This is a genomic window from Erythrobacter sp. WG (assembly GCF_026586795.1).
Classification (GTDB): Bacteria; Pseudomonadota; Alphaproteobacteria; order Sphingomonadales; family Sphingomonadaceae; genus Erythrobacter.
Window position 1 is genome coordinate 1 of sequence record NZ_JAPFGY010000027.1, and the last position, 48,985, is coordinate 48,985.

Sequence of the window (48,985 nt, forward strand, 5' to 3'; positions counted from 1 at the left end):
GCACGGCGGCGCTGGCCCGGCTGCGCGCCGTCCCGACCAGCGATCTCAGCATGGCGGAGATGGTCGAGCGGTTCGCCGCCGCGCTGCACCAGCACCGCACCAGCGCCCCTGTGCGCACGCTCGGCGCGGCCGAACTTGCCGCGCGCGAGGCGGCGCTGGCCGAAGCGCTGAAGGCGCTCGCCACGCTCAGCGGCATCGGCGGCGCACCTGCTGGCGACGACCAGGACGACCCGCTGCGCGCGGCGCTCAGCCAGCTGCAACCGCGCCGAGACGCGGCAGCCTGACGGCGCGGGGCGGGCGAGCGGCGCAAAACCTGCAACTCCCGCTGGTGCTGCGATGCAGCACGCGCAATAGAACAAAAGTTTGAATAGGTCTGCGAGAAATAATACTTCACGCCTGACCCTTGCCAAATCCGCATCCTGTCGGCATGAGGGGCGCGAAAGCGGGCGCACGGGGACCACAGGCGAGGTCTCCCAGCGCCCGAGCGACCTGCCCCCAGGCGTGTTCCCCCGCATGATCGATCATGCGCGGTGTTCGCGCCTGTCGGCATCTGACGGATCGGATTTGCGCTATGGGTTACCCCTCCGCCCAGGGTCTCTATGACCCCGCCAACGAACATGACGCCTGCGGCGTCGGCATGGTTGCGCATATCAAGGGCGAGAAAAGCCACGCGATCATCGCCAGCGCGCTCGAGATTCTCGAGAAGCTCGATCATCGCGGCGCGGTCGGCGCGGACCCGCTGCTGGGTGATGGCGCGGGCATCCTCATCCAGATTCCCGATCCGCTGATTCGCCGCTGGGCCGAAGGACAGGGGCATGATCTTCCGCAGCCGGGCGAATATGCCATCGCCATGTGCTTCCTGCCGCAGGACGAGCGCGCGCGTGACTTCGTCAAGGAGCGGATGGAGGCCTTCACCGCCAAGGAGGGCCAGCGCTTCATCGGCTGGCGCGACGTGCCGACCACGCCCGCAGGGCTCGGCGCGGCGGTGATCGCCTCGATGCCGGTGATCCAGATGGCGGTGATCGGGCGCGGGCCCCATTGTGCCGATCAGGACGCTTTCGAGCGGAAGCTGCTGACGATCCGCAAGCAGGTGCAGAACCCGCTCGCGAGCCTTGCCGAAAAACACGCCCTGCCGGGCGTCACCGAGACCTATATCCCCAGCTTCTCGACCCGCACGCTCGTCTACAAGGGGCTGCTGCTGGCGACGCAGGTGGGGAGCTTCTACGACGATCTGCGCGATCCCGATTGCGTCTCGGCACTGGGCCTCGTCCACCAGCGCTTCTCGACCAACACCTTCCCGAGCTGGCGTCTCGCCCACCCGTTCCGCTTCATCGCCCATAATGGCGAGATCAACACCGTGCGCGGCAACGTCAACTGGATGAACGCCCGCCGCCGCACGATGGAAAGCGAGCTGCTGGGGCCGGATCTCGACAAGATGTGGCCGATCATCCCCCACGGCCAATCGGACACGGCGTGCCTCGACAATGCGCTCGAGCTGCTGATCGCGGGCGGATACAGCCTTGCCCATGCGATGATGATCCTCATCCCCGAGGCCTGGGCCGGCAACTCGTTGATGACGCCCGAGCGGCGCGCCTTTTACGAATATCACGCCGCGCTGATGGAGCCGTGGGACGGCCCGGCCTCGGTGTGCTTCACCGATGGCCGCCAGATCGGCGCAACGCTTGACCGCAACGGGCTCAGGCCCGCACGCTTCTGCGTCACCAAGGACGACATCGTCTGCCTCGCCTCGGAAAGCGGCGTTCTGCCGTTTGCGGAAGAGGATATTGTCCGCAAGTGGCGCCTTCAGCCCGGCAAGATGCTGCTGATCGACCTCGAACAGGGCCGCATCATCGAGGATGACGAGCTCAAGGCCGATCTCGCCAATGCCGAACCCTATGCCGAGTGGCTGCATCAGGCGCAGTACAAGCTCGCCGACATCACCGATGTGGTGCCCGAACTCGCGGCGATTCCGGCGGAGGAGGGCACCCTGCTCACCCGCCAGCAGGCCTTCGGCTACACGCAGGAAGACATCACCCGCTTCCTCGAACCGATGGCGGTGGATGCCGACGACCCGATCGGCTCGATGGGCACCGACACGCCGATCGCGGTGCTGTCCGACCGCGCGCGGCTGCTCTACGACTATTTCAAGCAGAACTTCGCGCAGGTGACCAACCCGCCGATCGACCCGATCCGCGAGGAACTGGTGATGAGCCTCACCAGCATGATCGGCCCGCGCCCGAACCTGCTGGGCCGCGATGCGGGGACGCACAAGCGTCTCGAAGTCGATCAGCCGATCCTCACCAACGAGGATCTCGCCAAGATCCGCTCGGTCGAAGAGGCACTGGACGGCGCGTTCCGTTGCGCCACCATCGACATCACATGGGATGCCAAGAGCGGGGCCGAAGGCCTTGAAATGGCATTGAAGGAAATGTGCTGGGCCGCGACGGAAGCCGTGCTTCAGGACCACAACATCCTCGTGCTCTCCGACCGCGGGCAGAGCGAGACCCGCGTGCCGATGCCCGCGCTGCTCGCGACCGCTGCCGTCCACCACCACCTCGTCCGCCAGGGTCTGAGGATGCAGACCGGCCTCGTGGTCGAAACCGGCGAGGCGCGCGAAGTGCATCACTTCTGCGTGCTCGCAGGTTACGGCGCGGAAGCGATCAATCCCTACCTCGCCTTCGAAACCCTCGAAGCCCTGCGCGCCAAGCGGCACCCCGATTTGCTTGCCACGAAGGTGCAGCAGAACTTCATCAAGGCGATCGGCAAGGGCATCCGCAAGGTCATGTCCAAGATGGGCATTTCGACCTACCAGTCGTACTGCGGCGCGCAGATTTTCGACGCGGTCGGGCTCTCGAGCGCCTTCGTCGAGAAGTACTTCACCGGCACCGCCACGACCATCGAAGGCATCGGCCTTGCCGAAGTCGCCGAGGAAGCGCTGCGCCGCCACGGGCAGGCTTACGGCGACAACCCGCTCTATGACGGGATGCTCGATGTCGGCGGCATCTACCAATACCGCCTGCGCGGAGAGGAACACGCCTGGACCCCGCAGAATGTCGCGCAATTGCAGCACGCGGTGCGCGGCAATGACCCCAAGAATTACGAGGAATTCGCGCGGAGCATCAACGAGCAGTCCGAACGTCTTCTGACGATCCGCGGGCTGCTTGAGTTCAAGAAGGCCGACAAGCCGATCCCGCTTTCGGAAGTGGAACCGGCCTCCGAAATCGTGAAGCGCTTCAGCACCGGCGCGATGAGCCTCGGCTCGATCAGCCATGAAGCGCATTCCACGATGGCGATCGCGATGAACCGCATCGGCGGGCGCTCGAACACGGGTGAGGGCGGGGAGGAGCCGTTCCGCTTCAAGCCGCTCGCCAACGGCGATTCGATGCGCAGCCGGATCAAGCAGGTTGCCTCGGGGCGGTTCGGCGTCACCACCGAATATCTCGTCAACTCGGACGACATCCAGATCAAGATGGCGCAGGGTGCCAAGCCCGGCGAGGGCGGGCAGCTGCCCGGGCACAAGGTCGACAAGCGCATCGGCGCGGTGCGGCACTCGACCCCGGGCGTGGGCCTGATCTCGCCGCCGCCGCACCACGACATCTATTCGATCGAAGACTTGGCGCAGCTGATCCACGATCTCAAGAACGTGAACCCGGTGGCGCGCATCTCGGTCAAGCTGGTGTCCGAAGTCGGCGTCGGCACGGTCGCGGCGGGCGTTTCCAAGGCGCGTGCCGATCACGTCACAATCGCGGGCTATGACGGGGGCACGGGGGCTTCGCCGCTGACCTCGCTGACGCACGCGGGCAGCCCGTGGGAGATCGGCCTGGCCGAGACCCAGCAGACGCTTCTGCTCAACGACCTGCGCGCGCGGATCGCGGTGCAGGTCGACGGGGGCCTGCGCACCGGGCGCGACGTTGCCATCGGTGCGCTGCTGGGCGCGGACGAGTTCGGCTTTGCCACCGCCCCGCTGATCGCGGCGGGCTGCATCATGATGAGGAAGTGCCACCTCAACACCTGCCCCGTCGGCGTTGCGACGCAGGACCCGGTGCTGCGCGCGCGCTTCACCGGTCAGCCGGAACACGTGGTCAATTACATGTTCTTCGTCGCCGAGGAGCTCCGCCAGATCATGGCCGAGATGGGCTTCCGCACCGTCGCCGAGATGGTCGGCCGGGTCGACCGGCTCGACACCCGCCGGATGGAGCGCCACTGGAAGGCGCGCGGGATCGACCTGTCGCGCATCCTCCATCAAGTGCCGCTGAAGGACGGGGCCTCGCTCCGGCAGATCGGCACGCAGGACCATGGGCTCGACGGCGCGCTAGACAACCGGTTGATCGCCGATTGCCGCAGCGCCATCGACACCAAGCAGCCGGTGCAGCTCGAATATGACGTGCGCAACGTCAACCGCACCGTGGGCGCGATGCTCTCGGGCGAGGTCGCCAAGGCTCACGGGCATGAGGGCCTGCCGACCGACACGATCCGCATCAACCTCAAGGGCGTGGCCGGGCAGAGCTTCGGCGCATGGCTCGCCCACGGGGTGACGCTCGATCTGGTCGGCGATGCCAACGACTATGTCGGCAAGGGCCTCTCGGGCGGGCGCATCATCGTGCGCCAGCCGGCAGAGGCCCCGCGTGCGTCGAACGAGAACATCATTGTCGGTAACACCGTGCTCTACGGCGCGATCGCGGGCGAGGCCTATTTCAACGGCGTCGCGGGCGAGCGCTTTGCGGTGCGCAATTCGGGCGCCATCGCGGTGGTCGAGGGCACCGGGGACCATGGCTGCGAATACATGACCGGCGGCGTGGTGGTCGTGCTCGGCAAGACCGGGCGCAACTTTGCGGCGGGCATGAGCGGCGGGGTCGCCTATGTCTATGATCCCGAGGGCGCGTTCGAAAAGCTCGTCAACCACGCGCAGGTCGATCTGCTGCCGATTTCGGCCACGCCGGATGCGGAAGAGGGGACGGGCCGCCCGTCACAGCGCCCGCGCTCGGTCCACGATTTCGGCATGGGCGACATGCTGCGCCATGATGCCGAGCGGCTGCGCATTCTGGTCGAGCGTCACCAGCTCCACACCGGCTCCAAGCTGGCGGGCGCGCTGCTCGCCGACTGGGACGCGGCGCTCGCCAAGTTCGTCAAGGTGATGCCGCGTGATTATGCGGCGGCGCTCAAGAAGCTCGAAGCGGAACGGCAAGAGGCCGAAAGCGTCGCGGCGGAATAAGGTGTTCCCACCCCCAACCCCTCCCGCAAGCGGGAGGGGAGCGAGACTTACTGAGCCGCAGGCGAAGTTAGTCGCAGCGGGGTGGGCCTAGGGAACATGAGAAGGTAACGACAGTGGGCAAGGAAACCGGATTTCTCGAGCTGGACCGCCGCGAGCGGGATTATCTCGATCCCAAGGAGCGCCTGAAGAACTACCGTGAATTCGTCATCCAGCCGGATGATGCGACGCTGACCGGGCAGGCCTCGCGCTGCATGAATTGCGGCATTCCCTACTGCCACAACGGCTGTCCGGTGAACAACATGATCCCGGACTGGAACCACCTCGTTTACGAGGCGGACTGGAAGCGCGCGCTCGCCAACCTCCACTCCACCAACAACTTCCCCGAATTCACCGGCCGCATCTGTCCCGCGCCCTGCGAGGCGGCCTGCACGCTGAACATCATCGACCAGCCGGTCACCATCAAGTCGATCGAATGCGCGATTGTCGACCGGGGGTGGAAGGAAGGCTGGATCACGCCGCAGATCCCGGAGAAGAAGACCGGCAAGTCGGTCGCGGTGGTCGGCTCCGGCCCCGCCGGCCTTGCCTGCGCCCAGCAGCTGGCGCGCGCGGGGCACTCGGTGACGGTGTTCGAGAAGGCGGACCGCGTCGGCGGGCTGCTGCGCTACGGCATCCCCGACTTCAAGATGGAAAAGCACCTCATCAACCGCCGCTGCGTGCAGATGGAGGCCGAGGGCGTCACCTTCAAAACCTCGAAGGAAGTCGGCGTCGACATCTCCTTTGCTTCGCTGAAGGAAAATTTCGACGCGGTGGTGCTGGCGGGCGGGGCGGAAGATGCGCGATCGCTCCAGATCCCGGGCGCGGAAATGTCCGGCGTGCGGCTCGCGATGGAATTCCTCACCCAGCAGAACAAGCGCGTCGCAGGTGACGACGAGCTGCGCGCCGCCCCGCGCGGCAGCCTCACCGCGACCGGCAAGCACGTCGTCGTCCTTGGTGGCGGCGACACGGGGAGCGACTGCGTGGGCACCTCGAACCGGCAGGGGGCCTTGAGCGTCACCCAGCTCGAGATCATGCCCAAGCCGCCCGAAAAGGAAGACAAGGCGCTGACCTGGCCCGACTGGCCGATGAAGCTGCGCACCTCGTCGAGCCACCAGGAAGGGGCGACGCGTGACTGGGCGGTGCTCGCCAAGCGCGTGATCGGCGATGGCGTGAACGTGACCGGGCTCGAATGCGTGCGGGTGGAATGGTCGGGCGGCCAGATGCGCGAGATCGCGGGCAGCAGCTTCGTCATCAAGGCCGATCTCATCCTCCTCGCCATGGGCTTCGTCGGTCCGCGCAAGGCGGGGCTCCTCGAACAGGCGGGCGTGGCGCTCGATGCGCGCGGCAATGTCGCCGCCGACACGAGCGGCTATGCGACGAGCGTGCCGGGGGTCTTCGCCTGCGGCGATATGCGGCGCGGGCAGAGCCTCGTCGTCTGGGCGATCCGCGAGGGCCGCCAGGCCGCCCGCGCGGTGGACGAGGCGCTGATGGGGGTCTCCGAACTGCCGCGCTGACGCCCTCGCCGGGGACAGGCGAGGCCCGCGCGCTTTCCCTGCTGCGGCGGCTGCGCTATCCGCCCGCGCCAGGGGACGAAAGCGCGTCATGGATCAGCCACATCAGCGATACGGCCAGGCCGGCGAGGGCGCGTTGAGCGCAGCGCTGCGACACGCCAGCCTGATCCTGCTGGTGCTGCTGGTCGCCGCCATGGCCTACCTCGCAGGTGTCGCCCTGACGGGCGGCGCCGCACCGTTCTTTGCCGCACAATACCTGCGCACGCAGGATCTTGCCGTCGCCGCGGTCTTCGCGCTGTTCTGGATCATGAGCGGCCGGATCGATCCGGCGCGGCTGGGGCTCGATCGCGCGGTGCCGGGCCCGAATGCCGCCGGCCTGCGCGGCGCGGCGCTGCTGGCGCTGATTGTGGCGGCGATCGGCGCGGTCGGCGTGTGGCTGGTGTTCTCCGGCTACGGGATGGCGGTGGACGAGCATTGGGCGCGCTCGGATGGCATCGTCATCGGGACGGGGCGGGGCATGGCTCTCATCCCGGAAGCCTGGCGCGACTATGCCGCGGCGCTGCAACCGCGTTTTGCGCGCATCACGCCCGATGGCTGGTGGGTGTCCGAATATCTGCCGGTCAACGCCGCGCTCCAGTATCTCGGCGGCAATCTCGCCTCGCCGCTGCTGGCCGGCTGGGCGGTGCTGGTCGCGGCCGATCTGGCGAGGCGCCTGCTGCCCGAACACCCCGGCGCGCCGCTGGTCTGCGCGCTGCTGATGGCGAGCTCCGCGCAGCTCCTCGTCACCGCCATGACCCCCTTCGCCATGACCGCGCATCTGGCGTTCAACCTCACCTGGCTGTGGCTGCTGCTGCACCGCGATTGGCGCGCGCAGGTGGCGGCGATGCCGGTCGCTTTCCTTGCCATCGGGCTGCACCAGGCGGTGTTCTTCCCGCTGTTCGCCGCGCCCTTCCTGCTCGAGACGTGGCTCTCCGGGCGGCGCGGGGCGGCGATGGGGCAGGCGCTGGCGATCGGGGCCGCGTTCCTGTTCTGGAGCGCATGGGACACCATCCTCTACGCGCTGCTCGGCGCCGAGCCGGTCACCGTCAGCGGCGGCGGCACCGGGACGGGCACCGGATTGCTGTTCAGCCGCTTCCTTGCGCTGCTGCGCGATTTCACCCCCGCCAGTGCCGGCCTCATGGCGATCAACCTCGTGCGCTTTGTCACGTGGCAGAACGCGGCTGTCCTGCCGCTGGTCCTCGTCGCGGCGGCCGGCGCGTGGCGCGCAGGCGGTGCGTGGCGGGCGATGCTGACCGGCATCGTGCTGACGAGCGGCGCGGTGATGGTGATGCTGGCCGATCAGGGGCACGGTTGGGGCTACCGCTATCTTCACGGCTATATCGGCAGCGCGTGTCTGCTTGCGACCTTCGGGTGGTATCGCCTGCCGGCCGCGGTGCGCGATGGCGCGGCGGCTCGCGGCGTGCTGGGTGCGGGGATCGTGCTGAGCCTCCTGCTCCTGCCCTTGCGCGCCTGGCAGGCGGCAAGCTTCGTCGGCCCTTATGCCCGTGCCGATGCGGCGATTGCGGCCATGGATGCCGACGTGGTGCTGATCGATGCGCCGCGCCACGTCTTCGCGCTTGAACTGGTGCGCAACGATCCGCTGCTCCGCAATCGCCCCAAGCGCATGGCGACCGCATCGCTCACCGAGGCGCAACTGGCGCGCATCTGCCGCGATTTCACGATCGCGCGCTTCGCCGATGCCGATGCGGCGCGCTTCGGCCTTGACGCGGTGGAGAACGACCTGCCGCTGAAGCGCCTGCCGCAGGGCTGCGGTCGCGCGGGTCAAGTGGGTGAGGCATCCAGCAACGCTTCGATACGCGCCGCGTTGGCGTCCCAGTCGTAACAGCGACGGGCATAGGCGGCGGCGGACGCGTCGGCGCTTGGCAGGGGCTCGGCCGGGATGGCCGCGGCGAACTGGCGCGCGGTTCCGGCGGCATCGCCGGGATCGACCGCGATCCCGTGGTGGAAGGCGGCTGCCTCCGGATCGGCGAAGGCGCTGTCCAGCCCGCAATAGACCGGGAGGCCGCTCGCCATCGCCTCCTGCACCACCAGAGGGTAGCCCTCGCCGACCGAGGGGAGCACAAGCGCGTCCATGACGCGGTAGAGCGCGGCAAGTTCGGCATGGGACTTGCGCCCGGCCAGCTGCACGTTGGGAAGGTTCCAGTTCCCGGCATCGATCGGTCCACTGCCCACAATCATAAGGTTGCAGTCGGGCCGCAGCCGGGCCAGTTCGCGCAAGGCGGCTAGGCCCTTCTTCTCGACGAAGCGCCCCACGAAGAGGAGCTGCGGTCGGGAGGGGTCAAGGCCCAGCCGCTGCCTCGCCGCGACCCGATCCTCGGGGCTGAGGGGATGAAACTGATTGCTGTCCACGCCGTTGAACATCAGTTCGGGCGGGCGGGCGAAGGCCACGTCGCCGAATTGCGCGCGCACCGTGTCGCTGATGAAAACGACCTGCGGCGCGGCGGCCAGGGTCGGTCTCGTTACCAGCCGGTTGGCAAGGCCTAGCGCGGCGCGCATCACGGCGCTCCGGTAGCGGATGCCGCCGATATGCTGGATGAGTATCCACCGCTTGCCCGCCCGCTCGGCGTAGATGCGGGCGAGCTGCGAGGTCGCGTAGAGGGCATCGTGGATAATCACGGCATCGGCGCTGCGTACCTCATTTGCGAGCCGCTTGCGCGCCGCGCCATCGGGCAACGGCATTGGCAGTCCGGTGAGCGCCTCGAGCGGATCGCGCGCGGCGAGCGGGACGAACGTGACGTCGGGCGTGCCGGGAACCGGACCGAGCGCGGCAGCGGCATGGCGGCTGTCGTGACCCCGCCGCGCCAGCGCCCGGGCTAGCGTCCCGGCGACGATCTCGAGCCCGCCCCCGTGGGTTTCGAAGAACGAGGAGACGGTCAGGATTCGCATAGCAACGGCAGCCGCAGGCGGCGGCGTCAGGCGGGATCTAGTCGCATGGCGATCTCGAGCCGGTTGGGGAACGCCCGCTCCATCAAGCCGCTGCGATATTGCCCACTGGACTGCGCCGCGATGCTGTATCCTTGCGCGCCGGCGAGCGCCTCCCATTCGCGCCACGTCAGGTAGCGCGCGCGGATCTGGCCGCCGAAAGGAATGTTGCCGATCGCATCGAGCGCGGCAAGACGCGCATGATCGAGGGGCGAGCGGGCGAGGTGGTCCTTGATGTAGACCGGCCCCGAGACCACGCGGCGGATCTCGGCCATCAGCGCGCCGCGCACCGCGACATCGACGTGGTGCATCACGTTGTTGATGGTGGCGGCCGCGAAGCTGCCATCCTCGAACGGGAGCACCGCGCCGTCGTAGACGCCGGTGCTCACGGAAAGCGTGGGGAAATACCGGTCCACCACGTCGATCGCGGTGACCGAACCGACCGGCAGCAGCGCCTGCATCGTTTCCGCCATCACCCCTGTTCCCCCGCCGATGTCGAGCAGGTTCGCGTGGTGGCCGCTCCACACGGCGGCAAGATCGGCGAGCATCGCGGTCTGATAGACCGGCGGGCGCGTGCGGTAGACCGGCGTGTGGCGCTGCAGGATATCGGACACCGCCTCGAGCGTGATGGCCGTCATGGTTCCGGCGTTCCCTTCATCTGGCGAGCGAGGCCGAGCGATACCGCCCAGCGCGAGGACAGGAAATTGTAGACCGTCAGCAGGAGCGTGCTGGCCGGCGCGGCGATCAGCATGGCGAGGCCCAGCGCCTCGTGAAGCACCCAGATGATCCACAGCGTCAAGGGGTAATTGAGCGCCATGGCCGCCGTATAGCGCAGCAGGCCATTCGGCTGCGGGGCGACCGCGAAGGTGAAGCGGCAGTGCAGCAGGAAGCCGACGATCACACAGGCCGCGAAGGATATGGTGACCGACACCGCGAAGTGGCAGCCCAGCGCATCGCCCGCCATCATAACGGCGAAATGCAACGCTGCGCACAGCGCCGCGATGATCGCGTAGTGCAGCTTCTGTCCAAGGCCCGGTGCGATCATGTTGCGTCCCGTCGGCGCGCCTGGACGAAATAAACGCAGGCGTTGTCGGAGCGGATCGCGGCGGGCGTGATCCAGTCTTCGAGCACCGCGCGCAGGTTGAGCACGACCGCCAGGGCCCGCCCGAGCGCGACACCGATCAGCGGGATGCGCCGCAGCGCGTAGCAATAGCCGGTCAGCCGGATGATCGTGGTCAGGGCGAGCGGCCCGCAGATCGCCTCCCACCGCTCGACGGTCCAGCCGCGCGACTGGAGTTCGCCGATCAGCCCTTCGCGGGTCCAGCGCCGGTGATCTTCGGGGTGGGGGTGATAGAGCCAGGTGCCGTGGGTCGACAGCAGCAGCCGCCCGCCGGGGGCGAGCAGCCGCGCGGCTTCGGCAAGGTAGGTGTCGAGATCGCGCACGTGCTCGAGCACCTGAAAGCTGAGGACGAGATCGGCGCTCGCCGGCTCGGCAAGGACCTTGCCCTCGGGCGTGATGACGACCTCGGCTCCATCGCCGAGATCGGCACCGCGATAGTCGACGCCGCGGCTTTCGAAGATGGCGCGGTAGGGCTGGCTTCCGCAGCCCAGATCGATCGCCCTGCGGCAGGTGGCGGCAAGCTTTTCCGCGTAGCTGTCCACCGTGCGCGACAGATGGCGCAGCACCAGCCAGTCGGTGTCGAAGATCCGGGACTCGCGGCGGCGGAGCTGTTCGGAGCTGTCGGTGGCGTGCATCGACAGTCAGCCTTCTGCTGCAGGATGGCAAGGTACGGTCCCGGCGCCTGCCGCAGCGAGGAACCGGCTGTCGTTGCCCGCGATGACCGAGAGCAGGAACCCGCCCAGCACGGTCTGGAGGCCGATCGCGCCGCAGGTGGCGAACAGGACGAGCGGCAGCTGGGTGCCGAGGGCGACGAAGCCGCCTTGGCCCCACCACACCGTCACCGCCACCAGCCCGGCAAGGCCGGTGCCGATCAGCGCCAGCCCGGCGAGGAGCATGGTCTCGAGCGTCAGCCAGCCGGCATGGCGGCCCAGCACCGGGCGCAGCAGCCGGAAGCCGCGGCGCACGCCGAACAGGTGCGCCGCCACCGCCATGACCAGCGCAAGGTGGCCGCAGGTGGCAAGGAAGCCGGCGACGATCGTCCAGCTGGTGCCGAAGAAGGGCTCGCCCTCCACCGCGCCGAGGAAATGGAGCAGAGAGACGCCGAAGATCACCGCCGCCAGCGCCAGCGCCGCCATGCCCGGCACCGCGAAGACCCAGGTCGGGCTCAGCATGAACAGGTAGCGCAGGTGCCGCCAACCGTCGCGCCACGGGCGCAGGTGCGGGGCACGGTCGCGCAGGTCGACCGCGAGGCTCGCGGGCACCTCGGTCATGCGCAGCTTGAGCAGCGCTGCCTTGATGACCATCTCGCTCGCGAACTCCATCCCGCTGCCCGACAGGCCGAGCCGTGCGAAGGCGTCCTTGCGGAGCGCGCGCAGGCCGCAATGGGCATCGCCGATGCCCGAGCGGAAGAACAGGTTGAGGATGCCGGACAGGGCCGGGTTGCCGATATAGCGGTTCTTCCACGGCATGGCGCCGGGCGCGATGCCGCCCAGGAAGCGGTTGCCCATGCACACGTCGTGGCCTTCGTCGAGCCGGGCGATCATCGCCACGCCCTCGCGGAAATCGTAGCTGCCGTCGCAGTCGCCCATCAGGATGTAGCGCCCCGCGGCCGCCCGGCACCCGCCGATCAGCGCCGCGCCGTAGCCGCGCTCGGCCACCGGCACGACCCGCGCGCCGAGCTCGGTCGCGAGCGCCTGGCTGCCGTCGGTCGAGCCGTTGTCGGCGATCACGATCTCGCCGCTCATGCCCAGCCGCGTGCGCAGGTCGGCAAGCGCGTCGAGCGCGTTCGCCATGCAGTGCGGCAGGCTCTGGATCTCGTTCAGGCAGGGCATGACGATGGTCACGTCGGGCCGCGCGCCATCCTCGACCAGCGCCTGCCCGGCGTCGAAGGCGCGGTGCTGAGTTCCTGCGAGTTCCATTCTGGCTCCGTCCGTAGATGGCCGCCAGATGTTGCATTTATTGGTTAACAAACCGTAGGCGCAGCACGCAACTGCCGCGCCTTGCGAATTAAGGATTTGCGCCCGGTCAGTCGAAGCCGACGAAGCGCGCGGCCTCCGCAACGCTGCGCCGGTGGGAGACCACCGCATTGGCGGGAAAGTCCGGATCGGGCCAGCCCATCGCGACGGCCTTCATGATGACCTGATCGTCAGGGATGCCGGCGTGTTCGCGCACCACGGGCGATTGCATGATCCCTTGCGAGTTGATGACGCAGCCCAGCCCCTTCGACCACGCCGCGTTGACGAGCGCGGTGGTGACGGCGCCGCAATCGAAGGCGGTGTCGTCGGAACTGCCGAGCTCGCGGTCGTAGGTGACGATCACGCAGACCGGCGCATCGAACTGGCGGAAGCCGCGCAGCACCCAGTCCTGCCGGGCCGCGGCATCGTCGCGGGCGATGCCCATCGCGCCGAACAGCTGCTTGGCGACCTCGACCTGCCGCTCGCGATGGACGCCGGCGAAAGCCTCGCCCCGGCGGAACTCGCGGCTATCGGGGACGCCGGCGAGGATGTTCTCGGTGTTGCCCTTGCGGATCTGGTCTAGCGGCGCGCCGGTGATGACATGGAAGTGCCAGGGCTGGGTGTTCATCGAAGTCGGCGAGCGCATTGCCATGCCGATGATCTCCTCGATCAGCGCGCGCGGGACGGGCTTGTTCAGATAGCCCCGAATGCTGCGCCGCCCGAGCACCACCTCGGCATAGGTCTGTTGAGGCGTGCCGCCCATGTGTCTCTCCCGAATCCTGTTCGGGAGGTTAGCTAGCCCACCGGCAGCCCTTCACAAAGGACGCTACGGAACGGCGCGATTCACGCCGCCTCGGCGAGCCCCAGTTCGAGCCGGTCCCAGATCTCGACGAGCGCGCTCGTCAGCTCGTCCATCATCGCTTCGGTGTGGAAGGGGCCGGGGGTGAAGCGCAGGCGCTCGGTGCCGCGGGGCACGGTGGGGAAGTTGATCGGCTGCACATAGACGCCGTATTCGGCGAGCAGGATGTCGCTGATCTTCTTGGCGCGCACCGGATCGCCGACCATCAGCGGGACGATGTGGGTCACGCTGTCCATGACGGGGAGCCCCGCCTCGGCGAACTTCAGCTTGAGCATTGCCGCCGCGCGCTGCTGGGCGTTGCGCTCCTCGGCCGAACCCTTGAGGTGGCGAACCGAGGCGAGCACGCCCGCAACCAGCACCGGTGAGAGCGAGGTCGTGAAGATGAAGCCGGGCGCGTAGGAGCGGATGCAGTCGACCACCTTGGTGCTCGCCGCGATATAGCCGCCCATCACCCCGAAGGCCTTGCCGAGCGTGCCTTCGATGATGTCGATCCGGTGCGCCGCGCCGTCGCGTTCCGAGATGCCGCCGCCGCGCGCGCCGTACATCCCGACCGCGTGGACCTCGTCGATGTAGGTCAGTGCGTTGTATTTCTCGGCAAGGTCGCAGATCGCGTGGATCGGCGCGATGTCGCCGTCCATCGAATAGACGCTCTCGAAGGCGATCAGCTTGGGCGTCCCGATGTCGACGCTGGCGAGCAGCTCTTCGAGGTGCGCGACGTCGTTGTGGCGAAACACCTTCTTCTCGCATCCCGAATTGCGGATGCCGGCGATCATGCTCGCGTGATTGAGCTCGTCGGAGAAGATGATGCAGCCCGGCAAAAGCTTCGCGAGGGTCGAGAGCGTCGCGTCGTTCGAGACGTAGCCGCTGGTGAACAGCAGCGCCGCGTCCTTGCCGTGGAGATCGGCGAGCTCGCGCTCCAGCTCGATGTGGAGGTGGGTGTTGCCGCCGATGTTGCGGGTGCCGCCGCTGCCCGCGCCGACATCATGCAGCGCAGCCTCCATCGCGCCGATCACCTTGTCGTGCTGGCCCATGCCGAGGTAATCGTTCGAGCACCACACGGTGATCGGCTTGGGGCCATTGTGCCCGTGGAAGCAGCGCGCGTTGGGGTAGGCCCCCTTGTTGCGCATGATGTCGATAAAGACGCGGTAGCGGCCTTCCTCGTGCAGCAGGTCGATCGCGGAATCGAAGATCTGGTCGTAGTTCACTCAGCCCTCGCTGATCTCGCGGCCACCTCTGCTGGCGGGGGCGCGGGTTCCTGCCGTGCGTTCTCTTGTCCCGCCACAACGAAGCCGAGGGCGGTCGGTTTCCGGCGTATTTAAGGGTAGGGCCACGCTTTTGCCACAGCGATCTTTGCGAGCGTTTCGCAAGCCATGGTGCGCAAATCAGAAGGCTTCCGCCGCCCCGAAGCCGCGTGCGGCGAGGGCTTGCTCGAGGCCGCGGGCGCCCGCCACCGGCCCGGTGACGACGAAGCGGTTGGGTCCGTGCGCGGCGAAAGGCTGGCCTTCGAGCAGTTGGGCGATGCGCCGCGCGATGCCGCGTGCCCCGTCGACCTGCGCCACGTCGCGGCCGAACACCGCCGCGAATTCCTCGCCGAGCAGGGGGAAGTGCGTGCAGGCGAGCACCAGCGTGTCGATCGAAGGCAGGCCCGCGCCCTGGGCGGCAAGCCGGTCGCGCACGTCGGCGATCAGCGCCGGGTCGACCGGCTCGCCGCGCAGCTTCGCTTCCGCCGCGCCCACCAGCGCCGGGGCGGCGACGCGCAGCAGGCGCTTGTCCGCCGCGAAGGCGCGCTCGAGATCGTCGACATAGGCCTGCCGGATCGTCGCCTCGGTGCCGACGAGGCCGATCGTGCCGGTCTGCGTGAGCGCGGCGGCGGGCTTGATCGCGGGGACCGTTCCGACGACGGGGATCTCCAGCACGTCGCGCACCATGCCCAGCGCAATGGTCGAGGCGGTGTTGCAGGCGATGCAGGCGAGCCGCGGCTGATACCGCTCCGCCATCCGCCCGAGCAGCCCCGCAACCCGCGCGGCGATCTGCGCCTCGGACTTGGTGCCGTAGGGGAGCCCTGCCAGGTCCGCGGCGTAGATCACGGGGGCTTCGGGGAGGACTTCGCGCAGGGCGTCGTGGACGGTGAGGCCCCCGACGCCGGAATCGAACAGCAGGATCGGGGAAGCAGGATGGTCCGACAAGAAACCTCCGTTCGGGCCGAGCTTGTCGAAGCCCTGTCTTTCTTTTGGCTTGCTGCGCGCTAGAAGAAGTGCAGCCCTTCGACAAGCTCAGGGCGAACGGGATGGGAATTGATGGACGCTGTTTTCGCCGCCCTTTTGGGCTTTGCTCTGGGCTCGATCCCCTTCGGCCTGATCCTCACCCGCGCGGCGGGGCTAGGGGACGTGCGCAAGATCGGCAGCGGGAGCATCGGGGCGACCAACGTGCTGCGCACCGGCAACAAGGGCCTCGCCGCGGCGACCGTGCTGTGCGATGCGGCGAAGGCGGTGATCCCGGTGCTGGTGGCGCGCGCCGTTTGGCCGGGCACCGAGGGCGTCGCGGCGGTCGCGGCGGTCGCCGGGCACTGCTTCACCCCGTGGCTCGCCTTCAAGGGCGGCAAGGGCTTTGCCAGCGCCGCCGGGGCGCTGGGCGCGCTCGCCTGGCCGGCGATGCTCGCCTGCGCGGGCGTCTGGGGCATCACCCTGTTCGTGAGCCGCATCTCCTCGGTCTCCTCGCTGGTGAGCGTCGTCGCCGCGCCGCTGGTCGCCTGGATGCTCGGCTATCCCGAGGTCATCCCGCCGCTGATCGCCATCGCCGCGATCGTCATCGTCCAGCACCGCGCAAACATCGGCCGGCTGATGCGGGGGGAGGAGCCGAAGGTGGGCTCCAAGGCGTCGTGAGACCCTGACCGCGATGGGGGACGAGGTCGCACTCACCCAGGCCGAGGCCTTCGCGCGCATCCGCCTGCTGCGCTCGCCCAATATCGGGCCGATCAGCTACCGCCAGCTTCTTGCCCGCTTCGGCTCGGCCGCCGACGCACTCGATGCGCTCCCCGATCTCGCCAGCCGGGGGCGGGGGCCCTACCACCCCGCCAGCGCCGAAAGCATCGAGCGCGAGGTCACCGCGGTGCGCGCGGCGGGGGCGCGCTACCTGTTCCACGACCAGCCCGATTACCCCGCGCTGATGGGCGAGCTCGAGTCAGCCCCGCCGATCGTCACCTGCCGCGGCAACCTCGCGCTGGCGAGCGCGCCGTGCGTCGCGCTGGTGGGCGCGCGCAACGCCAGCGCGGCGGCGGTCAAGCTCGCCCGCGACTTCGCCGCTGCGCTCGCCGAGGCGGGGTTCACCGTCGTCTCCGGCCTTGCCCGGGGAATCGACGGCGCGGCGCACGAGGGGGCCTTCCCGGCCACCATCGGTGTCATCGCCAGCGGCATCGACATCGCCTACCCGCCGCAGCACGCAGAGCTTCAGGAGCGCATCGCGCAAGAGGGCCTGGTGATCGCCGAACAGCCCCCTGGCACCGAGCCGCGCGGAAGGCATTTCCCGTCGCGCAACCGCATCATCGCCGGGCTTGCCTTGGGCACCCTCGTCGTCGAGGCGGCGCCGCAATCGGGGAGCCTCATCACCGCGCGGCTCGCGGGCGAGGCGGGGCGCGAGGTCATGGCGATCCCCGGCTCCCCGCTCGATGCGAGGAGCTTGGGGTGCAACCAACTGATCCGCGAAGGCGCGGTGCTGGTGCAGACGCCGGACGAAGTGGTGGAACTGTTGCAAAGCTTCACCGGCGCGCCGCGCTCGCGCTTCCGCGTCGCCGACAGCCCCTCGGACTTCGACTATGCCGAACTTGCCAAACTGGACTGGGGCGAGGCGCGTGCGGACCTCTCGGGCGACATCGCCAATCTCCTCACCACCGCCCCTGTCGGCATCGACGAACTGATACGCCAGGCAGGCGTCAGCGCGGCCGAGGTGCACATGGCACTTCTCGAACTGGAACTGGCAGGCGATCTGGTGCGCGAGGCCGACGGGGCAGTGCGGCGGGCGGCCTAGAGAGCCGCACCACTACCCCCTTGACGCTGGGCGCAGCACCCCGCCACCCTCGCGCGTACGTACACGTAAGGGACCTCTCTCTCAGCGCCATGCAGCTTGTCATCGTCGAATCCCCCGCCAAGGCCAAGACCATCGAGAAATATCTCGGCAAGGACTTCAAGGTCCTCGCCTCCTACGGCCATGTCCGCGACCTGCCGCCGAAGGACGGGAGCGTGAAGCCGGAGGACGGCTTTGCGATGGAGTGGGAACTCTACCGCGACAAGCAGAGCCGCTTCAAGGAGATCGCCGACGCTGCCAAGAAGGCTGACCGGCTGGTGCTCGCCACCGACCCCGACCGTGAGGGCGAGGCGATCAGCTGGCACGTGCGCGAGCTGCTGGCGAAGCGCAAGGCGCTGCCCAAGGCGGTCGAGCGGGTGACGTTCAACGCGATCACCAAGACCGCCGTGACCGAGGCGATGGCGCGCCCGCGCGAACTGGATCAGCCGCTGATCGACGCCTACTTGGCGCGCCGCGCATTGGACTACCTGTTCGGCTTCACCCTGTCGCCGGTGCTGTGGAGGAAGCTCCCCGGCGCCAAGAGCGCGGGGCGGGTGCAGTCGGTCGCGCTGCGCCTGATCGTCGAGCGTGAGCGCGAGATCGAGGCCTTCCGGGCGGAGGAATATTGGTCCGTGCTCGCCAAGATGCAGCACGACGGGACCGAGTTCGACGCGCGGCTGGTCAAGTTCAAGGGCGTCAAGCTGGAGCGTTTGAGCCTCGGCAACCAAGGCATCGCGATGGAGGCCAAGGCCGCGGTCGAGGCCGGGCGCTTCACGGTGGAAGGCGTCGAGACCAAGCCGGTGAAGCGCAACCCGGCGCCGCCGTTCACCACCTCGACCTTGCAGCAGGAGGCCGCGCGCAAGCTTGGCTTCTCGGCGCAACACACTATGCGGCTCGCGCAGAGCCTCTACGAGGCGGGCGCGATCACCTACATGCGCACGGACGGCGTGCAGATGGACCCGGGGGCGATTCACGCGCTGCGCGATGCCATCGCCGCGCGCTACGACAGCGCCTATCTCCCGGAAAAGCCACGCTTCTACAGCACCAAGGCGAAGAACGCGCAGGAAGCGCATGAGGCGATCCGGCCGACCGATTTCGCCCGCGAACGGGCCGGGAGCGCGGATGAAGCGCGGCTCTACGACCTCATTTTCAAGCGCGCGATGGCGAGCCAGATGGCGACCGCGCAACTGGAGCGCACCACCGTCACCCTGCGCGATGCGACCGGGAGCCACGAACTGCGCGCCACCGGCCAGGTGATCCGCTTCCCCGGCTTCCTCGCGGTCTATCAGGAGGGCCTCGACGACAGCCCAAATAAAGAGGGGGAGGACGAGGACGGCGGCCTGCTCCCGCAGATGAAGGCGGGCGACCAGCCGGCCAAGCGCGCCGTCGAGGCCACCCAGCACTTCACCCAGCCGCCGCCGCGCTTCTCGGAAGCCTCGCTGGTCAAGCGCCTCGAAGAACTCGGCATCGGCCGCCCTTCCACCTACGCCTCGACCATCCAGACCCTGCGCGACCGCGCCTATGTCCGCATGGAGAAGAACCGCTTCTTCGCCGAGGAATCGGGCCGCCTGCTGACCGCCTTCCTAGAACGTTTCTTCCCGACCTATGTCGCCTATGACTTCACGGCGGGCATGGAGGACGAGCTCGACGGCGTCTCCGACGGGCGCGAGGACTACAAGGCGCTGCTCGAACGCTTCTGGCGCGATTTCCGCCCCAAGGCCGACGAGGTGATGGAAAAGCTGCCCTCGGAAGTGACCGAGGCGCTGGACGAATATCTCTCGGACTTCCTGTTCCCGCCCCGCGAGGATGGCAGCGACCCGCGCGCCTGTCCGCTGTGCGCGGCGGAAGGGCGCCCGAACGGCAGGCTCTCGCTGCGTGGGGGCCGCTTCGGCGCCTTCGTTGCCTGCAACAACTATCCCGAGTGCAAGTACACCCGCCGCTTCGCCCAGCCGGGCGGGGAGGGCGAAGGCGGGGCCGAGGACGGCATCATCGGCCAGCACCCGGAGACCGGCGAGGACATCCACCGCAAGACCGGGCGCTTCGGTCCCTATGTCCAGATGGGCGAGGGCAAGGAGGCGAAGCGCGCGTCGATCCCCAAGGATCTCGACCACTTCGATCTGGACTGGGCGGTCAAGCTGCTGGATCTTCCCCGGATCGTCGGCGCTCATCCCGACACTGGACTTGAAATCGAGGCGAATATCGGGCGTTACGGCCCCTATCTCAGGCATGACGGCAAGTACGGGAAGCTTTCCGGCACCCGCGAGGTGTTCGAGGTTGGCATGAACCGCGCGGTCGCGATCCTCGCGGAAGCGGCGAACCGAGGCGGCGGGAGCCGCGGCAAGTCCGAACCCATCGCCACCCTCGGCGCGCACCCGGTCAGCGGCGGCGAGATCAAGGTCATGCCGGGGCGCTTCGGTCCCTATGTCACCGACGGCACCACCAACGCCACGATCCCGCGCGATGCCAAGCCCGAGGAGGTGACGCTCGAGGCGGCGATCGCGCTCATCGACGCGCGCGCCGCCAAGGGCCCGGCCAAGGGGAAGGCCAAGAAGAAAGCGGCGCCGAAAAAGGCGCCCGCCAAGACAGCGGCAGCGAAGAAGGCCCCGGCGAAAAAGGCGCCTGCCGCAAAGTCTGCAAAACGCGCGACGGAATGAGCCACGGGGGCGGTGCGAAAGCGGCGCGCCGCCCTCTCGCGTTGGTAAAAAAGTAAGTATTTGCCCCCTACCACACAGCCCTCAAGAAGGGCTTGCCGCCGTGATCGAAATCGAAGTCCAGAACGAGACCCACCAGACCCAGTCGCGGATCCGCTTCGCCGCGGTCCCGCGCATCGGCGAGGGCCTGCGCCTGCGCGAGCCGGACGGGATGTGGGCGAGCTATGACGTCCTCGACGTGTGGTACCAGAAGGCCGAATTCGGCGATGTCTGGATGCCCTACCTCCACGTCCGGGTAACGCCGGGCGAGGTCGTCGGCCTGCCCGATGCCGCCGAGGATCCCTATTCGGACGATTTCGCCGCCCAGGCCTATCAGCAGAGCTATGCCGCGATGGGGGGACGCTAGGGATGCACAACCTCATCAAGCGTCACACCGGCCCGCACCGCCGCTCGCCCGCCGGGCCGGGCGCCGACGGCAAGACCCTCGCCCAGAAGCTCGCCGAGAACGAGGCGCTGCTTGCCGCCGAGGCCGAAGCCGCCCGCGCCGCGACCGCCGCGCCAGCGCCCAAAGGCCCCGCCGCGCCGTCTTCCGATCCCGACGATACCGCCGCGATCGTCGCCGCCGCCAAGGCGATGCGCGACCGCTACGCCGGGCACGAGGCGCCTGCCGCCACCGCGAAGACCTGCCTCATCGTCGACGACAGCCGCGTGATCCGCAAGGTCGCCGCCAAGATCGCCGCCAGCCTCGGCTACGTGCCGATCGAGGCGCAGGACGGCCACGAGGCGCTCGCCCGCTGCAAGCAGGCCATGCCCGATCTCGTGCTGACCGACTGGAACATGCCCGAGATGGACGGCATCGCCTTCGTCGAAAAGCTGCGCGCCATCCCCACCCCGCGCGAGCCGGTGGTGGTGTTCTGCACCTCGAACGGTGAGGCGCGGGACATCCACGAGGGCATCGCCGCAGGCGCCGACGATTACATCGTCAAGCCCTTCGACGAGGCGGCCCTGCGCGCCAAGCTGGAGAAGCTGGGGCGGGGGTGACCTCCGCCCGCGTCCTACCCATGCTCGTCACCCCAGCGAAAGCTGGGGCCCAGAGCTGATCGGCACCTCGTTTGCCGACGTGGCTCCACGTCGCCACAGGCCCCAGCTTTTGTCGCGATGAAGGGTCGTATCGTCTCGTCGCAAGAGCCTCCACCCCGGTGGTCATCTGCTCCGGTCCGCGCTATCCCTGCACCCGATAGAGGAGGATGACGCCCGATGATGATCGCCGAAGCCGGACCCGGAGCTGCGCTCCTCCTTGCCGCCATCCTCGCCGGCTGCTCCCCCGCCGCAGACACCCCCGCCGCACCCGAGGCCACCCCAACCGCCGCCGCGACCACCGCCGCCGCGGCGCCGTCCTACGCCGACTGGGTCGGCACCTGGACCGGGCCCGAGGGCCTGTTCGTCACCATCACCGATGCCGGGGAAGGGCGCTACACGCTCGCAATGCAGTCCGACCTCGACACCAAGGCGACCTACGCCGGCACCGCCACCGCCGACGGCATCGCCTTCGAGCAGGGCGGCACGCCCAAGCTGCTCAAAAAGGCCACCGGCGACGAGACCGGCCTCAAGTGGCTCGCCGGCAAACAGGACTGCCTGATGGTCGAGGAGGGCGTGGGCTTCTGCCGGGATTGAGACGCGATTACGCCACCGCCTCGCGATGAAGCGGGCGACAGCGGCGCAGCGGATCGTCCACGGCGAGCCTCACTCGTCTTCGATGTCCGGATATTCCCATCGATAGGGGACCCCGGTTTCCCCGAGCACGAGGCGCACCAGACGCGGGAAGGCACGCTCCGCCCTCACGTCGTTGGCGAGAATCACCACGCAGCGGCGGCGTTCCTCAAGGCAAACGAGCGTATTGGCGGTGGTGTCGTTGTGCCCGCCCTTGTACCACCCGGGGCCCTGTGGCCCGGAAAAGGCAATCACGCCCAGGCCGGCCAGCGCCTTCGGCCGTTCGGCTTCCGGGGCGTCCGGCAGGAGAGTGGGGAACTGCTGCCGGGTCGTGATCGGGAGCGTACCACCGGGAAAGAGACTGCGCCGATCGGAGGACAGCCCCTCAGCACGGACCATGAAGGCAGCCATGCGCGCCATGTCCGCGATGGTCGTATCCATCGATCCGGCAGCGCGCACACGGCTTCGCTCGTCATGGGCCTCGGCCCGGCCGTCCGCGTCCCAGCCATCGGCGAGGTTGCCGGCAAAGGCCGTCTGCCATCGCAGGCTCGTGCGCCTCATTCCGAGCGGCCGGAAAAAGCGGCGCTGCAGTTCCTCCTCGACGTCGAGGCCCATCCCCCGCTCCAGCGCGAACTGCAAGAGCATGATCCCTTCGCCCGAATAGGCATAGCGGGTGCCAGGATCGAAATGGATGCGCAGGCGCTTGTCCGGTTCGAGAAACGCGAAATTCGCAAAGCCCGTCGAATGGGTCAGGACCATGCGCGGCGTGATCGAGCGCCAGCGCTCATCCGTGGCGAGATCGCCCCAATTTCCGTAAGCCGCAAGATTGCCGTACGCGGGCAGCGGATCGGCAAGCAGGTTCGCGATCGGCCTGTCGAGATCGAGCTTTCCTTCGGCGGCGAGCTGCGCTGCAAGATACCCGAACACGGCCTTGGTGAGCGATGCGCCGTACATGACCGTATCGGCGGTAAGCGGATCGCCCGCCGTGTTGCGCACGCCGAACGTCCTGATGCTGACAATCGCCCCATCTTCGATGACGGCCACGGCGAGTCCGCGTGCGCCGGTTTGCGCCATCGCCGCAGGTACGGCCGCATCCAGCCGAGACCCGGCATCATTCGCCATTGCCGAGCCCGCAAGAACCAGCGCCGCCAACGCACAGGCACCGTGACGCAATCTCCTCCATTTCGTCTTCCCTCCGGCTCCCCGGGCGAGGCCAGGCGCCCGATCCTGGGCATCTGGACAGCCCATGACATTCGCGCAAACCACCACTGGAAATCCTTTCGCCGCGAATTTGCCGTAAGGCCGGACGGCTTGCCCCTGCCGCACCGACCTGCAGGCGAGCCTCACCGCACCCAATCGAGCCCGATTTCCTCGAAGATCTCCCGGTCCTCGGCCCAGTTCTCCAGCACCTTGACGTGCAGGAACAGGTGGACCTTCACCCCCAGCACCTCGGCCAGTTCGGCGCGGGCGGCGGCGCCGATCGCCTTGATCTTGGAGCCGCCCTTGCCGAGCACGATCGCGCGCTGGTTGTCGCGCGTCACCACGATCTGCTGGTGGATCTCGACGCTGCCGTCGGGGCGCACCTCGTATCTCTCGGGCCGCACCGCGCTGTCGTAGGGCAGTTCCTCGTGGAGCTGCTGGTAGAGCTGTTCGCGGGTGATCTCGGCGGCGAGCAGGCGTTCGGAGGCGTCGGAGACCTGATCCTCCGGGTACATCCAGGCGCCCTCGGGCATTTGCCGGGCGAGGATGTCCTTCAGCTCGGGCACGCCTTCGCCGGTGAGGGCGGAGATGAAGAACACCTCGGCGAAATCGACCTTGCCGGTGAGCTCCTGCGCCAGCACCAGCAGCGGCTCCTTTTTGGCGCGGTCGACCTTGTTGAGGACGAGGATCTTGCGCTCGGGCCTTCCGCTGAGCGTTTCCAGCAGCGGCTCGAGTTCATGGCGGCGCTGCTTGATGGGATCGACCATCAGCAGCACCGCGTCCGCCGCCTCGGCACCCTCCCAAGCTGCACTCACCATCGCCCGGTCGAGGCGGCGGCGGGGCGCGAAGATGCCGGGGGTGTCGACGAGAATCATCTGCGTCGGCGCGCCGTCCACCTCGTGCAGCGCGATGCCGAGCATCCGCGCGCGGGTGGTCTGGGCCTTGGCGCTGGTGATCGCGACCTTCTGGCCGACGAGCGCGTTGACGAGGGTCGACTTGCCGGCGTTGGGCGCGCCGAGCACGGCGACGACGCCGCAGCGGGTGGGGGTGGGTTGCTCTTCGTTCATCATATCCGTTCGGGCTGAGCCTGTCGAAGCCCTGTACTTTCTTCACGCTGCTGTGTCCCGAAGAAAGGACAGTCCTTCGACAAGCTCAGGACGAACGCGGTGAGGGCTGGTTGAGGGGGACAGACCTCGTGCAGACCGGCCCTAGACCGCTGTCACACCCCCTCCAGACCGCCTTCAGACCCCCTCCAGACCCGTCCCGGAGCGATGTTTCACGTGAAACACCGGGCCGGTGGCGATGTCAGCCGAACCGCTCCATGAAAGCCTTGGCAGCGAGCCTTTCGGCCTCGCCCTTGCTGCTCGCGGTAGCCTCGGCATGGCCGACATTGCGGATCGATACCCGCACCGTGAAGCGCGCCGCATGGTCAGGGCCGGAGCGCTCGACCACCTCGTAAAGCGGAGGCGCACGGCGGTTGCCGGCGGCCCATTCCTGGAGCGCGCTCTTGGGGTGCTTGGCCTTGCCCTCGTCGCCCTCCAACTCCTTGTTCCACAAGCGATAGATCAGCGCCTGCGCGGTGTCGAAGCCGTGTTCGATGAAGCACGCGCCGATCAGCGCCTCCATCACATCGCCCAGGATCTTGTCGCTGTCCGCCCCGCCATCGTCGCGCGCCTGCTTGCCGAGGCGGATGTGCTCCGGCAGGCCGATGGTGCGGGCGATCCGCGCGCAGGTCGCGCCGCTGACGAGGGCGTTAAGCCGCTGGGAAAGCTTGCCTTCCGGACCATCACCTGCGCGAAACAGCCAGGCCGCGACCGACAGGCCGAGCACCCGGTCGCCCAAGAACTCGAGCCGCTGGTAATCCGCGACCTCCGCGCCGGCGCCGTTGAAGCTGCCGTGGGTCAGCGCCTCGAGCCACGGCGCATCGCGCGCCGGGGCGAAGCCCTGCGCCTCGAGCCAGGCGCGCGCGGCGGGATCGAGCGTGAGGCTCACAACAGGTCTCCGATCCGCTCCCACCGTGCGGCGGCGAACCACGAGACGGGGTTGAGCCAGTCCGCGCTCCCATCGGTCGACCAGACGATCAGCGCCGCGCGCCCGATCAGCCGGTCCTCGGAAACGAGGCCCACGCCCTGTCCCGCCTCGGCCGGGAAGCGGCTGTCCAGCGAGTTGTCGCGATTGTCGCCCATCACGAACAGGCGTCCGGGCGGCACGGTCACCTCGGCAAAACTGTCCGCCGGGGTCGGGCCGAAATCGAGCACATCGTAGGATCGCCCCTCGGGCAGGGTCTCGCGGAAGCGGGCATAGGCGCAGGCCTCGCCGTCTTCGCCGGTCGCCACCATCGTGCCGCCCCAGGCGCAGCCGGTGTTGGGCGAGAGCGGGATCAGGGCATCCTCGATCCGATCCCGGCGCACCGGCGCGCCGTTGAGCAGCACCTCGCCGCCGCGCACCGCCACCCGGTCGCCCGGCACCCCGATCACCCGTTTGATGTATTCGCGCCCGTCGACCGGGTGCTTGAAGATCACGGTGTCCCCGCGCTCCGGGCTTGCCGCGAACAGGCGTCCCTCGGGCAGCGGCAGGGCGAAGGGCAGCGAGTGGCGAGAGATACCGTAGGGCCACTTGGCGGCGAGCAGGTAATCGCCCTTCATCAGCCGGGGCAGCATCGATTCCGAGGGGATCGAGAAGGGCGCGAAGGCGAGGATGCGGAAGGCGAGCACCGCCACCAGCAGCTTGACGAGAAATGCGGTGAAGCCGCCTCGCCGGTCGTCCGCGCGCCCGCCAGTTGCGGCCAACGGCGGGGGTTCGAGCGATTGGGTCTTTGCATCCATCCTCCGAGCCCTTACTCGCAGCCGCACACTTGCGCAAAGGGGAAGGGCATTGCACCGAGACGCGGCAAACGGAGCACGGATCGCGGCCATCCTGGAACAGTTGCGGGGCCTGCCGCAGGCGAGGCTGGCCGATCTCTTCGCCGCCGATCCGGCGCGCGCCGAAGCCATGACCCGGCGCATCACCTGGCCGGTGGAGCCCGGTAGCGATGCCGAGACCGGGCTGCTCATCGACTTCGCCAAGACCCACCTGTCGGGCGAGGCGCTCACCGCCTTCGAGGCGCTTGCCGAGGCTTCCGGCTTCGCCGCGGCGCGGGCCGAGCTGTTCGGCGGCGGGATCGTCAACGTCACCGAAGGCCGCGCCGCCACCCACGGCGCTCTGCGCGGCAGCGGTACGGCGCCCCAGGTCGAGGAGGCCGAGGCCCTCCTCGCACGCATGGGGATGCTGGTCGAGGCGATCCACGAGGGCGCGCTGGGCGAGGTCAGGCACTGCATCGCGATCGGCATCGGCGGCTCGGCATTGGGCCCGGCGCTCGCCATCGATGCGCTGACCCGCGACCTGGCGCTGGTCGATGTCCATGTCGTCTCGAACATCGACGGGCTTGCGCTGGAAGCGGCGTTTCGCGCCTGCGATCCGGCGACGACGATCATCGCGGTCGCCTCCAAGACCTTCACCACCATCGAGACCATGACCAACGCCGCGAGCGCGCTGAAGTGGCTCCGCGAGAACGGTGTCGAGGACCCGCACGGGCAGGTCATCGCGCTCACCGCCGCGCCCGAGAAGGCGGTCGAATGGGGCGTCGACGAGACCCGCATCCTGCCCTTCCCGGAGAGCGTCGGCGGGCGCTATTCGCTGTTCTCGAGCATCGGCTTCCCGGTCGCGCTCGCGATCGGCATGGACGATTTCCGCGCGATGCTGGCCGGTGCCAAGGCGGTCGACGATCACTTCCGCGCCGCCGAGGGGCGGGAGAACGCCCCGCTGCTCGCCGCTTTCGCCGACCAGTACTACACCCGCCTTCGCGGCTGTCAGACCCGCGCGGTCTTCGCCTATGACGAGCGGCTGAAGCTGCTCCCGGACTATCTCCAGCAGCTCGAGATGGAATCGAACGGCAAGAGCGTGACGAGGGAGGGCGCCCCCGTCGATGGCCCCACGGCGGCCATTACCTGGGGCGGGGTGGGCACCGACGCGCAGCACGCGGTGTTCCAGCTGCTCCACCAGGGCACGCATCTCGTCCCGGTCGACTTCATCGCCAGCATCGCGCCGGGCGACGATCTCGATCCGGCGCATCACCGCATCCTCCTGATGAACTGCCTCGCGCAAGGCGCGGCTCTGATGGCTGGCAAGCCATCGGACGATCCGGCGCGCGCCTACCCCGGCGACCGGCCCTCGACGACCTTCCTCGTCGAGGACTGCGACGCGGCGGCGCTCGGCGCGCTGATCGCCTTCCACGAACACCGCACCTTCGCCAATGCCGTGCTGATGGGCATCAACCCCTTTGACCAGTTCGGCGTCGAACTCGGCAAGGCCATCGCCAAGCAGATCGAGAGCGGGGAGGGCGACTTCGACCCGAGCACCAAGGCGCTGATGGCGGTGGCGGGGCTTGGGTGAGCGCGTAATCAATTGACATTCGGGTGGCGGGTCCCCACATGGCCGTCATCGAAGCGCGCTAGCCATGCGTGAAGCGGCGGAATTCTGAAAGCATCCGCCCCGGCCGCGCTTCGGTCTTTCCCAAGGACTTCCCTTTTCACGCGGGCGGTTTCAACCCCCGCGCCGCGCGTGTGCCGTCCGCATCGGACAGGCCAGCGCGCGTCGCACCTATTGCGAGTATCACATGACCACTTTCGCTGACCTCGGGCTGTCGCAGCCCGTGCTCCAGGCCCTCGACATGAAGGGCTATTCGACGCCGACGCCGATCCAGGAACAGGCGATCCCGCCCGTGCTCAAGGGCCGCGACCTCCTTGGCATCGCCCAGACCGGCACCGGCAAGACCGCGGCCTTCATGCTTCCGAGCATCGACCGGCTGCGCGAGGCCGACAACCAGATCCCCTTCAAGTCCTGCCGGATGCTGGTGCTTGCGCCCACCCGCGAGCTTGCCGTGCAGATCGCCGATAGCGCCAAGGACTACGGCGCGCTCGCCGGCCTCAAGGTCCAGGTGATCGTCGGCGGCACATCGGTCGGCAAGGACCGCAACAAGCTCCACCGCGGCACCGACATCCTCGTCGCCACGCCAGGCCGCCTGCTCGACCTCATCGACCAGAAGGCCTTCAACTTGAACGGCATCGAAATCCTCGTGCTCGACGAGGCCGACCAGATGCTCGACCTGGGCTTCATCCATGCGCTCAGGAAGATCCGCGAGCTGGCGCCGAAGGACCGCCAGACGCTGTTCTTCAGCGCGACCATGCCCAAGGCGATCAAGGAACTGGTGGGCGGCTACTGCAACAATCCGGTGCAGGTCTCGGTGACGCCCGAGAGCACCACCGCCGAGCGTATCGACCAGTACCTGTTCATGGTCCAGCAGGACGAGAAGACGGCGCTGCTCGAGATGATCTTGAAGGGCCGTCACAAGGTCCCCGGCGAGTTCGAGCGCACGCTCATCTTCACCCGCACCAAGCACGGCGCGGACCGGGTGGTGAAGAAGCTTGCCCAGGCGGGGATCGAGGCGAACGCGATCCACGGCAACAAGTCGCAGCCCCAGCGCCAGCGCGCATTGGACGAGTTCCGCAAGGCGCGCGTGCCGGTGCTGATCGCGACCGACGTCGCCGCGCGCGGGATCGACATTCCGGGGGTCAGCCACGTCATCAACTACGAGCTGCCCAACGTGCCCGAGCAATATGTTCACCGCATCGGGCGGACGGCGCGCGCGGGCCGTGATGGCGTCGCGATCGCCTTCTGTGCCGAGGACGAGCGCGCCTACTTGAAGGACATCCGCCGCACCACCGGCGCCGAGCTCGAGCGCCTGCCGCTTCCCGACAATTTCCGTGCCGTGGTGGAAGGCGAGGGCCCGGAAAAGCCTGCCCCCCGCCAGCCGATGAAGCGCGTGCAGCCGCGCCCGCTTGGGGCACGCAAGCCTCAGGGCGAGCGCCGGCCCGACGGCGAGCGTCGCCCGCAGCAGGGCGAGCAGCGCCGGGCCGCCCATGCGGGCCAAGGCGAGCGTCGTCCCCAGGGCGATCGCCGCGCGCCGCAGGCCGAGCCGCGCCGCGCCGAGGGTGATCGCCGTCCGCAAGGCGGCAAGCCTGCCCATGGCGGCAACGGCGGCGGCCAGCGTCACGGCGGTCAGGGCCGTCCGCAAGGGCAGGGCCATGGCGCCGGGGGCAACGGCGGCGGCGGCGGCGGCAATCGCAGCCGCGGGCGCCGCGGTGGCGGTGGGGGCGGGCGTCCCCGCGCCGCACAGGGCTGAGATTTTCGATAACGAAGGGCGGGAGCGGCAAACTCCCGCCCTTCGATTGTCGGAAATCAGCCATTTCGCCCGCACATGGTTGCCGCCCCCGCGCGGCGGGGCCATATGCGTGCCCGCATGGACGGGAGCGGCGCGATGGCTGACGAATACGACTACGACCTTTTCACCATCGGCGCAGGCTCGGGCGGGGTGCGCGCCAGCCGCGTCGCTGCGGCCCACGGCGCGCGCGTTGCGGTCGCGGAGGAATACCGCGTCGGCGGCACCTGCGTGATCCGCGGCTGCGTGCCCAAGAAGATGCTCGTCTACGGCGCGCACTTCGCCGAGGATCTCGAGGACGCCAGGAGCTTCGGCTGGACCATCGAGGGCAAGCGCTTCGACTGGGCGGCGCTGCGCGATCATGTGCAGAAGGACGTGACCCGGCTGGAAGGGCTCTACGGCCAGACGCTCGGCAGCCACGATGTCGCCATCTTCCCCGAACGCGCGGCGATCACCGGGCCGCACGAGATCACGCTGGCGGGCGGCAAGGTCGTCACCGCGAAGACCATCCTGATCGCCACCGGGGCGCGGCCGCACGTGCCGGACTTCCCCGGCAACGAGCACGTCATCACCTCGAACGAGGCCTTCCACCTCGAAACCCTGCCGCGCCGCATCCTGATCGCAGGCGGCGGCTACATCGCCAATGAATTCGCGGGCATCTTCAACGAATTCGGCTGCAAGGTCACGATAGCCAACCGATCCGACACGATCCTGCGCGGCTATGACGCGAGCGTGCGCGACCGGCTGCTCCAGATTTCGATGGTGAAGGGTATCAGCTTCCTGTTCCACGCCGAGTTCGAGAGCGTGGAGAAGCAGGTGGACGGCACGCTGCTCGTCAAGCTCACCGGGCAGGACCCGGCCGAATACGATGCCGTGATGGTCGCGACCGGCCGCGTGCCCAACACCGAGGGGCTGGGGCTGGAGACGGTCGGGGTCGAACTGGGCAAGCGCGGCGAGATCGTCGTCGACAGGTTCAGCAAGACCACAATCGACCACATCTATGCCGTCGGCGACGTGACCGACCGGGTGCAACTCACCCCCGTCGCGATCCGCGAGGGGCAGGCCTTCGCCGACAGCCTGTTCGGCCCCGGCGAGCCTTATGCGGTCGATCATTCCTGCGTGCCCAGCGCGGTGTTCAGCCACCCGCCCATCGCCGCGGTCGGCATGACGGAAGGGCAGGCGCGCAACACCCTCGGCAACGTCAAGGTCTACCAGGCCGATTTCCGGCCGATGAAGAACGTCGTCGCCGGGCGCAACGAGCGCAGCCTCTACAAGATGATCGTCGACGCGGCGAACGATCGGATCGTCGGCATCCACATGATCGGGCCGGATTCGCCCGAGATCATGCAGGCCGCCGCCATTGCCGTGAAGGCGGGCCTGACCAAGGCCGATTTCGACGCGACGGTCGCGATCCACCCGACCATGGCCGAGGAGCTGGTGCTCTTCAAATAGGTTGCTTGGTGAAACCGATCTGCTAGGCTGGTGACGTTACGGCAACGGGAGGTCGCATGGCAGGCACGGTTCTGGTGACGGGGGCGACCGGCTACATCGCCGGGGAGTTGATCCGGCAATTGCTCGCCAAGGGCTGGACGGTGCACGGCACGGTTCGCAATCGCGCCACGAGCGAAGCGGGCTTGCGCGCCCGTCTCGGCAATCCCCCGCCAGCGCAATTCAGGCTCTTCGAGGCCGAATTGATGTCGGATAAGGGCTGGGCCGAGGCGACCACCGGCTGCACCCATGTCGCCCACGTCGCCTCGCCGATCCCGGCACAGGCGCCCCGGCACGAGGACGACCTGATCGTCCCGGCGAGGGAGGGCACTTTGCGCGCGCTCCGCTTCGCCAAGGCCGCAGGCGTCACCCGCTTCGTCCAGACCTCCTCCACCGCCGCCGTGGTCTACGGCGTGGACCGCGGGGAATACACCTTCGCCGAAAGCCGGTGGACGAACATCGACCACCCGGACGCTTACCCTTACGTTAAGTCCAAGACCATCGCCGAACGCGCCGCGCGCGACTGGGTGGCGGCCGAAGGGGAGGGGATGGAGTTCGTCTCGGTCAACCCGGGCATGGTGCTCGGGCCGGTCGACAGCGGCGATTTTTCCGCCTCGGTCGAGCTGGTCCAGCAGCTCCTTTCGGGGGCGATGCCGATGGCGCCCAACCTCGGCTTCCCGATCGTCGACGTGCGCGATATCGCCGCGCTCCACGTGCTGGCGCTGGAGACTCCGGGGATCGCGGGCGAGCGGTTCCTCGGGGCAGGCCCCTTCCTTTCCGCGCTCGAGGTCGCGGGCGTGCTGCGCGCGCGGCTTGGGGCGAAGGCGAGGAAGGCCCCGACCCGGCCGATGCCCGATTGGCTGGTCAACATCCTCGCCCTGTTCAACGCCGAGGTGCGCGGGATCAGGACCGAGATCGGCAAGGTGCGCCATGTCGATGCGAGCCATGCCAAGGAGCGGCTCGGCTGGACGATGCGCCCCGTCGAGGACACGATCGCCGACTGCGGCGAGAGCCTTATCCGGCACGGAGTGGTGAAACCCTGATGGACGTGAACGGCAAGACGGCGCTGCTGACCGGCGGCAGCGCAGGCATCGGGCGTGAGATCGCGCGCCAGCTCAAGGCCAAGGGTGCGAGCGTGATCCTGACGGGCCGCGATCCGGCGCGGCTGGAGGCGATGCGCGCCGAGGGGTTCGAGGTGCTTGCCGCCGATCTCTCCAACGCCGCGGGGGTCGATGCGCTGGTCGCGGCTTTCGGAGATCGCCCGGTCGACATCCTGATCAACAACGCGGGCCTCGGCGTGCCGCATGATGTGCGCAATCATCTGCCCGATCCGGACGCGGCGGACGGGTGCTTCTATGCCAACCTCTCGGCTCCGGTGCGCCTCATCACCGCGCTGCTGCCGCGTCTGCGCGCGCGTCCGCAGGCGGCGATCATCAATGTCACGAGCGGCCTCGCGATCGCGCCCAACACCGCAAGCTCGGTCTATTGCGCCAGCAAGGCGGGGCTCAGGAGCTACACCATGGCCCTGCGCGCGCAGCTGGCCGGCGAGCCGATCCAGGTGATCGAGGCGCTGCCGCCGGTGGTCGACACCCAGATGACCGCCGACCGCGACATGTCCAAGATGCCTCCGCAGGAGTGCGCCCGCCAGATCATCGCCGCGCTGGAACAGGGCCGCGACGAGGCCAACATCGGCATGGTGAAGCTGCTGCGGGCAGTCTATTCGCTCTCGCCCGCCCTCGCACGGCGAGTGATGCGGCGGTTCTAGGCCTTCCTTCGTCATTGCGAGGCCGAAGGCCGCGGCAATCCATGGCCGATCCTCACGATTTCGAGCGGCGGTCCATGGATTGCTTCGCTGCGCTCGCAATGACGAAGTTTGGCGCTAGGCCCCAAGCCTCGCCGGGCTGAAGGCCTCCAACGACAGCCCCGCCGCCGCGGCATCCTCGGGGAAGGGCTGGCCCATCACGGCCGCTGCGGCAATGCGCGAGAGCGCGGGCGCGGTCTGGAACCCCGCGCCGCCTTGGCCTGCGCACCAGAAAAAGCCCGGCGCGCCTGCCGCCTCACCGATCACCGGCAATTCGTCCGGCGCAAAGCTCCTGAGGCCCGCCCAGCTGTGGCTGATCCGGCGGATCGGCAAGGTGGTGGCCTGCTCCACCCGGTCAGCGGCGATGGCGATGTCGAGTTCTTCCGGCGCGGCGTCGCAAGGGGCGGACGGGGTTTGGTCCATGCTTGAGGCCAGAAGTTGCGAGCGCCCCTCGGGCAGCAGGTAGAAGCCCTCGCCCGCGGTCTTGGTGAAGGGCCAGCGGCTGACATCCTCGCCCTCGGGCGCGGCAAAGCTGATGACGGTGCGGCGGCGCGGCTCGAGCCCGACCGGCGTGACTCCGGCCATGCGCGCGACCTCGTCGGCCCAGGCGCCCGCCGCGTTGACCAGCACCGCCGCGCCGTGCCGCGTGCCATCGGCCCGCACCGCGACCCAGCGGCCGCGTTCATGTCCGATCAGCGTCACCCGCTCTCCGGGTAGCAACGCGCCGCGATTGGCGCGGATCGTGGCCACATGCGCCTGCAGCATCGCGTGAGTATCGAGCTTCAACGAGCCGTGATCGACCAGCGCGGCGGCGCAGGCCTCGGGCTTCAACGCTGGCATGAGCGCGCGCGCCTCATCGGGGCCGATGCGGGTATAGTCACAGCCATACTGCCGGTGGATGTCCTCCAGCCCATCGAGCGCCGCAATCTCGCCTTCCGCCGCGATGTGGAGCGCGGGGTGCACGCTGCCATGCGCGGCCAGCTCGGCCATGCTGAGCGCGGTCAGGTTGCGCACCGGTTCGTTGCCGAGGCCGTAGTGCGCAAAGGCCACGCTGCGCCCCGAGGCGTGGTATCCGGGCGCGCTCTCGCCCTCGAGCACCGTCACGATCGCCTCGGCGGACAGGCGCGCCGCGACCGAGAGCCCCGCGATCCCGCCGCCGATCACCAGCACGTCAGAGACATACATCGCACGGCCTCCCTTCGCCCGTCCCGCCACTTTTGCCACGTTGACGCTTGGCGCACGCTAAGGCAACGCGTCGCAGCAAGAGACCGGTCTAGAGAGGAAGCCTGCGTGTCCGCCAACATCGCCGAAATGGAACGCCGCCGCGAAGCTGCCCGGATGGGCGGCGGGGCCAAGCGCATCGAAGCCCAGCACGCGAAGGGCAAGCTGACCGCGCGCGAACGCCTCGACGTGCTGCTCGACGAAGGCAGCTTCGAAGAGATCGACACCTATGTCGAGCACGACTGCATGGATTTCGGCATGGAAACCCAGCGCATTCCGGGCGACGGGGTGGTGACGGGCAGCGGCACCATCAACGGGCGGCTGGTCTATGTCTTCAGCCAGGATTTCACCGTGTTCGGCGGCTCGCTCTCCAAGCGCCATGCGGAGAAAATCTGCAAGGTGATGGACACCGCGATGAAGGTCGGCGCGCCGGTGATCGGCCTCAACGACTCCGGTGGGGCGCGCATTCAGGAGGGGGTCGCCTCGCTGGGTGGCTATGCCGAGGTGTTCCAGCGCAATGTGCTGGCGAGCGGCGTGGTGCCGCAGATCAGCCTCATCATGGGGCCGTGCGCGGGCGGGGCAGTGTACTCGCCCGCCATGACCGACTTCATCTTCATGGTGAAGGATTCAAGCTACATGTTCGTGACCGGCCCCGATGTGGTGAAGACCGTCACCAACGAGGTCGTGACGCAGGAGGAACTCGGCGGGGCGATCACCCATACCACAAAGACCAGCGTAGCCGACTTGGCTTACGAGAACGATGTCGAGGCCCTGCTGGCGACCCGCCGCTTCTTCGACTTCCTGCCTTTGTCCAACCGCGAGGAAGGGCCGACGCTCCCGACCAGCGATCCGTGGGACCGGCTGGAGAACAGCCTCGACACGCTGATCCCCGACAATGCCAACCAGCCCTATGACATGCACGAGGTCATCACCAAGGTGCTGGACGAGGGCGATTTCTTCGAGATCCAGCCGGCCCACGCGGGCAACATCATCTGCGGGTTCGGCCGCGTCGAGGGCCGCACCGTGGGCGTGGTGGCGAACCAGCCGATGGTGCTCGCGGGCGTGCTCGACATCAATTCCTCGAAGAAAGCCGCGCGCTTCGTGCGCTTTTGCGATGCCTTCGAGATCCCGATCGTCACCTTCGTCGACGTCCCCGGCTTCCTCCCCGGCACCGCGCAGGAACTGGGCGGGATCATCAAGCACGGCGCGAAGCTGCTCTTCGCCTATGCCGAGGCGACCGTGCCCAAGATCACCGTCATCACCCGCAAGGCTTACGGCGGGGCCTATGACGTGATGGCCTCCAAGCACCTGCGCGGCGACCTCAACTACGCCTGGCCCACCGCCGAAATCGCGGTGATGGGCGCCAAGGGCGCGGTGGAGATCATCTTCCGTCAGGAAAAGGATGACCCCGCCAAGATCGCCGAGCGGACCAAGGAATACGAAGACCGCTTCGCCAACCCCTTCGTGGCGGCATCACGCGGGTACATCGACGAGGTGATCCACCCGCACTCGACCCGGCGACGGATTGCGCTGGGGCTACGCAAGCTGCGGACGAAGCAGTTGGAGAACCCGTGGAAGAAGCATGACAACATTCCGCTGTGAGGTGAATTGGTGACCCTGTTTCGTCATTGCGAGCGTAGCGAAGCAATCCAGAGCGTCACGCAAACCGCTCTGGATTGCCGCGGCGCCTGCGTCGCCTCGCAATGACGAAGCTGCCCTGCGTCTACATGATGGCCAGCAAGCGGAACGGAACGATTTACGTGGGTGTCACCTCGGACTTGCCGAAGCGGGCATGGCAGCATCGCGAAGGCGTCATCGAAGGGTTCACCAAACGATATGGCTGCAAGCTGTTGGTATGGTTCGAACAGCACGGCACGATGGAAAGCGCGATCATGCGGGAAAAGCAGATAAAGGCGGGTAACCGCAAGGCGAAGCTGGCATTGATTGAAGCGGAGAACCCGACTTGGCGCGATCTGTTTGAGGAAATTGCACATTGACCAGTGAGCCGTCATTGCGAGGCGACGCAGTCGCCGTGGCAATCCAGAGCGCGATGCAACCGCTCTGGATTGCCGCGCCGCTTCGCGGCTCGCAATGACGAGCGAGAGAGGAATGAAATGAAACTCGGCCGCTTGAACCACATCGGGGTCGCCACGCCCTCCATCGCGGACTCGATCGCCTTCTACCGCGACGTTATGGGCGCGGGCCGGATCACCGAACCCTTCGACCTGCCGGACCAGGGCGTGAAGGTCTGCTTCGTCGACACCCCCGGCGCGGACGGAGCGATGAACGGAACGCAAATCGAACTGATCGAGCCGCTGGGGGAAAACTCCACGCTCGCGGGTTTCCTCGCCAAGAACCCATTGGGCGGGCAGCATCACCTGTGCTTCGAGGTGCCCGACATCGCCGAGGCGCGCTCGGAGTTCGAGGCGATGGGCAAGCGCATCCTCGGCCCCACCCGCATCGGCGCACACGGCACCCCTATCTTTTTCGTCCATCCCAAGGACATGGGCGGCATGCTTACCGAGATCATGGAGACTCCCAAAGAGGGCACGCACTGGTCGAACTGAGAACAAACCCCCGCCCCGGACTTGATCCGGGGCCCCGCTCCTTATCTCACCCAGGTTGAAGGAAGCGGGGCCCCGGCTCGGGGGCCGGGGCGGGGAAAATGAGAGGTTGAAACAATGTCCTACGAAACCATCCGCGTTGACCGCGAAGGCCCGCTGCTCACCATCACCCTCAACCGCCCGGAGCGTCTCAACGCCATGCCGCCCAAGATGGCGGACGAGCTGGGGCAGGCGTTCTACGACCTCGGCGATGCGCGCGCGGTGCTGATCACCGGCGAGGGCAAGGGCTTCTGTTCCGGCGCGGACCTTGCGGCGCGCGGGGACGGGTCGGCGCTCGGCAGCAAGGGAGGGAGCCACGAGGCGCTGATCAATCACTACAACCCCGCGATCAGCCAGCTGATCCGCTCGAGCGTGCCGGTGATCTGCGCGGTCAATGGCCCGGCGGCGGGCGTCGGCTGCAGCCTCGCGCTGGCGGCGGACTTCACCATCGCCGCCAAGAGCGCGTACTTCTTGCAAGCCTTCGTGAATATCGGCCTTGTGCCCGACGGCGGCTCGACCTGGCTGCTCACCCGCGCCATCGGCCGCGCCCGCGCGACGCGGATGATGATGCTGGGCGAGAAGATTTCGGGCGAGCAGGCCGAGGAATGGGGTCTCATCTACAGTTGCGTCGAGGATGCCGACCTCATGACCGAGGCCCGCGCGCTCGCCGAGAAGCTCGCGAACGGCCCGACGGTCGCCTACGCGACGATGAAGCGCAACATCGCCACCGCGCTCGACCAGAACCTCCAGATGGTGCTGCTCGCCGAGGCCGAGGGCCAGCGGATCGCGGGCGCGACCAAGGACGCAATGGAGGGCGGCATGGCCTTCCACCAGAAGCGCAAGGCGGTATTCAAGGGGGAGTAGTTCTCCCAACCCAATCCCCGTTCGGGCTGAGCTTGTCGAAGCCCTGCACTTCCTCTTCCAGCCCTGCGCCGCAAAAGAAGGGCAGCCCTTCGACAGGCTCAGGGCGAACGGATATGGTAACACAATGGCCGACAAACCCACGCTCGAAGACTGGAACGCCCTCGCCGCCAAGGAAGTGAAGGGCCGCGACCTCACCTGGCACACGCCCGAAGGCTTCGCGATCAAGCCGCTCTATACGGCCGAGGATCACGCAGGCTTCGATCCGGGCCTCCCCGGCTTCGCGCCCTTCACGCGCGGGGTGAAGGCGAGCATGTATGCGGGCCGTCCGTGGACCATCCGCCAATATGCGGGCTTCTCGACCGCCGAGGAGAGCAACGCCTTCTACCGCCGCAACCTCGCGATGGGGCAGAAGGGCCTGTCGGTCGCCTTCGACCTTGCGACCCACCGCGGCTATGACTCTGATCACCCGCGCGTCGTCGGCGATGTCGGCAAGGCGGGGGTGGCGATCGACACGGTCGCGGACATGGAGATCCTGTTCGACCAGATCCCGCTCGATTCCATGTCCGTCTCGATGACGATGAACGGCGCGGTGATCCCGGTGCTGGCCTTCTTCATCGTCGCCGCCGAGCTTCAGGGCGTGTCGCAGGACAAGCTGGATGGCACGATCCAAAACGACATTCTCAAGGAGTTCATGGTCCGCAACACCTATATCTACCCGCCCGAACCTTCGATGCGGATCATCTCGGACATCATCGCATACACCTCGGCCAACATGCCGAAGTTCAACAGCATTTCGATCAGCGGCTACCACATGCACGAGGCCGGGGCGACGGCGGTGCAGGAGCTCGCCTTCACCATCGCTGACGGCAAGGAATATGCCACCCGCGCCATGGCCGCAGGGCTCGATATCGACGCTTTCGCGGGCCGCCTCAGCTTCTTCTTCGGCATCGGCATGAACTTCTTCATGGAGATCGCCAAACTGCGCGCCGCGCGCACCTTGTGGTGGCGGGTGATGGATGGCCTCGGGGCGAAGGACGAGCGCTCCAAGATGCTGCGCACCCACTGCCAGACGAGCGGCGTCAGCCTTCAGGAGCAGGACCCCTACAACAACGTCATCCGCACCACGGTCGAGGCGATGGCGGCGGTGCTGGGCGGCACCCAGTCGCTCCACACCAATGCGCTGGACGAGGCCATTGCGCTGCCCACGGACTTCAGCGCCCGGATCGCCCGCAACACCCAGCTGGTGTTGCAGGAGGAAAGCGGCATCACGAGCGTCGTCGATCCGCTCGGCGGCTCGCACTATATCGAGGCGCTGACCGCCACCCTCGTCGATGAGGCGTGGAAGCTGATCGAGCAGGTCGACGCGGCGGGCGGCATGACCGCCTTCGTCGCCACCGGCGCGCCCAAGGCCGCGATCGAGCGCGCGGCGGCGGAAAAGCAGACCAAGGTCGACAAGGGCGAGACGGTGATCGTCGGCGTCAACAAGTACCGCAAGGAACAGGAAGACGCGCTCGACACGCTCGAGGTCGACAACCAGAAGGTGCGCGCAGGCCAGATCGCCCGCCTCGCCAAGGTGCGCGAGGGCCGCAACGAGGCCGCCTGCCGCGCAGCGCTCGCCGCACTGACGGAAGGGTGCAAGTCGGGCGCGAACCTGCTGGCGCTGGCGGTCGAGGCCGCGCGCCATGATGCGACCCTCGGCGAAATTTCCTCGGCGATGGAAGAGGTTTTTGGCCGCCACGATGCGACCCCCGCACCGGTCACGGGCGTCTACAAGAGCGCCTACGAATTCGACCGCCGCTGGGCGCAGGTGACCGATGGCGTGGAAGCCGTGGGCCGCCGCTTGGGCCGCAAACCCCGCATCATGATCGCCAAGATGGGCCAGGACGGCCACGACCGCGGCGCGAACGTGATTGCGAGCGCCTTTGGCGACATGGGCTTCGAGGTGATCTCCGGCCCGCTGTTCCAGACCCCGCAGGAGAGCGCGGCGATGGCGCTGGAACACGACGTCGACGTGGTCGGCGCTTCCTCCCTCGCCGCGGGTCACAAGACCCTGATCCCCGAACTGATCCGCCTCCTGCGCGAAGCCGGGCGCGGCGACATCAAGGTCACCGCCGGCGGCGTCATCCCCCCGCAGGACTATGACTATCTGCGCGAGGCGGGGGTGCAGGGCATCTACGGCCCCGGCTCGAATGTGGTCGAATGCGCGGCGGATATTTTGGTGCTGTTGGGCCATAACATGCCGCCGCTCGGCGAGGGGCTGGACGAGGCCGCGGAGTAGGCGCTACTCCCTCGTCATTGCGAGCGAAGCGAAGCAATCCAGCTTCTTACGTTGCGCTGCGAGGAGACGGCAGTCGCTGGATTGCCGCGTCGCCTTCGGCTCGTCGCAATGACGAAGGAGGCCATTGAATGATTGTCGCGCATGTCCTTCACGAAGGCTATCCAGACGACTTGATCGGACCACAGGAGTTCCCTGCGTTGCCGCCAATTGGCGCGATTATCAGCGTGCTTGATCGGAATTCGAACGGCCATCGCCTGAAAGTCACATCACTGGAATTCTTCGGGATCTCGCCTGACCCCGAACGTAGGCCGATGCAGCTCGCGCTATCAGGCGAAATTCGAATTCGTATAATCGGAAGCACCATAAATGACTGAAATCCGCACCGACTGGACCCGCCCCGAAATCGCGGCCCTCTTCGATCTGCCCTTCACCGAGCTGCTGTTTCAGGCCGCCTCAGTCCATCGCGCCTACCACCCCGCGACCGAAGTCCAACTCTGCACCCTGCTCAGCATCAAGACCGGCGGGTGCCCTGAGGATTGCGGCTATTGCTCGCAATCGGTTCATGCTGACTCCGGCGTCGAGGCCACCAAGCTGATGGACGTGCAGGCCGTGCTCCAGCGCGCGGCGCAGGCGAAGGATGCAGGGAGTCAGCGGTTCTGCATGGGCGCGGCGTGGCGCAATCCCAAGGACCGCGACATGCCCGCGATCGTGGAGATCGTGAAGGGTGTTCGCGCGATGGGTCTCGAGACCTGCATGACGCTCGGGATGCTCGAACCGCATCAGGCTCAGATGCTGGCCGAGGCCGGGCTCGATTACTACAATCACAATATCGACAGCAGCCCCGAGTATTACGAGCGCGTCATCTCCACCCGCGACTTCCAGTGCCGGCTCGACACGCTGGATCACGTGCGCAAGGCCGGGATCAACGTGTGCAGCGGCGGTATCGTCGGCATGGGGGAGACGCGCGAGGACCGGGTGGGCTTCGTCCACACGCTCGCCACCCTGCCGCAGCACCCCGAGAGCGTGCCGGTCAACGCGCTGGTGCCGGTCAAGGGCACGGTGCTCGGCAACATGCTCGCCGACACGCCGCTCGCCAAGATCGACGACATCGAGTTCGTCCGCACGGTCGCGGTCGCCCGCATCACCATGCCGCGTTCGATGGTGCGGCTTTCGGCAGGGCGCGAGTCCATGTCAGAGGCGACGCAAGCCCTGTGCTTCCTTGCGGGCGCCAATTCGATCTTCACCGGCGACAAGCTGCTCACCGCGCCCAATGCGGGCGACGACAAGGACGGCGCGCTGTTCGCCAAGCTCGGGCTCACCGCGCTCAAGGGCGAGGAACCCGCGCGGGCGTGCAAGAGCGCGGTGCCGGCATAACCTTCCATTCGCCCTGAGCTTGTCGAAGGGCTGCCTTTCTTTCAGTCTGAAACCGAAAGGGAGAAGGACGGTGCTTCGACAAGCTCTGCACGAACGGGTCATGCGCTGATGCTGTTCAGCATGATCGCTGCCGCCGCGCTCGCGATGGCGCGCGCGCCGCTGCCGGCACCCCAACCCCTCGTCATCGGCGAGACCGTCACGCTCGAGGTGCTCGGCGCCGAGCGCGAGGTCAGTGTCGTCCTGCCGCCGGACTACGCCGAGGACCCGGCTAGGCGCTGGCCGGTCATCTACCAGCTCGATGGCGACATCCGGCAGGACCTCATGATGGGCGCGGGCCTCCAGCGCTGGAACGCGCTGTGGGGCCGCAGCGCGGACGCGATCCTTGTCGGCATCGCAACGAAGGACCGCCAGCGCGAACTCCTGCCTGCGACGAAGGACCCGGCCGAGGCCAAGCGCTACCCCAGCGCGGGCGAGAGCGCCGCCTTCCGCGCGTGGCTGGCGGGTACGGTCAAGCCGCTGGTCGAGGCGCGTTATCGCACCGACGGTCGAGCGTTCCTCGTCGGCGAGAGCGCGGCGGGGCATTTCGTGATCGAGACCTGGGCCGAGGCACCGCAGCTCTTCACCGGCTACGCCGCAATCAGCCCCAGCCTGCAATGGGACTTCGAGGCGCTGGGCCGCCGCGCGCTCGGCACCGCCACCCGCCCGCCGCTCTACCTCAGCCTCGCCGACGAGGGCGGGGCGACCGAGAGCGGCATGGAGCGGTTCCTCGCTGGGTTGCCTGCGGCCCAGCCCTTCTGCTTCTCCGACCGCCGCCGCGAGCTGCATCATGCGACCGCGCTTCACGGCCTTCTGCCCGAGGCGCTGCAATATTTGTTGCCGACCGAGGCCGACTACCTCGAGGACATGGGGCTGGTGTTGAGGTGCGAGCGGCGGGGCGGGACGAGATGAGCAAGGCCGCAACTTCGTCATCGCGAGCGGCGAAGCCGCACGGCAATCCAGCGTCGGAACTGGATTGCTTCGCTGTGCTCGCAATGACGAAAGACACATGACCCTCGGCTTCTCGGTCGACACCTTGCTCCCCAAGGCGCGGGGGGGAGGGCAGCTCAGGATGGGGCTGGTCAGGCTCGCCGAGTGCGAATGGCTCGCCCCTGCGCCCGACCTCGCCGCGCGCGCGGCAGGGTTTGCCGATTGGCCCGAGGCGGTGCAGCTCGCCCCGGAAGCGGACGCGCCGGGCAGGGAGCTTGCCGCGATGCTGGGCGTCGAAGGCGGGCTCCCGCAAGCGGCGCTCGCCACCCACGAGGACCTGTGCCTCTTGACGCGGGTCGAAGGCGAGGAGGTCTACCGCCTGATCGGCGCCGCGGTCGCCTGGCCCTCGGACTGGCACCCCAAGGCGAAGATCGGGCTTCCCCTGAGGGCTCTCCATGCGCCGATCCAGGGCTACGCGGAGCAGCTCGCGACCGGCGTCGACCGCTTCATGGCGACCCTGCGCCCCGGCCCCATCTATGGCCGCTGCAACTGGTTCATCGCGGCAACGGGTGAGCGCCGCTGGCTCCCCGATCGGCCGCCGCAGGAGGCCTTTGCCCATGTCACTCCGGACAACGCCGGCGAGACGCTGTTCGTGCGCTCCGAACGCCAGACCCTGCGCCGCTTGCCGCAAACCGGCGCGATCCTCTTCACCATCGGCATCTATGTCGAGCCGCTCGGCAGGCTCTCCCCCGGCAATATCGCGATGCTGGGGAGGGCTGTTCAGACCCTCGTCAGCGGCGAGGGCGACCGCCGCGGCGCGCCCGCCTATGCGGAGAGCCTCATCGCCTTTGCCGAGGCGCGAACAGCTTGATTGCGCCCGTTATTGCGAGCTGCAAAGCGGCGCGGCAATCCCGAGCTTGCACCGAACCACTCTGGATTGCTTCGCTTGGCTCGCAATGACGAAAGACAGCGCCCGATGCCCGCCCCAAATCCGCCAGCTTGCCTGCCGCGCCATCCCCCGGCATAGCCATCCGCACGATACGCCCCTTGGAGAGAGGCCCAACCCTTGTTTGCGAAAATCCTGATTGCCAACCGCGGCGAGATCGCCTGCCGGGTCATCACCACGGCCCGCAAGATGGGGATCAAGACCGTCGCGGTCTATTCCGATGCCGACGCCCGCGCGCCCTTCGTCGCCATGGCCGACGAGGCGGTGCATATCGGGCCGTCTCCGGCGGCGGAATCCTACCTCGTCGCCGACAAGATCATCGCCGCCTGCAAGCAGACGGGGGCTGAGGCCGTGCACCCGGGCTATGGCTTCCTGTCGGAACGCACCTCCTTCGCCGAAGCTCTGGCGAAAGAAGGCATCGCCTTCATCGGCCCGCCGGTGGGCGCGATTGCCGCGATGGGCGACAAGATCGAATCCAAGAAGCTCGCCAAGGAAGCGGGCGTCAATGTCGTCCCCGGCTTCGTGGGCGAGATCGAGGATACCGAACACGCGGTGCGAATCTCCAACGAGATCGGCTATCCGGTGATGATGAAGGCCAGCGCCGGGGGCGGGGGCAAGGGGATGCGCCTCGCCTATTCCGAAGCCGACGTGCGCGAGGGCTTTGAAAGCGTGAAGCGCGAGGGGCTCAACTCCTTCGGCGATGACCGCGTGTTCATTGAAAAGTTCATCCTCAACCCGCGCCACATCGAGATCCAGATCCTCGGCGACCAGCACGGCAACATCCTCTACCTCAACGAGCGCGAATGCTCGATCCAGCGCCGCCACCAGAAGGTGGTCGAGGAGGCGCCGTCGCCCTTCGTCACGCCCAAGATGCGCAAGGCCATGGGCGAGCAATGCGTCGCTCTGGCGCGCGCGGTGGGGTATTACTCTGCGGGGACGGTCGAACTGATCGTCAGCGGCGCGGACCCGACGGGGGAGAGCTTCTACTTCCTCGAGATGAACACCCGGCTCCAGGTCGAACACCCCGTCACCGAGGCGATCACCGGCATCGACCTCGTCGAGCAGATGATCCGCGTGGCGGCGGGCGAAAAGCTCGCCATGACGCAGGACGATATCGGGATCGAAGGCTGGGCGATCGAGAACCGCGTCTATGCCGAGGACCCCTATCGCGGCTTCCTGCCCTCGACCGGGCGGCTGGTGCATTATCAGCCGCCGGCAGCGAAGTTCCGCCAGGGTCCGTTCGCCTCGAGCGAAGTCGAGAGGCAGGAGAGCGGTGTCTCGACTTCGCTCGACACGAACGGAGGCGGGGACAAAGAAGGCTACATCCGACTGGACGACGGCGTCTATGAAGGCGGCGAGGTTTCGCGTTTCTACGACCCGATGATCGCCAAGCTGATCACCTGGGCGCCCACGCGCGACGCGGCGGCGGACTTGCAGATCGAGGCGCTCGACAAGTTCCGCATCAAGGGCCTCGGCCACAATGTCGATTTCCTGTCGGCGATCATGCAGCACCCGCGCTTCCGTTCGGGCGAGCTGACGACGGGCTTCATCGCCGAGGAATATCCCGAGGGCTTCCACGGCGCGGCGACCTCGGAGGAGGTTAAGCGCCTGCTCGCGGCGGTCTGCGCGGGCAACGAGTTCACGCTCCAGAGCCGCGCGCGGCGCATCTCGGGCCAGCTCGACGGCGACGACGGGCGCGAGGGCGTCAAGCGGGCGACGAGCGAGTGGCTGGTCAAGCTCGGCGACGAGCGCTTCGAGGTGACGCTGGGCGAGGGCCATGCGGTCGTGAACGGCGCGCGCGTCGAGGGCACCTGCGACTGGCGCCCCGGCATGACGCAGGCCGAGGCGACTGACGGCAAGGGCCTGAAGCTCGGCCTCATCGTCGAGCGGCAGGGCAATCACTGGAAGGTGACGACCCGCGGCGCGGCGCACACCGCGCTGGTGCTGCCGCTGAGGCTCGCAAGGCACGAATCGCTGATGCTCGAGAAGGTGCCGCCCGATCTCTCGCGCCTGTTGATCTGCCCGATGCCGGGGATGCTGGTGAAGCTCCACGTCGCGGAAGGGGAGACGGTGCAGCCCGGCCAGCCTCTGGCGACGGTCGAGGCGATGAAGATGGAGAACATCCTGCGCGCCGAAAAGGAAGGCGTGATCGCCAAGATCAACGCCGCCGAGGGCGAGAGCCTTGCGGTCGACGCGGTCATCCTGGAGCTCGAATAGAATGCTGGAAGCTCTCGCGCTCAACGTCGCGGTGCCGGTCGAGCCGTCGATGCTGGAGGGCTTGCCCGCCCGGCAAGTGACGATCGCTTTCCACGGAGAACAGCAGGTCTGCACCGGACCGCTTCTCGCCGACGTGCTGGCCAAGCTCGGCGCACCCGCCAAGGGCGAGGTCAAGGGCCCGGCGCTTCGCACCGCGGTTGTGGTCGAGGCCCGCGACGGCTACCGCGTGGCCTTCACCCTCGGCGAGCTGGACCCGCTGCTCGGCAAGGCCCCGGTGGTGCTGGCCGACCGCTGCAACGGTGCGGCGATCGGCGAGGCCGACGGTCCCTTCCGACTGGCCGTCGAAGGTGATCAGCGCGGGGCGCGATCCGTGCGTCAAGTGGTCAGTCTGAGGCTGGTGAACATCGATTGAGGCGGCAGGCACGGTTTGGCGGTCTCTCGCCCTGTGTCAGACCCCCGCCAGACCCCACCTTGCCCCTGCCTAAACCCCGCCTCGACCCCGGCTATACCCCCCACAAAGCGGCCGAATCGCCGGTGATCTGCCGCCTGCATCGCTTGGCTCGGGTGCGCGGAGAAGGGTTGACGACTTGTGCATGGCCCGGCGCGCTTGCGTCAAAGTGACGGAATGCTGCGCGTCTCGGCAAGGATCTTGCCGATTCCGTTGCAAATCTGCGTCAGATTAGTGATTTCCGACACAAAATGTCGCGTGCCCCTGTCCTACAACTCGTCTTGTGAGACACTCATCCTGCCGAGTCGCGGAATTCCCCGCACAAGGATTGAATCTCAGTGGGAGGATTTGATCATGGCACACACTGGAACCGGGTTCTTCGATCGCAAGGGGCACTTCTTCAAGACCGCACGCGATGCGACGGTGAGCGACCTGGCGGCGCTGCTCGGTCAGATCGGTGAGGGCGAGAGCCTGGCGCCCGGCATCGCCTATATGCTGCTCGAGCGTCGCACGGAGCTGGAGCGGCTGTTCGCGGAGCATGACAAGATGCTCGAGGAAGAAGCGGCGATGAAGGCCGCGCGCGAGGGCGAGGCCGGCGGCAACGTCGCCAAGCTGCCGAGCCGCCCGGCGGTCTGATCCGCGAAAGGCTTCAGTCCAGTGCCAGATGCAGGCACTGGTTGAAGTCGGTGAGCACGTAGTCGGCGAAGGCGGGGCCGTTCGCGAAGCCCCGCCGCCGATACAGCGTGAGAGCGGGTTCGAAGGCCGGCCCGGTGCCGGTCTCGAGACTGAGGCGGATGAGGCCGATGCTGCGGGCATGGGCGATGATCGTTTCGAGCAGGCGGGCCGCGATGCCTTGTCTCAGGAACTGAGGATCGGTCCGCATTGACTTGATTTCGCCGGAAATCTCGTCGAGCTGCTTGAGCGCGCCGATGCCCGCGACCCGATCTCCCACATGGGCCGCCCAGACCGTGACGCCGTCCGCCTGAAGGCCGGACAGATCGAGCGCGAAGCTGAGGCCCGGCGGCGAGCCTTCCACCATGGTGCGCTGGTGGAAAGCGATCAGCGCCTGCACGCCGGGGTCGGCAAGGTCCGCGATGGCGATTGTCATGCGGCGAGCTCGGCATCAAGAAACGCCGCGATATCACCAAGATCGACGTCCCGCGCGACGTAGGCTTCACCGAGGCCACGCAGCAACAGGAAGGGCAGCGTCGTGGCTTCGGCCTTCTTGTCGTGGCGCATATGCTCGACAAGGCTTGCGCCGTCGCAGGCAAGGCCGAGCCCCCGAAGCTCGGACGGCAGCCCCGCCGCCGCGATCGCCGTGGCCGCGCGCGCCGCATCGGCGACCGCCAACTCGCCCCGCCGCGCCGAATAGCGTGCCGCCAGCACCATCCCCAAAGCCACCGCCTCGCCGTGGAGGAGGCGGTCCGAAAAGCCGGTCTCGGCCTCCAGCGCATGGCCGAAGGTGTGGCCCAGATTGAGCAGGGCGCGGCGGTCCTCGGTCTCTCGCTCGTCCTCGGCGACGATCCGCGCCTTCATCGCGACGCTGGTCGCGATAGCCTGTTCCAGCGCCTGAGGTTCGCGCGCCAAAACCTTGTTTCCACTGGCTTCGAGCCAAGCGAAGAACGCTGCGTCGCCGAGCAGGCCGTATTTCAGCACCTCGGCATAGCCCGCGCGCATCTCGCGCTCCGGCAGGCTGGCGAGCACCAGCGGGTCGATCAGCACTTGGGCAGGCTGGTGGAAGGCGCCGATCAGGTTCTTGCCGGCCGCGGTGTTGATCGCGGTCTTGCCGCCGACCGAGCTGTCGACCTGCGCGAGCAGGGTGGTCGGCAACTGGACGAAGCCGCAGCCGCGCTTCACCACCGCGCAGGCGAAACCAACGAGATCGCCCACGACGCCGCCGCCGAGCGCAAAGACATGGTCCTTCCGGGTGACGCCGAGCGCCAGCAGCCAGTCGCACAATTTTTCGAGCACGGCCCAGGACTTCGCATCTTCGCCCGGCGCGACCACGAACCATTCGGCGGCCAGACCTGCCGCGGCGAGCTGCGTGTCGATCCCGGCGGCGAAGATCCGGTGGGTGTTGGTATCGGCGACGAAGGGCACCGGGCGGCCGGCACCGTAACCTGACAGGAACGGTGCGGCGGCCTCGGCCAGGCGGCCGAGCACGCCTTCCTCGATCACCACCCGATAGGGCCGCCCTGCGAGCGCCACCGCGATCACAGCCATGCGTCGATGGCCTTGATGATCGCGCGCGCGGTTTCGGCATGGGGGCCGGTGTCGCTCGTCACGTGGATGGGGGCCTCGGCATAGAAGGGCGCGCGTTCGGCGGCGAGGCGGGTGAGGATTTCGCGCGGGTTGCCGTCACGCAGCAGCGGCCGCGTGGCGCGGCGCGAGGTGCGTTCGACCAGCGTGTCGATGGCGCAGTCGATCCACACCGCGATGCCCTTCTCGAGGACCAGCGCGCGGGTCGCCGGATCGACGAAGGCGCCGCCCCCGGTTGCGATCACGCCGTGGCGCTCCTCGATCAGCCGGGCGATCACGCGCCGCTCGCCGTCGCGGAAGTGGGCTTCGCCGAAGGTCTCGAAGATCTCGGGGATCGAGCGCCGCGCCGCCTCGACGATCGCCTCGTCGGCGTCGACGAAATCGCGCCCGAGCAGTCCGGCAAGCTTGCGCCCGACGGTCGACTTGCCGACCCCCATCAGCCCGACCAGCACCACCGGCCGATCGATCCGCGCAGCGACCTCGGCAAGCGCACGGCCGGGTGCGGAAGCGGGCGGGGAGGAGGGCGCGGCGGACATTGCCGCAAGGCCTATAGATGGGCTAGGGCACGCGCAATATGGCAAACCCGCGTCCCGAGCGTCTCTCCCCCACCGGCCTTGCCGATAAGCCTGTCCCCCGCGTGCCGCCCGCCCGGCGGCGGCTGATGATGGTGCTGATCGCCTTCGGGATCGTGCTGCTGCTCGCGCTCGCCTGGTTCGACGGGGGCGAGGAGCCGCTGCGCCCAATCGCCGAGCCGGTCGCCCTGCCGGAGCCGGGGCAGTGAGCGTGAGGCGGCGGCCAGGGATGACGGCGAGCGTGCTGGCGCTCGGCCTCGCGGGCGCGCTCGGCGGGGCGGGCCTTGCAGGCTTCGCGGGAGCGCAAAGCCGGCCCGAATCGCTGCTGCCGCCGGGCTTCGACGATCCCGCGCCCGCACCGCGGCCCTCTCCCACGCCGTCACCGGCCGCTCCGGCG

The 48,985-nt window shown here is 68.0% G+C and carries 44 protein-coding genes; 28 read left to right on the top strand and 16 right to left on the bottom strand.

Annotated elements, in window-relative coordinates; genetic code table 11:
- The 4 genes from OPU67_RS12960 to OPU67_RS12975 all read left to right on the top strand — a co-directional run.
- Nucleotides 1–284, top strand: a 284-nt coding sequence (locus OPU67_RS12960; RefSeq protein WP_267620247.1) for a hypothetical protein, incomplete at its 5' end; no start/stop codon positions are given.
- 287 nt (nt 285–571) lie between these two features.
- A complete protein-coding gene (gltB, locus tag OPU67_RS12965; protein ID WP_267620249.1) occupies nt 572–5,212 on the top strand; it encodes a glutamate synthase large subunit in 4,641 nt (1,546 codons plus the stop codon).
- 113 nt (nt 5,213–5,325) lie between these two features.
- Nucleotides 5,326–6,762 (top strand): glutamate synthase subunit beta, encoded by a 1,437-nt coding sequence (locus OPU67_RS12970; protein ID WP_267620251.1) that lies wholly within the window; start codon nt 5,326–5,328, stop codon nt 6,760–6,762.
- An 88-nt stretch (nt 6,763–6,850) separates the two neighbouring features.
- A complete protein-coding gene (locus OPU67_RS12975) occupies nt 6,851–8,641 on the top strand; it encodes a hypothetical protein (RefSeq protein WP_267620253.1) in 1,791 nt (596 codons plus the stop codon).
- Here OPU67_RS12975 and OPU67_RS12980 read toward each other — a convergent pair.
- From OPU67_RS12980 to murI, 8 genes are all read right to left on the bottom strand, one after another.
- Entirely contained in the window at nt 8,581–9,705 is a 1,125-nt protein-coding gene (locus OPU67_RS12980; protein ID WP_267620255.1) for a glycosyltransferase family 4 protein, read from the bottom strand. The genes OPU67_RS12975 and OPU67_RS12980 overlap by 61 nt on opposite strands.
- Before the next feature lie 26 nt (nt 9,706–9,731).
- Complete coding sequence (locus OPU67_RS12985; protein WP_267620257.1) at nt 9,732–10,379, bottom strand: class I SAM-dependent methyltransferase; 648 nt, start codon at nt 10,377–10,379, stop codon at nt 9,732–9,734.
- Nucleotides 10,376–10,786: a GtrA family protein gene (locus OPU67_RS12990; protein WP_267620259.1), complete on the bottom strand. Its 411-nt coding sequence runs from the start codon at nt 10,784–10,786 to the stop codon at nt 10,376–10,378. The genes OPU67_RS12985 and OPU67_RS12990 overlap by 4 nt, the downstream gene beginning before the upstream one ends.
- A complete protein-coding gene (locus OPU67_RS12995; RefSeq protein ID WP_267620261.1) occupies nt 10,783–11,496 on the bottom strand; it encodes a class I SAM-dependent methyltransferase in 714 nt (237 codons plus the stop codon). Before OPU67_RS12995 ends, OPU67_RS12990 begins: the two co-directional genes overlap by 4 nt.
- Nucleotides 11,497–11,502: 6 nt before the next feature.
- Nucleotides 11,503–12,780, bottom strand: coding sequence for a glycosyltransferase family 2 protein (locus OPU67_RS13000; RefSeq protein WP_267620263.1), 1,278 nt, complete (start codon nt 12,778–12,780; stop codon nt 11,503–11,505).
- A 106-nt stretch (nt 12,781–12,886) separates the two neighbouring features.
- Entirely contained in the window at nt 12,887–13,579 is a 693-nt protein-coding gene (locus OPU67_RS13005) for a nitroreductase (protein ID WP_267620266.1), read from the bottom strand.
- Between the two features lie 80 nt (nt 13,580–13,659).
- Entirely contained in the window at nt 13,660–14,880 is a 1,221-nt protein-coding gene (hemA, locus tag OPU67_RS13010; RefSeq protein ID WP_267620268.1) for a 5-aminolevulinate synthase, read from the bottom strand.
- 177 nt (nt 14,881–15,057) lie between these two features.
- The gene (gene murI, locus OPU67_RS13015; protein ID WP_267620270.1) at nt 15,058–15,861 is read right to left on the bottom strand and encodes a glutamate racemase; all 804 of its coding nucleotides are present in this window, start codon (nt 15,859–15,861) and stop codon (nt 15,058–15,060) included.
- 111 nt (nt 15,862–15,972) lie between these two features.
- On the opposite strand from murI, the gene plsY reads away from it, so the two are divergent.
- The 6 genes from plsY (at nt 15,973) to OPU67_RS13045 (ending at nt 22,059) form a co-directional block, all read left to right on the top strand.
- Nucleotides 15,973–16,557 carry a glycerol-3-phosphate 1-O-acyltransferase PlsY gene (gene plsY / locus OPU67_RS13020; protein WP_267620273.1) on the top strand — a complete coding sequence of 195 codons (585 nt, stop codon included), beginning with the start codon at nt 15,973–15,975 and terminating at the stop codon, nt 16,555–16,557.
- A 13-nt stretch (nt 16,558–16,570) separates the two neighbouring features.
- Nucleotides 16,571–17,698, top strand: coding sequence for a DNA-processing protein DprA (gene dprA / locus OPU67_RS13025; RefSeq protein WP_267620276.1), 1,128 nt, complete (start codon nt 16,571–16,573; stop codon nt 17,696–17,698).
- Nucleotides 17,699–17,787: 89 nt separating this feature from the next.
- The gene (topA, locus tag OPU67_RS13030; RefSeq protein WP_267620278.1) at nt 17,788–20,388 is read left to right on the top strand and encodes a type I DNA topoisomerase; all 2,601 of its coding nucleotides are present in this window, start codon (nt 17,788–17,790) and stop codon (nt 20,386–20,388) included.
- 100 nt (nt 20,389–20,488) lie between these two features.
- Nucleotides 20,489–20,791, top strand: coding sequence for a hypothetical protein (locus tag OPU67_RS13035; protein WP_267620279.1), 303 nt, complete (start codon nt 20,489–20,491; stop codon nt 20,789–20,791).
- Between the two features lie 2 nt (nt 20,792–20,793).
- Entirely contained in the window at nt 20,794–21,426 is a 633-nt protein-coding gene (locus OPU67_RS16350) for a response regulator (RefSeq protein ID WP_324255370.1), read from the top strand.
- 216 nt (nt 21,427–21,642) lie between these two features.
- Nucleotides 21,643–22,059 (top strand): hypothetical protein, encoded by a 417-nt coding sequence (locus OPU67_RS13045; protein WP_267620280.1) that lies wholly within the window; start codon nt 21,643–21,645, stop codon nt 22,057–22,059.
- Nucleotides 22,060–22,128: 69 nt separating this feature from the next.
- Here OPU67_RS13045 and OPU67_RS13050 read toward each other — a convergent pair whose 3' ends face one another.
- The 4 genes from OPU67_RS13050 to lepB all read right to left on the bottom strand — a co-directional run bounded on the left by OPU67_RS13050 (nt 22,129) and on the right by lepB (nt 26,120).
- Nucleotides 22,129–23,247: a serine hydrolase domain-containing protein gene (locus OPU67_RS13050; RefSeq protein ID WP_267620281.1), complete on the bottom strand. Its 1,119-nt coding sequence runs from the start codon at nt 23,245–23,247 to the stop codon at nt 22,129–22,131.
- A gap of 191 nt (nt 23,248–23,438) precedes the next feature.
- Nucleotides 23,439–24,362, bottom strand: a complete 924-nt coding sequence (gene era, locus OPU67_RS13055) for a GTPase Era (RefSeq protein WP_267620282.1) — start codon at nt 24,360–24,362, stop codon at nt 23,439–23,441.
- A 238-nt stretch (nt 24,363–24,600) separates the two neighbouring features.
- Nucleotides 24,601–25,287, bottom strand: a complete 687-nt coding sequence (gene rnc, locus OPU67_RS13060; protein ID WP_267620283.1) for a ribonuclease III — start codon at nt 25,285–25,287, stop codon at nt 24,601–24,603.
- Entirely contained in the window at nt 25,284–26,120 is an 837-nt protein-coding gene (lepB, locus tag OPU67_RS13065) for a signal peptidase I (protein WP_267620285.1), read from the bottom strand. Before lepB ends, rnc begins: the two co-directional genes overlap by 4 nt.
- Nucleotides 26,121–26,169: 49 nt before the next feature.
- Between lepB and pgi the strand changes: the two genes are divergently transcribed.
- From pgi to OPU67_RS13090, 5 genes are all read left to right on the top strand, one after another.
- Entirely contained in the window at nt 26,170–27,726 is a 1,557-nt protein-coding gene (gene pgi, locus OPU67_RS13070) for a glucose-6-phosphate isomerase (protein ID WP_267620287.1), read from the top strand.
- Nucleotides 27,727–27,949: 223 nt separating this feature from the next.
- Complete coding sequence (locus tag OPU67_RS13075) at nt 27,950–29,515, top strand: DEAD/DEAH box helicase (protein ID WP_267620289.1); 1,566 nt, start codon at nt 27,950–27,952, stop codon at nt 29,513–29,515.
- A gap of 135 nt (nt 29,516–29,650) precedes the next feature.
- Nucleotides 29,651–31,003, top strand: a complete 1,353-nt coding sequence (gene gorA, locus OPU67_RS13080; protein ID WP_267620338.1) for a glutathione-disulfide reductase — start codon at nt 29,651–29,653, stop codon at nt 31,001–31,003.
- A gap of 56 nt (nt 31,004–31,059) precedes the next feature.
- On the top strand, nt 31,060–32,082 hold the full coding sequence (locus OPU67_RS13085) for an NAD-dependent epimerase/dehydratase family protein (RefSeq protein WP_267620295.1): 1,023 nt from the start codon (nt 31,060–31,062) through the stop codon (nt 32,080–32,082).
- Nucleotides 32,082–32,804, top strand: coding sequence for an SDR family oxidoreductase (locus OPU67_RS13090; protein WP_267620297.1), 723 nt, complete (start codon nt 32,082–32,084; stop codon nt 32,802–32,804). The genes OPU67_RS13085 and OPU67_RS13090 overlap by 1 nt, the downstream gene beginning before the upstream one ends.
- A 114-nt stretch (nt 32,805–32,918) precedes the next feature.
- Here OPU67_RS13090 and OPU67_RS13095 read toward each other — a convergent pair whose 3' ends face one another.
- Complete coding sequence (locus OPU67_RS13095) at nt 32,919–34,025, bottom strand: NAD(P)/FAD-dependent oxidoreductase (protein WP_267620299.1); 1,107 nt, start codon at nt 34,023–34,025, stop codon at nt 32,919–32,921.
- Between the two features lie 105 nt (nt 34,026–34,130).
- Between OPU67_RS13095 and OPU67_RS13100 the strand changes: the two genes are divergently transcribed.
- From OPU67_RS13100 to OPU67_RS13155, 12 genes are all read left to right on the top strand, one after another.
- Nucleotides 34,131–35,663 (top strand): acyl-CoA carboxylase subunit beta, encoded by a 1,533-nt coding sequence (locus OPU67_RS13100; protein ID WP_267620302.1) that lies wholly within the window; start codon nt 34,131–34,133, stop codon nt 35,661–35,663.
- Nucleotides 35,664–35,764: 101 nt separating this feature from the next.
- Nucleotides 35,765–36,058 carry a GIY-YIG nuclease family protein gene (locus OPU67_RS13105; protein ID WP_267620305.1) on the top strand — a complete coding sequence of 98 codons (294 nt, stop codon included), beginning with the start codon at nt 35,765–35,767 and terminating at the stop codon, nt 36,056–36,058.
- Nucleotides 36,059–36,175: 117 nt separating this feature from the next.
- Complete coding sequence (gene mce, locus OPU67_RS13110; protein WP_267620307.1) at nt 36,176–36,628, top strand: methylmalonyl-CoA epimerase; 453 nt, start codon at nt 36,176–36,178, stop codon at nt 36,626–36,628.
- 114 nt (nt 36,629–36,742) lie between these two features.
- Nucleotides 36,743–37,528 carry an enoyl-CoA hydratase-related protein gene (locus OPU67_RS13115; RefSeq protein WP_267620309.1) on the top strand — a complete coding sequence of 262 codons (786 nt, stop codon included), beginning with the start codon at nt 36,743–36,745 and terminating at the stop codon, nt 37,526–37,528.
- A 124-nt stretch (nt 37,529–37,652) separates the two neighbouring features.
- On the top strand, nt 37,653–39,806 hold the full coding sequence (scpA, locus tag OPU67_RS13120; RefSeq protein WP_267620311.1) for a methylmalonyl-CoA mutase: 2,154 nt from the start codon (nt 37,653–37,655) through the stop codon (nt 39,804–39,806).
- Between the two features lie 128 nt (nt 39,807–39,934).
- Nucleotides 39,935–40,180: a hypothetical protein gene (locus tag OPU67_RS13125; protein WP_267620313.1), complete on the top strand. Its 246-nt coding sequence runs from the start codon at nt 39,935–39,937 to the stop codon at nt 40,178–40,180.
- Complete coding sequence (gene bioB, locus OPU67_RS13130; RefSeq protein WP_267620315.1) at nt 40,173–41,180, top strand: biotin synthase BioB; 1,008 nt, start codon at nt 40,173–40,175, stop codon at nt 41,178–41,180. Before OPU67_RS13125 ends, bioB begins: the two co-directional genes overlap by 8 nt.
- 108 nt (nt 41,181–41,288) lie before the next feature.
- The gene (locus tag OPU67_RS13135; protein WP_267620317.1) at nt 41,289–42,128 is read left to right on the top strand and encodes an alpha/beta hydrolase; all 840 of its coding nucleotides are present in this window, start codon (nt 41,289–41,291) and stop codon (nt 42,126–42,128) included.
- A 97-nt stretch (nt 42,129–42,225) separates the two neighbouring features.
- Nucleotides 42,226–43,017 (top strand): heme-dependent oxidative N-demethylase family protein, encoded by a 792-nt coding sequence (locus OPU67_RS13140; protein ID WP_267620319.1) that lies wholly within the window; start codon nt 42,226–42,228, stop codon nt 43,015–43,017.
- Nucleotides 43,018–43,212: 195 nt separating this feature from the next.
- Nucleotides 43,213–45,309 carry an acetyl-CoA carboxylase biotin carboxylase subunit gene (locus OPU67_RS13145; protein WP_267620321.1) on the top strand — a complete coding sequence of 699 codons (2,097 nt, stop codon included), beginning with the start codon at nt 43,213–43,215 and terminating at the stop codon, nt 45,307–45,309.
- A gap of 1 nt (nt 45,310) precedes the next feature.
- Nucleotides 45,311–45,721, top strand: a complete 411-nt coding sequence (locus OPU67_RS13150) for a hypothetical protein (protein ID WP_267620323.1) — start codon at nt 45,311–45,313, stop codon at nt 45,719–45,721.
- A 390-nt stretch (nt 45,722–46,111) separates the two neighbouring features.
- The gene (locus tag OPU67_RS13155) at nt 46,112–46,393 is read left to right on the top strand and encodes a hypothetical protein (RefSeq protein WP_267620325.1); all 282 of its coding nucleotides are present in this window, start codon (nt 46,112–46,114) and stop codon (nt 46,391–46,393) included.
- 13 nt (nt 46,394–46,406) lie between these two features.
- Here the strand turns inward: OPU67_RS13155 and OPU67_RS13160 are convergent, their stop codons facing one another.
- Genes OPU67_RS13160 through OPU67_RS13170 form a run of 3 tightly spaced genes read right to left on the bottom strand, consistent with a single transcriptional unit; the run spans nt 46,407 to nt 48,552 of the window.
- Entirely contained in the window at nt 46,407–46,865 is a 459-nt protein-coding gene (locus OPU67_RS13160) for a GNAT family N-acetyltransferase (RefSeq protein ID WP_267620328.1), read from the bottom strand.
- Entirely contained in the window at nt 46,862–47,980 is a 1,119-nt protein-coding gene (gene aroB / locus OPU67_RS13165) for a 3-dehydroquinate synthase (protein WP_267620330.1), read from the bottom strand. The genes OPU67_RS13160 and aroB overlap by 4 nt, the downstream gene beginning before the upstream one ends.
- Nucleotides 47,971–48,552, bottom strand: coding sequence for a shikimate kinase (locus OPU67_RS13170; RefSeq protein ID WP_267620332.1), 582 nt, complete (start codon nt 48,550–48,552; stop codon nt 47,971–47,973). The genes aroB and OPU67_RS13170 overlap by 10 nt, the downstream gene beginning before the upstream one ends.
- Before the next feature lie 38 nt (nt 48,553–48,590).
- On the opposite strand from OPU67_RS13170, the gene OPU67_RS13175 reads away from it, so the two are divergent.
- Nucleotides 48,591–48,797: a hypothetical protein gene (locus tag OPU67_RS13175; RefSeq protein ID WP_267620334.1), complete on the top strand. Its 207-nt coding sequence runs from the start codon at nt 48,591–48,593 to the stop codon at nt 48,795–48,797.
- The last annotated feature ends 188 nt before the right edge of the window (nt 48,798–48,985 follow it).

Bases quoted from the DNA above. Each gene is read 5' to 3' on its own strand.
- OPU67_RS12995 (WP_267620261.1), bottom strand. From the start codon at position 11,496: ATGCACGCCACCGACAGCTCCGAACAGCTCCGCCGCCGCGAGTCCCGG.
- OPU67_RS13170 (WP_267620332.1), bottom strand. From the start codon at position 48,552: ATGTCCGCCGCGCCCTCCTCCCCGCCCGCTTCCGCACCCGGCCGTGCG.
- OPU67_RS16350 (WP_324255370.1), top strand. From the start codon at position 20,794: ATGCACAACCTCATCAAGCGTCACACCGGCCCGCACCGCCGCTCGCCC.
- OPU67_RS13045 (WP_267620280.1), top strand. From the start codon at position 21,643: ATGATGATCGCCGAAGCCGGACCCGGAGCTGCGCTCCTCCTTGCCGCC.
- OPU67_RS13175 (WP_267620334.1), top strand. From the start codon at position 48,591: ATGGCAAACCCGCGTCCCGAGCGTCTCTCCCCCACCGGCCTTGCCGAT.
- OPU67_RS13095 (WP_267620299.1), bottom strand. From the start codon at position 34,025: ATGTATGTCTCTGACGTGCTGGTGATCGGCGGCGGGATCGCGGGGCTC.
- topA (WP_267620278.1), top strand. From the start codon at position 17,788: ATGCAGCTTGTCATCGTCGAATCCCCCGCCAAGGCCAAGACCATCGAG.
- OPU67_RS13115 (WP_267620309.1), top strand. From the start codon at position 36,743: ATGTCCTACGAAACCATCCGCGTTGACCGCGAAGGCCCGCTGCTCACC.
- OPU67_RS13000 (WP_267620263.1), bottom strand. From the start codon at position 12,780: ATGGAACTCGCAGGAACTCAGCACCGCGCCTTCGACGCCGGGCAGGCG.
- OPU67_RS13105 (WP_267620305.1), top strand. From the start codon at position 35,765: ATGACGAAGCTGCCCTGCGTCTACATGATGGCCAGCAAGCGGAACGGA.
- era (WP_267620282.1), bottom strand. From the start codon at position 24,362: ATGAACGAAGAGCAACCCACCCCCACCCGCTGCGGCGTCGTCGCCGTG.
- gltB (WP_267620249.1), top strand. From the start codon at position 572: ATGGGTTACCCCTCCGCCCAGGGTCTCTATGACCCCGCCAACGAACAT.
- mce (WP_267620307.1), top strand. From the start codon at position 36,176: ATGAAACTCGGCCGCTTGAACCACATCGGGGTCGCCACGCCCTCCATC.
- OPU67_RS13135 (WP_267620317.1), top strand. From the start codon at position 41,289: ATGCTGTTCAGCATGATCGCTGCCGCCGCGCTCGCGATGGCGCGCGCG.
- OPU67_RS13155 (WP_267620325.1), top strand. From the start codon at position 46,112: ATGGCACACACTGGAACCGGGTTCTTCGATCGCAAGGGGCACTTCTTC.
- OPU67_RS13075 (WP_267620289.1), top strand. From the start codon at position 27,950: ATGACCACTTTCGCTGACCTCGGGCTGTCGCAGCCCGTGCTCCAGGCC.
- lepB (WP_267620285.1), bottom strand. From the start codon at position 26,120: ATGGATGCAAAGACCCAATCGCTCGAACCCCCGCCGTTGGCCGCAACT.
- OPU67_RS12975 (WP_267620253.1), top strand. From the start codon at position 6,851: ATGGATCAGCCACATCAGCGATACGGCCAGGCCGGCGAGGGCGCGTTG.
- OPU67_RS13090 (WP_267620297.1), top strand. From the start codon at position 32,082: ATGGACGTGAACGGCAAGACGGCGCTGCTGACCGGCGGCAGCGCAGGC.
- OPU67_RS13150 (WP_267620323.1), top strand. From the start codon at position 45,311: ATGCTGGAAGCTCTCGCGCTCAACGTCGCGGTGCCGGTCGAGCCGTCG.
- OPU67_RS13140 (WP_267620319.1), top strand. From the start codon at position 42,226: ATGACCCTCGGCTTCTCGGTCGACACCTTGCTCCCCAAGGCGCGGGGG.
- OPU67_RS12990 (WP_267620259.1), bottom strand. From the start codon at position 10,786: ATGATCGCACCGGGCCTTGGACAGAAGCTGCACTACGCGATCATCGCG.
- OPU67_RS13160 (WP_267620328.1), bottom strand. From the start codon at position 46,865: ATGACAATCGCCATCGCGGACCTTGCCGACCCCGGCGTGCAGGCGCTG.
- gorA (WP_267620338.1), top strand. From the start codon at position 29,651: ATGGCTGACGAATACGACTACGACCTTTTCACCATCGGCGCAGGCTCG.
- dprA (WP_267620276.1), top strand. From the start codon at position 16,571: ATGGGGGACGAGGTCGCACTCACCCAGGCCGAGGCCTTCGCGCGCATC.
- OPU67_RS13005 (WP_267620266.1), bottom strand. From the start codon at position 13,579: ATGGGCGGCACGCCTCAACAGACCTATGCCGAGGTGGTGCTCGGGCGG.
- OPU67_RS13085 (WP_267620295.1), top strand. From the start codon at position 31,060: ATGGCAGGCACGGTTCTGGTGACGGGGGCGACCGGCTACATCGCCGGG.
- OPU67_RS12980 (WP_267620255.1), bottom strand. From the start codon at position 9,705: ATGCGAATCCTGACCGTCTCCTCGTTCTTCGAAACCCACGGGGGCGGG.
- aroB (WP_267620330.1), bottom strand. From the start codon at position 47,980: ATGGCTGTGATCGCGGTGGCGCTCGCAGGGCGGCCCTATCGGGTGGTG.
- scpA (WP_267620311.1), top strand. From the start codon at position 37,653: ATGGCCGACAAACCCACGCTCGAAGACTGGAACGCCCTCGCCGCCAAG.
- plsY (WP_267620273.1), top strand. From the start codon at position 15,973: ATGGACGCTGTTTTCGCCGCCCTTTTGGGCTTTGCTCTGGGCTCGATC.
- OPU67_RS12985 (WP_267620257.1), bottom strand. From the start codon at position 10,379: ATGACGGCCATCACGCTCGAGGCGGTGTCCGATATCCTGCAGCGCCAC.
- OPU67_RS13125 (WP_267620313.1), top strand. From the start codon at position 39,935: ATGATTGTCGCGCATGTCCTTCACGAAGGCTATCCAGACGACTTGATC.
- bioB (WP_267620315.1), top strand. From the start codon at position 40,173: ATGACTGAAATCCGCACCGACTGGACCCGCCCCGAAATCGCGGCCCTC.